Annotated in this window: 41 protein-coding genes; 24 read left to right on the top strand and 17 right to left on the bottom strand. The window is 34.8% G+C overall.

Features of this window, described 5'->3' with window-relative positions; translation table 11 throughout:
* Positions 1–421, bottom strand: a 421-nt coding sequence (locus QZ657_RS00810) for a hypothetical protein (RefSeq protein WP_291964347.1), incomplete at its 3' end; no start/stop codon positions are given.
* A 189-nt stretch (positions 422–610) separates the two neighbouring features.
* Here QZ657_RS00810 and ileS point away from each other — a divergent pair.
* Genes ileS through QZ657_RS00790 form a run of 4 tightly spaced genes read left to right on the top strand, consistent with a single transcriptional unit; the run spans position 611 to position 5,760 of the window.
* Positions 611–4,009: an isoleucine--tRNA ligase gene (gene ileS / locus QZ657_RS00805; protein WP_291964345.1), complete on the top strand. Its 3,399-nt coding sequence runs from the start codon at positions 611–613 to the stop codon at positions 4,007–4,009.
* Positions 4,010–4,012: 3 nt separating this feature from the next.
* Positions 4,013–4,396 carry a TraR/DksA family transcriptional regulator gene (locus QZ657_RS00800; RefSeq protein WP_036157281.1) on the top strand — a complete coding sequence of 128 codons (384 nt, stop codon included), beginning with the start codon at positions 4,013–4,015 and terminating at the stop codon, positions 4,394–4,396.
* 38 nt (positions 4,397–4,434) lie between these two features.
* A complete protein-coding gene (locus QZ657_RS00795) occupies positions 4,435–5,055 on the top strand; it encodes a hypothetical protein (RefSeq protein ID WP_291964343.1) in 621 nt (206 codons plus the stop codon).
* A gap of 33 nt (positions 5,056–5,088) precedes the next feature.
* Positions 5,089–5,760, top strand: coding sequence for a lipoprotein signal peptidase (locus QZ657_RS00790; protein WP_276470814.1), 672 nt, complete (start codon positions 5,089–5,091; stop codon positions 5,758–5,760).
* Here QZ657_RS00790 and QZ657_RS00785 read toward each other — a convergent pair.
* A complete protein-coding gene (locus QZ657_RS00785; protein WP_291964341.1) occupies positions 5,739–6,308 on the bottom strand; it encodes a 5-formyltetrahydrofolate cyclo-ligase in 570 nt (189 codons plus the stop codon). The genes QZ657_RS00790 and QZ657_RS00785 overlap by 22 nt on opposite strands.
* Before the next feature lie 491 nt (positions 6,309–6,799).
* Here QZ657_RS00785 and uvrC point away from each other — a divergent pair, with 491 nt between their 5' ends.
* The 8 genes from uvrC (at position 6,800) to QZ657_RS00745 (ending at position 19,304) form a co-directional block, all read left to right on the top strand.
* On the top strand, positions 6,800–8,593 hold the full coding sequence (gene uvrC, locus QZ657_RS00780) for an excinuclease ABC subunit UvrC (protein ID WP_291964340.1): 1,794 nt from the start codon (positions 6,800–6,802) through the stop codon (positions 8,591–8,593).
* Positions 8,571–10,862: a patatin-like phospholipase family protein gene (locus QZ657_RS00775; protein WP_291964338.1), complete on the top strand. Its 2,292-nt coding sequence runs from the start codon at positions 8,571–8,573 to the stop codon at positions 10,860–10,862. Before uvrC ends, QZ657_RS00775 begins: the two co-directional genes overlap by 23 nt.
* Positions 10,863–11,211: 349 nt before the next feature.
* Entirely contained in the window at positions 11,212–11,991 is a 780-nt protein-coding gene (locus tag QZ657_RS00770; protein WP_291963644.1) for a DUF3108 domain-containing protein, read from the top strand.
* Between the two features lie 7 nt (positions 11,992–11,998).
* Positions 11,999–12,970: a tryptophan 2,3-dioxygenase family protein gene (locus QZ657_RS00765; RefSeq protein ID WP_291964337.1), complete on the top strand. Its 972-nt coding sequence runs from the start codon at positions 11,999–12,001 to the stop codon at positions 12,968–12,970.
* On the top strand, positions 12,970–14,250 hold the full coding sequence (locus tag QZ657_RS00760; RefSeq protein WP_291963646.1) for a peptidoglycan DD-metalloendopeptidase family protein: 1,281 nt from the start codon (positions 12,970–12,972) through the stop codon (positions 14,248–14,250). The genes QZ657_RS00765 and QZ657_RS00760 overlap by 1 nt, the downstream gene beginning before the upstream one ends.
* 1 nt (position 14,251) lies before the next feature.
* Positions 14,252–15,889, top strand: a complete 1,638-nt coding sequence (gene pgi, locus QZ657_RS00755; RefSeq protein ID WP_291964335.1) for a glucose-6-phosphate isomerase — start codon at positions 14,252–14,254, stop codon at positions 15,887–15,889.
* A 170-nt stretch (positions 15,890–16,059) separates the two neighbouring features.
* Complete coding sequence (locus tag QZ657_RS00750) at positions 16,060–18,768, top strand: TonB-dependent receptor (protein ID WP_291964333.1); 2,709 nt, start codon at positions 16,060–16,062, stop codon at positions 18,766–18,768.
* A 95-nt stretch (positions 18,769–18,863) separates the two neighbouring features.
* Positions 18,864–19,304, top strand: coding sequence for a hypothetical protein (locus tag QZ657_RS00745; protein WP_291964331.1), 441 nt, complete (start codon positions 18,864–18,866; stop codon positions 19,302–19,304).
* Positions 19,305–19,356: 52 nt separating this feature from the next.
* On the opposite strand, the gene QZ657_RS00740 is transcribed toward QZ657_RS00745, so the two are convergent.
* Positions 19,357–20,400, bottom strand: coding sequence for an endonuclease/exonuclease/phosphatase family protein (locus QZ657_RS00740; RefSeq protein WP_291964329.1), 1,044 nt, complete (start codon positions 20,398–20,400; stop codon positions 19,357–19,359).
* Positions 20,401–20,507: 107 nt separating this feature from the next.
* On the opposite strand from QZ657_RS00740, the gene QZ657_RS00735 reads away from it, so the two are divergent.
* Positions 20,508–23,249 carry a carboxypeptidase-like regulatory domain-containing protein gene (locus tag QZ657_RS00735; protein WP_291964327.1) on the top strand — a complete coding sequence of 914 codons (2,742 nt, stop codon included), beginning with the start codon at positions 20,508–20,510 and terminating at the stop codon, positions 23,247–23,249.
* Positions 23,250–23,264: 15 nt separating this feature from the next.
* Positions 23,265–24,629, top strand: coding sequence for a DUF5689 domain-containing protein (locus QZ657_RS00730; RefSeq protein ID WP_291964325.1), 1,365 nt, complete (start codon positions 23,265–23,267; stop codon positions 24,627–24,629).
* A 2-nt stretch (positions 24,630–24,631) separates the two neighbouring features.
* On the opposite strand, the gene QZ657_RS00725 is transcribed toward QZ657_RS00730, so the two are convergent.
* From QZ657_RS00725 to QZ657_RS00715, 3 genes are all read right to left on the bottom strand, one after another.
* A complete protein-coding gene (locus QZ657_RS00725; protein WP_291961428.1) occupies positions 24,632–25,039 on the bottom strand; it encodes a response regulator in 408 nt (135 codons plus the stop codon).
* Between the two features lie 174 nt (positions 25,040–25,213).
* On the bottom strand, positions 25,214–25,621 hold the full coding sequence (locus QZ657_RS00720; RefSeq protein WP_291961430.1) for a response regulator: 408 nt from the start codon (positions 25,619–25,621) through the stop codon (positions 25,214–25,216).
* A 12-nt stretch (positions 25,622–25,633) separates the two neighbouring features.
* Positions 25,634–27,829: a PAS domain-containing protein gene (locus QZ657_RS00715; protein WP_291964323.1), complete on the bottom strand. Its 2,196-nt coding sequence runs from the start codon at positions 27,827–27,829 to the stop codon at positions 25,634–25,636.
* A gap of 133 nt (positions 27,830–27,962) precedes the next feature.
* Here QZ657_RS00715 and QZ657_RS00710 point away from each other — a divergent pair, with 133 nt between their 5' ends.
* Positions 27,963–28,427, top strand: a complete 465-nt coding sequence (locus QZ657_RS00710; RefSeq protein WP_291964321.1) for an ankyrin repeat domain-containing protein — start codon at positions 27,963–27,965, stop codon at positions 28,425–28,427.
* Positions 28,428–28,431: 4 nt separating this feature from the next.
* On the top strand, positions 28,432–29,223 hold the full coding sequence (locus QZ657_RS00705; RefSeq protein ID WP_291964319.1) for an amidohydrolase: 792 nt from the start codon (positions 28,432–28,434) through the stop codon (positions 29,221–29,223).
* Here QZ657_RS00705 and QZ657_RS00700 read toward each other — a convergent pair.
* The 3 genes from QZ657_RS00700 to QZ657_RS00690 are packed head-to-tail and all read right to left on the bottom strand — an operon-like array spanning position 29,220 to position 32,273.
* Positions 29,220–29,885: a hypothetical protein gene (locus tag QZ657_RS00700; RefSeq protein WP_291964317.1), complete on the bottom strand. Its 666-nt coding sequence runs from the start codon at positions 29,883–29,885 to the stop codon at positions 29,220–29,222. The genes QZ657_RS00705 and QZ657_RS00700 overlap by 4 nt on opposite strands.
* 21 nt (positions 29,886–29,906) lie before the next feature.
* Positions 29,907–31,523 carry an Ig-like domain-containing protein gene (locus QZ657_RS00695; protein WP_291964316.1) on the bottom strand — a complete coding sequence of 539 codons (1,617 nt, stop codon included), beginning with the start codon at positions 31,521–31,523 and terminating at the stop codon, positions 29,907–29,909.
* Positions 31,524–31,571: 48 nt separating this feature from the next.
* Positions 31,572–32,273 (bottom strand): ComF family protein, encoded by a 702-nt coding sequence (locus QZ657_RS00690; RefSeq protein ID WP_276470834.1) that lies wholly within the window; start codon positions 32,271–32,273, stop codon positions 31,572–31,574.
* Positions 32,274–32,313: 40 nt separating this feature from the next.
* Here QZ657_RS00690 and QZ657_RS00685 point away from each other — a divergent pair, with 40 nt between their 5' ends.
* Together QZ657_RS00685 and QZ657_RS00680 are read left to right on the top strand one after the other, a co-directional pair.
* Entirely contained in the window at positions 32,314–33,213 is a 900-nt protein-coding gene (locus tag QZ657_RS00685; protein ID WP_276470835.1) for a hypothetical protein, read from the top strand.
* Positions 33,214–33,250: 37 nt separating this feature from the next.
* Positions 33,251–34,795, top strand: coding sequence for a glycine--tRNA ligase (locus QZ657_RS00680; protein WP_291964314.1), 1,545 nt, complete (start codon positions 33,251–33,253; stop codon positions 34,793–34,795).
* A gap of 1 nt (position 34,796) precedes the next feature.
* On the opposite strand, the gene QZ657_RS00675 is transcribed toward QZ657_RS00680, so the two are convergent.
* On the bottom strand, positions 34,797–36,884 hold the full coding sequence (locus QZ657_RS00675) for a TonB-dependent receptor family protein (RefSeq protein ID WP_291964312.1): 2,088 nt from the start codon (positions 36,882–36,884) through the stop codon (positions 34,797–34,799).
* A gap of 26 nt (positions 36,885–36,910) precedes the next feature.
* Positions 36,911–37,435 (bottom strand): DUF3575 domain-containing protein, encoded by a 525-nt coding sequence (locus tag QZ657_RS00670; protein ID WP_276470838.1) that lies wholly within the window; start codon positions 37,433–37,435, stop codon positions 36,911–36,913.
* A gap of 115 nt (positions 37,436–37,550) precedes the next feature.
* Between QZ657_RS00670 and QZ657_RS00665 the strand changes: the two genes are divergently transcribed.
* Positions 37,551–38,315, top strand: coding sequence for an exodeoxyribonuclease III (locus QZ657_RS00665; protein WP_276470839.1), 765 nt, complete (start codon positions 37,551–37,553; stop codon positions 38,313–38,315).
* A gap of 69 nt (positions 38,316–38,384) precedes the next feature.
* On the top strand, positions 38,385–39,425 hold the full coding sequence (locus tag QZ657_RS00660) for an aldo/keto reductase (RefSeq protein ID WP_291964309.1): 1,041 nt from the start codon (positions 38,385–38,387) through the stop codon (positions 39,423–39,425).
* Positions 39,426–39,529: 104 nt separating this feature from the next.
* On the opposite strand, the gene radA is transcribed toward QZ657_RS00660, so the two are convergent.
* From radA to panC, 6 genes are all read right to left on the bottom strand, one after another.
* Positions 39,530–40,891: a DNA repair protein RadA gene (gene radA, locus QZ657_RS00655; RefSeq protein ID WP_291964307.1), complete on the bottom strand. Its 1,362-nt coding sequence runs from the start codon at positions 40,889–40,891 to the stop codon at positions 39,530–39,532.
* Between the two features lie 74 nt (positions 40,892–40,965).
* Positions 40,966–41,136: a hypothetical protein gene (locus tag QZ657_RS00650; protein ID WP_276470842.1), complete on the bottom strand. Its 171-nt coding sequence runs from the start codon at positions 41,134–41,136 to the stop codon at positions 40,966–40,968.
* 54 nt (positions 41,137–41,190) lie between these two features.
* Positions 41,191–42,333: an alpha/beta hydrolase gene (locus tag QZ657_RS00645; protein WP_276470843.1), complete on the bottom strand. Its 1,143-nt coding sequence runs from the start codon at positions 42,331–42,333 to the stop codon at positions 41,191–41,193.
* Positions 42,334–42,359: 26 nt separating this feature from the next.
* The gene (locus tag QZ657_RS00640; RefSeq protein ID WP_291961451.1) at positions 42,360–43,325 is read right to left on the bottom strand and encodes a lysylphosphatidylglycerol synthase transmembrane domain-containing protein; all 966 of its coding nucleotides are present in this window, start codon (positions 43,323–43,325) and stop codon (positions 42,360–42,362) included.
* A 2-nt stretch (positions 43,326–43,327) separates the two neighbouring features.
* Positions 43,328–43,678: an aspartate 1-decarboxylase gene (gene panD / locus QZ657_RS00635; protein ID WP_276470845.1), complete on the bottom strand. Its 351-nt coding sequence runs from the start codon at positions 43,676–43,678 to the stop codon at positions 43,328–43,330.
* An 8-nt stretch (positions 43,679–43,686) separates the two neighbouring features.
* Positions 43,687–44,544, bottom strand: a complete 858-nt coding sequence (panC, locus tag QZ657_RS00630) for a pantoate--beta-alanine ligase (protein ID WP_291964306.1) — start codon at positions 44,542–44,544, stop codon at positions 43,687–43,689.
* 90 nt (positions 44,545–44,634) lie between these two features.
* Between panC and QZ657_RS00625 the strand changes: the two genes are divergently transcribed.
* The 4 genes from QZ657_RS00625 to QZ657_RS00610 all read left to right on the top strand — a co-directional run bounded on the left by QZ657_RS00625 (position 44,635) and on the right by QZ657_RS00610 (position 52,439).
* Positions 44,635–45,444, top strand: a complete 810-nt coding sequence (locus QZ657_RS00625; RefSeq protein ID WP_291961455.1) for a glycogen/starch synthase — start codon at positions 44,635–44,637, stop codon at positions 45,442–45,444.
* A 5-nt stretch (positions 45,445–45,449) separates the two neighbouring features.
* A complete protein-coding gene (locus QZ657_RS00620) occupies positions 45,450–47,384 on the top strand; it encodes a DUF4270 domain-containing protein (protein ID WP_291964304.1) in 1,935 nt (644 codons plus the stop codon).
* Positions 47,385–47,538: 154 nt separating this feature from the next.
* Complete coding sequence (gene glmS / locus QZ657_RS00615; protein WP_291964302.1) at positions 47,539–49,383, top strand: glutamine--fructose-6-phosphate transaminase (isomerizing); 1,845 nt, start codon at positions 47,539–47,541, stop codon at positions 49,381–49,383.
* Positions 49,384–49,655: 272 nt separating this feature from the next.
* On the top strand, positions 49,656–52,439 hold the full coding sequence (locus tag QZ657_RS00610; RefSeq protein WP_276470850.1) for a TonB-dependent receptor: 2,784 nt from the start codon (positions 49,656–49,658) through the stop codon (positions 52,437–52,439).
* The last annotated feature ends 101 nt before the right edge of the window (positions 52,440–52,540 follow it).

Genomic DNA, 52,540 nt, shown 5'->3' with positions numbered 1-52,540 from the left:
TTTTTACGTCTTCAGCTTTTTGAGCTGCTTTGTCAGCCGCATCATTGGCAGCATCTTTTACGTTGTTACCAGCTTCTTTTGCAGCGTCAACACCATCTTGGCCAGCTTTCTTGGCAGCGTCCATTGTATCTTCACCAGCTTTTTTAGCGGCATCAATACCATTTTGCCCAGCTTCTTTTACTGTCTCGGCAGCATCTTCAGCAGCATCCATTGCATTTTCGCTTGCTTCTTTAGCAGCGTCCATTGCACCTTCGCCAGCCTCTTCTAAATCTTTACCAGCTTCTTTTAACTCTTCACCTGCATTTTCTAATGCGGCACCGGCTTCTTCAGTTGCAGATTTTGCTTTGTCGGCAGCATCTCTACAAGAAATAGACATACTAAGTGCTAAAATTGCTAATGATCCTAAAATTACTTTTTTCATTTGTATAAACGTTAAATGGTTAATTGTTCCGTGGTAATATACGTAGAATTTTAACTTTTGGATGTTTAAGAGCATGATAAATTTATTAATACGTGATTTATAGGTATTTCAGTACGGTCAATAAGCTCCTTTTTGATCAAAATTTTATAATTTTGCAGCCTTTTAAACCTAGTACCATAAGCATTTCGTATGAAGTTCACAGAATATCAAGGATTGAATTTACCAAAGGTCGCAGAAGAAATACTTGACTACTGGTCAAAAAATGCCATTTTTGAAAAAAGCATCGCTACTCGTGAGGGTAAAGACAGCTATGTTTTCTATGAGGGTCCGCCTTCGGCAAATGGTATGCCGGGTATTCACCACGTAATGGCTAGAACCATTAAGGATATCTTTCCAAGATATAAAACCATGAAGGGTTATCAAGTTAAGCGTAAAGCTGGTTGGGATACTCATGGTCTTCCAATAGAATTGGGTGTTGAAAAGGAATTGGGTATTACAAAAGAAGATATTGGAGTTAAAATTTCTGTTGAAGAATATAATGCCGCCTGTAAAAAAGCGGTAATGAGATATACAGATGTTTGGAATTCAATGACCGAACAAGTTGGCTATTGGGTAGATATGGAAGACCCTTATATCACTTACAAATCCAAATATATGGAGACGGTATGGTGGTTGTTAAAACAAATCTATTCTAAAAATTTAATTTATAAAGGATATACTATACAACCATATTCCCCTAAGGCAGGGACAGGTTTAAGCTCGCATGAGCTAAACCAACCAGGTACATACCAAGATGTAACGGATACTACGGTGACCGCTCAGTTTAAAGCCGTAGAAGAAACCTTGCCGGATTTCTTGCAGAATGAAGGAACGATATACTTTTTGGCCTGGACGACAACACCTTGGACATTACCTTCCAACACGGCATTGACCGTAGGACCAAAAATTGACTACGTGCTTGTAGAGTCTTATAATCAGTACACTTTTGAGCCAATGAATGTAGTGCTTGCCAAGAATTTGGTAGGTAAACAATTCTCAGGTAAGTTCACGGAGGTAACAGAGAAGTCGGCATTGTTGGAGTATAAATCTGGCGATAAAAAAATACCTTACTACGTTGTAAAGGAATTTAAGGGAAAAGATTTATTGGAAATAAGATATGAGCAGTTATTGGATTATGTATTGCCATATGAAAACGCAGAAAATGCTTTTAGAATTATTGCAGGAGATTTTGTTACCACTGAAGATGGTACGGGTATTGTTCATACCGCGCCTACTTTTGGTGCAGATGATGCTTTTGTAGCAAAGCAGGCGGTTCCTGAAATACCGCCAATGTTGGTGCTAGATGAAAATGCCAACTTAGTGCCCCTTGTTGACTTACAAGGTAAGTTTAGGCCAGAGTTGAAAGAATTGGGCGGTAAGTACGTAAAGAACGAATATTATGAAGATGGTAAAGCGCCCGAACGTTCAATAGATGTTGAAATTGCCATTAAACTAAAAGAAGAAAATAAGGCCTTTAAGGTAGAGAAGTATGTACACAGTTACCCTAACTGCTGGCGTACGGATAAGCCCATATTATATTATCCTTTAGATTCTTGGTTCATTAAAGTGACGGATGTAAAGGATAAAATGTTCGGTCTGAACCAAACGATCAACTGGAAGCCAAAAGCAACTGGTGAAGGTAGATTTGGTAATTGGTTGGCAAATGCAAATGATTGGAACCTTTCTAGGTCACGTTATTGGGGTATTCCATTGCCGATCTGGAGAACAGAAGATGGTAAAGAAGAAATTATCATAGGTTCCGTAGCTGAGCTGAAGTCAGAAATGGCAAAAGCAGTTGAGGCAGGAGTTATGGAAAAGGATATATATGCAGACTTTGTTGTAAACGATATGTCCGATGATAACTATGATAAAATAGATTTACATAAGAATATAGTTGATCAGATTACTTTAGTATCCGCATCAGGAAAACCAATGAAACGTGAAAGCGATTTAATTGATGTTTGGTTTGATAGTGGTTCTATGCCCTATGCACAATGGCATTATCCATTTGAGAATAAAGATTTAATAGATGAAGGGAAAACGTTTCCTGCCGATTTCATTGCAGAAGGGGTTGATCAAACTCGTGGTTGGTTCTATACCCTGCATGCAATTGCAACTATGGTTTTTGATTCTGTTGCTTATAAAAATGTAGTATCCAACGGGCTGGTGTTAGATAAGGAAGGTAAAAAAATGTCTAAGCGATTAGGTAATGCCGTAGATCCTTTTGAAACGATGAACGAGCATGGGGCCGATGCTACAAGATGGTACATGATCAGTAATGCCAACCCTTGGGATAACCTGAAATTTGATACTGAAGGTATAGTGGAGGTCAAGCGTAAGTTCTTCGGAACTTTATATAATACGTATTCTTTTTTTGGTCTATATGCCAACTTGGATAAATTTACATATGCAGAGGCAGATGTGCCAATGGCAGAGCGTACAGAGATTGATCGCTGGATTCTTTCCGAGTTGAATTCGTTGATAAAAATTGTAGATACCGCATATGAGGAATATGAGCCTACACGTGCTGCTAGGGCAATATCAGAATTCGTTCAAGAGAACCTTAGTAATTGGTATGTACGTTTGTGTAGAAGACGTTTTTGGAAAGGAGAGTATGCTACAGATAAAATAGCGGCATATCAAACCCTCTATACCTGTTTAGATGTAGTGGCTAAACTTTCAGCGCCTATTGCACCGTTTTTTATGGATCGTTTATATTTAGATTTAAATAAAGCTACCGTAAAGGATGGTTTTGAAAGTGTGCATTTAGCAGATTTCCCTGTGGCAGATGAGTCACTTATTGATGAAAGCTTAGAAGTGAAGATGCATAAGGCACAGGTAATATCATCTTTGGTATTATCTATTCGTCAGAAAGAAAAGATAAAAGTGCGTCAACCATTACAGAAAATTATGATTCCTGTATTTGATGATAAGGACAGGGAAGAAATTGAAGCGGTTTCAGAATTAATTAAATCTGAAGTTAACGTTAAGGAAATTCAGTTGTTAGATGATGCTTCTGGTATATTGGTAAAACGTATTAAGCCTAATTTCAAGACTTTAGGTCCTAAATTTGGTAAAGAAATGAAGCAGATTGCTCAAATTGTCAATGGTTTTGATCAGAATGATATCCAAAAAATTGAGCAGGATGGCGAATTAACAATCCAATTAGAAAATAAAAGTATTACTTTACAGTTACAGGATGTAGAGATCTCTTCTCAGGATATTGAAGGTTGGATGGTTGCTACCTCTGGTAAATTAACCGTTGCTTTAGATGTAACGATTAATGAAGAGTTAAGAAATGAAGGTGTTGCAAGAGAGTTGGTAAATAGAATTCAGAACATTAGAAAAGATTCTGGTTTTGAAGTAACGGATAAAATTGCAATTGAAATATTGAAAGATGGTTTTGTTGAAGTTGCTGTAGAAAACAATTTAGATTATATTAAAACAGAAACATTAACGGCTAAACTAAATTTTGTAGAAAACTTGAATAAGGGCATGGATATTGCTTTTGATGAGGTAAAGACTAAATTGTTTATTGAAAAATATTAAAGTATGGCAGAAGATTTAAAAGTGAGGTATTCTGACAAAGATTTGGCAGAATTCAAAGTATTGATAGAAGAAAAGATAGAAAAGGCCAAAAGCCATTTAGAGCTTTTGAAAAGTGCTTATATGAACGATGGTAATAATGGTACGGATGATACGTCTCCTACCTTTAAAGCTTTTGAAGAAGGTTCTGAAACTATGAGCAAAGAGGCAAATACCCAATTGGCTATTAGGCAAGAAAAGTTTATTCGTGATCTTAAAAATGCAATGTTACGTATAGAAAACAAGACATTTGGTATATGTCGTGTAACAGGAAAGTTGATTAATAAAGAGCGATTGAAACTTGTTCCACATGCTACTTTAAGTATTGAAGCTAAGAATATGCAATCATAATTAAAACGCCTCTAGGGGCGTTTTTTAATAGTCTTTAATTGAAAGGTTCCCTATTATATATTATGCTTCTGCTTTCTTTTGGGTTATGTGCCCAAAAGAAGGTGTATAAAAATGTATTGGCGGATAACATTGGTCTAATTCAGGTAGATGCTACTAATTGCTTCATAGTAGAGATTCATACGGGCAATAGTAACAGGGTTAGCATTGAGGCTGAAATGGAAGGGGAGTATAGCAAAGATTTAGAGCTAGAAGTTTCAACGAACGGTAATACACTTATTGTGGATACGGCCTTTGCACCAAATTTTAAAAACCCCAATGATAAACTCAGTGCCCATAAGGTAATTTCTATTGCGCTACGGTTAACCTTGCCATCTTATAAGAATTTAGAAATTTTTGGCACAAATACCAGAGTAGCTTTAGATGGTGCGTATAAAGATTTGCAGGTATCTCTAGCAGATGGCAACTGTATGCTGAACAACATAATTGCCAACGCGGAGATAAAAACGCAAAGTGGTAATATTAAGGTGTATTCCACAGGGGCTACTATTGATGCCATAAGTAAATATGGGGTAGTTTCCTCCAATAAAATACCAAAAGGAAATTCATCTTTAAAACTACAGACCGTAACCGGAAATATTGATCTCTTTAAAACCGAATAATATTTATATTTTTGCGCTCATTGATGAAAGCCCATGAACATTAAAAAGTCTGTCCTATTTATTTTATTGATTTTAATAATTGATCAATGGAGTAAGATTTATATAAAAACCAATTTCGTATTGGGTGAGTCGGTTGAGGTATTTAGCTGGTTTAAAATTTTATTTATTGAAAATGAAGGTGCTGCTTGGGGTGCAAAACTAAGCGACGTATTACCTATATCCGATGATATAGGAAAGTTGGTATTGACCGTATTTAGGTTGTTTGCAATTTTTGGTATTGGGTATTGGCTTTTTGATGTTATTAAAAAGAAAGCATCAAATACCTTAATTTGGGCAGTGTCCCTAATTTTTGCCGGAGCCTTGGGTAATATTCTAGATTCTGTTTTTTACGGGGCAATATTCAATGAAAGTTATAATGAGGTAGCAACGTTATTTTCTGATGAGCCTTATGGTAAGTTGTTTTATGGTAAAGTAGTGGATATGTTATATTTTCCTATGGTAGATTCTACATGGCCAACTTGGATGCCTATGGTGGGCGGTCAAAATTTTAGATTTTTTGAACCTGTATTCAATATTGCCGATACGGCAATAAGTACAGGTGTTGGTATATTGTTGGTTTTTAATAAAAGAGCTTTCAACAAAGAAGAAGAGTTGTCAACTAATGACAATGAGATTTTAGAGAATCAAGAAGTTTTAAAAGAATAGATTTTTTTAGGTGTAATACAGTAGTCTAATGGTATGTCTGTACTATCTACGTCTTCTATGCTATCTTCAGCTTCAAAAAAAGAAAGACCTATTTTTATTACGTCATCTTTACATTCGTTTAAAAAACGGTCATAATAACCTTTTCCATATCCTATTCTATTTCCTTGCTTGTCAAAAGCTAAAAGAGGAATAAAAACAACATCTATTTTATGCGGTTCTATTGTAATACCATCTACAGGTTCAGGTATATTTAGACTGTTGTTGATGAATTTGGTATTATCTGTAAGTAAATAATGTTCTAAGGCAGTGTCTGAAATAATTTTGGGAACTATAACATTTTTATCCAAACCTAAAAGCACTGAAATAATACCTTCTGTATCTATTTCAGATTTTTGTTCTATAGGAAGGTAAATATGAAAATATAGATAATTCCATATTGGTAATTGCAAAACTGAATTTGCGATTACTATACTTTCAGAAGATATTTGAGAGGGTTTTAGGGAACTACGAAGTTTAATATATTTTATACGTAAATCTTTCTTCAACATAGTGAAGTGAATTTAACATACTTATATTTTAAATTATTCTTTACCTGCAACAGCAAAAAATACTTTAAAAAATAACATTAAAATAAGGTAAGTTCCTAAAGTGATGATGTAACTATCCATAATCTAAAATTTGTAAATGGGCTAATAATTGTTGTTGTTGTGTTAAAAATAGGTAAAATAATTAATATAACATCCTTGAAATGCACTTTTTTATCGTTGAAATGCATTTTTTTAAAATAAAATTAACACTTTCATTCATATAACGAAACAAAATATCAATTAATTGCCTGAAAATCAAAGTTTTAAATATATGTAATTTTTATTGGATTATGAATGCCGTAAATTAAGAATAGTAAAATTATTTATATCAAAATATAAGGACGTCTAAAATATCGAATTGATAAACGGTTAAAAAGTGTTTTGTGCTAAGAAAATAACTTTGAGGTACAATCTAAAATGGCATATAAACACTAATTTAGTAGTATTGAATTATGACAGAGATTCCTATAAAAATACAGTTAAGTGCATTACCTAATAGTCCGGGAGTTTACCAATTCTATGATAGCAGTGACGGTATATTATATGTAGGTAAGGCAAAAAATTTAAAAAAGCGTGTTTCCTCATACTTTACCAAGAACCACGAGTATGGTAAAACTAGGGTTTTGGTAAAGAAGATTCGTTCCATAAAGCACATAGTCGTGCCAACGGAATCTGATGCTCTTTTATTGGAAAATAATTTGATCAAGGAGTTAAGGCCCAGATATAACGTTTTGTTGAAAGATGACAAATCTTATCCTTGGTTATGTCTTAAAAACGAAAGATTTCCAAGGTTATTTCCAACAAGAAGGGTAATTAAAGATGGATCTGAATATTTTGGACCGTACACCAGTATGAAAACGGTTAGGGTTTTATTGGATTTGATTAAAAGTGTTTATCCGTTAAGAACATGCAATTATGATCTATCTGCCGAGAAAATCAATGCAGGTAAATTTAGGGTATGCCTAGAATATCATTTGGGTAACTGTAAAGGACCATGTGAAGGTCATCAGTCAATATCGGAATATGATCGTCAAATAGAAGACATTCGGGAAATTGTAAAAGGTAATTTTAAGTCGTCAATAGCCTATTTTAAAAGCCAGATGAAAGCTCTGGCAGAAGAAATGAAATTTGAAGAAGCGCAAAAGGTAAAGGATAAAATTGATGTTTTAGAGAACTACCAGGTAAAATCTACCATTGTAAATCCTAAGATCAGTAATGTAGATGTGTTCAGTATAATATCTGATAATTCTTTTGCATATGTTAATTTTCTTCAATTGGCACATGGGTCTATAATAAGGTCCCATACAATGGAAATCAAGAAGAAACTTGAAGAGAAAGATGAAGATTTGCTTGAGCTGGCTATTGTAGAGATTAGGGAAAGGTTTAAATCAGATTCAAAAGAACTTTATGTACCTTTTGATATAGCCGTGTCACCAGGGTTAAAAGTAACAGTGCCCAAGTTGGGGGATAAGAAACGAATTCTTGATTTGTCTGAGCGAAATGCCAAATTCTTTAGGCAAGAGCGTTTTAATCAGATTAAGATTATTGATCCCGATCGTCATACCAATAGAATAATGGCCCAAATGAAAAAAGATCTTCGTTTATCGGCTGAACCTAGGCATATTGAATGTTTTGATAATAGTAATATTCAAGGTAGCAATCCTGTAGCGGCATGTGTTGTTTTTAAGGACGGTAAACCTTCAAAAAAAGAGTACAGACATTATAATATAAAGACGGTTACCGGTCCGGATGATTTTGCTTCAATGGAAGAAGTGGTGTATCGTAGGTATAAAAGACTACAGGAAGAACTACGGCCATTACCGCAATTAATTGTTATTGATGGGGGTAAAGGCCAATTATCATCGGCTTTAAAAAGTCTGGACCTTTTAGGTTTAAGAGGTAAAATTGCTATTGTGGGTATAGCTAAAAGGTTAGAGGAGATATATTTTCCTGAAGACCCTATACCTTTATATCTGGATAAGAAATCTGAAAGTCTTAAAATAATTCAGTATTTACGAAATGAAGCCCATAGATTTGGTATAACGTTTCATAGAAATAAAAGAAGCAAGGGGGCTATTAATTCAGAATTGGAAAGTATAGACGGTGTAGGTGAAAAGACAGCGCAGCAGTTATTAAAAAAATTCAAATCGGTTAAACGCATAAAAGAAGCTTCCGTTGAAAGTTTAAGTTTAGAGGTAGGAGCGTCCAAAGCAAAAAAAATATATGAATCTTTTCGTAAAAAATAGATTGGGTATAATGCCATTGGTGTTATCGGTACTTCTTTCGGGTATCGGTACTTTGGTTGCTCAAGATCATGAGGAAAAGATTAAGCCTAAAGTTGGGTTGGTACTAAGTGGTGGCGGTGCAAAAGGTATGGCACATATTGGCGCATTGAAAATCATTGAAGAAGCCGGTGTTGAAATTGACTACATTGGTGGTTCTAGTATGGGTGCAATTGTAGGTGCAATGTATGCTGCTGGGTATTCTGCAAACGAGTTGGATTCTATCTTTAAAGCAACCAATATTGGTTCGTTAATTCAAGATAATTTACCTAGAAGTGCTAAAACCTTTTATGAAAAGGACGATTCTGAACGTTATGCACTAACACTACCGTTCAAAAATTTTAAAGTAACGGTGCCGCCAGCTATATCGGGAGGTCAAAACATTTACAATGAATTTGTTAGGTTATTGTATCATGTAAAGGATATAGATGATTTTAATAAGCTGCCAACTCCTTTTGTTTGTATAGCTACCGATATTGAAACAGGTAAACAAGTAATTTTAAATTCGGGCTATTTACCGGAAGCTATTTTGGCCAGCGGAACACTTCCTTCGCTTTTTGAGCCTACCGTCATAAATGATAGAGTGTTGATAGATGGTGGTGTGGTCAACAATTATCCTATAGATGAAGTCAGGGCAATGGGAGCTGATATTATAATTGGTGTAGATGTTCAGCACGATCTGTCCGATCGAGATGCCTTGTTGTCTGCAACTGAAATTTTGTTGCAGATCAATAATTATAGAACGGTGGCCGATATGGAAGTGAAGTCTGCCAAGACAGATATTTATATTAAACCGAACATTGAGGAATACTCGGTAATAGATTTTAATAGATTGGGGGAAATTGTTAAAACAGGTGAAGATGCCGCAAAATTAAAAATACAAGAACTCAAGCAACTTACAACGGGATATAAAAAAGATAAAAATTCAATTTCGGTAATACAAGAAAATGAGCAGTTGACAATTAATAGGTTGTTAATAGAAGGAAATACCAATCATACCAGGGGTTATGTAAAAGGTAAATTGCGATTTAGTCTTGATGAGCCTACAAACTTTAAAAGGCTTCAGCAGGGAATCAGTAATCTGTCCGCAACGGGCAATTTTAGAACGATCAAATACAAATTGTTGGATAATATGAACGGTGGGGAAGATTTAATTCTACCGTTAGATGAAACCGAAAATACCTCGTTTTTACGTTTAGGTGCTCATTTTGATGATTTGTATAAGAGTGCCGCGTTGATCAATATTACCAAGAAGAGGATATTGTCAAAAGATGATGTGGCCTCTTTTGATTTTATTTTAGGTGATAATATAAGGTATAACTTTGAATATTATTTGGATAAAGGAACGTATTGGAGTTTTGGAATTAACTCAAGGTTCAATGATTTTGAACAGGAAATTGATTTTGATTTAATTGAGGGTAATTTTGAAGTAGGTGCGGGTACGGCATTGAATAGAATAAATTTAAACGTATCTGACTTTACCCATCAGTTATACGTACAAACAGTAGTTAAAGAAGAATTTGCTTTTACACTTGGCGGAGAATTTAAACACTTACAATATAGTACCAGAACGTTTGGTGATACGCCCAATGTTACTACCCCTGGTACAACCTCCAGCAATGGTAGAACATATTTTGATAGGAGTAATTATGTAAGTGCCTTTGGATCGTTGAAGTTGGATACTTATGATGACAAATATTTTCCCTCTAGGGGGTTGTATTTTAATGGTGATATGCACTATTACGTTCTATCATCTGATTTTAACAACAATTTCAAGGATTTTTCTATATCAAAAGCTCGTATGGGTATGGCAATGCCCCTAATCAAAAATTTGTCCATTAATATAGAAACGGAAGGAGGTTTTAAGTTGGGTACATCCGGCGTTACCAGCTTTGATTTTCTTTTGGGCGGTTATGGTACAGATTTTATAAATAATTTTATACCCTTCGTGGGCTATGACTTTATAAGTTTGCCGGGTAACAGTTTTGTTAAAGCTTACGGTAGATTAGATTATGAATTTGCGGAAAAGAACCACATGCTTTTTAGTGCAAATTTTGCCAATGTAGACGATGATCTTTTTAGAACGGGAGATTGGTTTAAGGCGCCATCATATTCTGGGTATGGAATAGGTTACGGACTAGAATCATTTTTGGGACCTATAAACCTTATGTATTCCTGGACGCCAGAAATAGATAAATCACAATTCTTTGTAAGCATAGGTTATTGGTTCTGACTTTTAAGGTAAAGCGAGTGGGAAAAAAGTATTGGGATATAGATTTTCTTAATAGTTTCCCAAATATCAAATTCAAGTGTGAATAACTGTTAAGGTTATCATTAAAGTAAGTTAAACCGTACTGTTGGTATAATTATGTGCCTTAAATTTACATCAGCTAAGGGGTGGTTCCCTTACAACTTTAAGTAGTGGTTTTTCATAATTTAAAGTTTGGTTGGTTATTTAGGAAAAGCCCAGTTTTTAAACTGGGCTTTTTTTATACCACAATACTTTGGAATAAATTTTGTTTAAGATATTGTAATGAATATAGAGAACTATCTATTGCTATTTTTACAATAAACTACTGACTATGAAAAAATATTTATTTCTTGCCCTGGCCTTAACGTATTTTGGTGTACAAGGTCAAAATACTAAGTCAGCTTTTAAGACAGGAGAATGGTTGAAGTTTAGAATGCATTACGGTTTTTTAAATGCAAGCTACGCTACACTGCAAGTTAATTCTACTACTTTAAATGATAAGTCTGTCTACCATGTAGTAGGCCATGGTGAAACTACCGGTGTGGCCAGTTGGTTTTTTAAAGTAGATGATACCTATGAAAGTTATTTTGACAAGCAAGATGGTAAGCCATATAAGTTTGTTCGTAAAATTAACGAAGGGGGTTATAAAAAAGATGTAGAGATAAACTTTGACCATAATGCATCTAATGCAGAACTTAATGATAAGAAAAACAAGAAAAAGCTTAATTTTACATTAGAGAACAATATACAGGATCTAATATCCGCTTTTTATTATTTGAGGAACAACTATAAAACAGAAGACCTTGAAGTAGGAAAAGCAATTACCCTGAAAATGCTTTATGACGATGACGGTATTTTCAATTTTAAACTTAAGTATTTGGGTTTAGAGGTTTTAAATACAAAATATGGTAAAGTAGAATGCTTAAAATTTAGGCCTTTGGTACAATCGGGGCGTGTATTTAAAGAGCAAGAAAGTTTATCATTATGGGTTTCGAACGATGACAATCGAATTCCAATTAGAATTAAAGCAGATTTAGCCGTAGGTGCTATAAAAGCAGATATTGATGGGTATAATGGTCTTAAGCATCAGTTTAAAATTATAATGGATTAGACCCTAAATGGAAGATAGAGAGAAGATCAAATCCCAAATATCTAAACTAGAAGAAAAATATAAAGATTCAGGGCAAGATCTTAGCTCTTATTTAGATGGTCTATTGCACCAACGTTATCTTACCTATTGGGATTATATACATTTAGACACCCTATTAAGTCTACAGGTACCAAGAACCCATTTTCCTGATGAAGAAATATTCATCATGTATCATCAAATTACCGAATTATACTTTAAATTGATTTTGCACGAGCAAAAGCAATTGGTAGATGATAAAAGTGACAATTTAGATTTTTTTATAGAAAAGGTCAGAAGAATAAATAGTTACTATAAAGTTCTAATATCTTCATTTAGTGTAATGATCAAAGGTATGGAGCGAGAGCAGTTTTTGCAATACCGTATGGCATTGTTGCCTGCCAGTGGTTTTCAGTCTGCACAGTTTAGAATGATCGAGCTTTATGCCACGCCCTTAGAAAATTTGGTTCATGTATCGGAAAGGGCTCAATTCTCATCAGAATCTACGATCGAAGAGTTATACGAACACATTTATTGGAAAAAGGGTGCTACAGATAAAGAAACGGGCGAAAAAACCTTGACATTAAAACAGTTTGAGTACCGTTATACGCCTAGGCTTATAAGAATAGCAAAACAGGTAGAGAATACTACAATATATCATAAATACTTAAGTTTGCCCAAAGAGCAGAGAGAAGATGCGGCACTAGTGGAGGCGTTAAAGACTTTAGATGTAAATGCTAATATTAATTGGCAATTGATGCACATGGGTTCGGCTCATAGATACTTAAGAAAAGAAACCGGTGATATAGAGGCAACAGGTGGTACCAATTGGAAAGAATACCTGCCGCCTAGTTTTCAAAAAATTGTATTCTTTCCAGAATTGTATACAGAACAGGAATTAAATAATTGGGGTAAACAGTGGGTAGACCATATGTTGAATCCAGATAAATCAAGAGTAGAATAATGCAGAAGTATTGGGGGGTATTATTGGCATTGACAGTAATTGCATCATGCAAGGACGCCGGTAGTGAGAAGAAGGATATAGCTCAAAATCTTAAGGTTGTAAAAGCACCTGAAGTCAATGAGAGATTTGGTTTCAATTTAGATGAATTTAACGTAAAGTTAGATACTGTAAGGTACGGGGATAGTTTTGGTGAATTAATGCAGGATAATAAAGTAGATTATCCAAAAGTTTTAGCTGTTTCGGAAAATTTTAAGGATAGTTTTGATGTACGTAAGATACGCGTGGGCAAGCCATATGCTATTTTACAATCTAAAGATACTACTGCGCAAGCTCAGGTGTTTATTTACGAGAACGATCCAATAAACTATACCGTAATAGATTTGCGGGATAGTGTAAAAGTCTACAGGGATAAAAACAAGGTTAAGTTTGTTCAACGAGAAGTTTCGGGGGTTATAGAATCTAGTTTGTCCGAAGCAATATTGGAACAAGGGGTTGATTATAATGTTACGCACAACCTGGCAAATGTTTATGCGTGGACAATAGATTTTTCAAGATTACAAAAAAATGATAAGTTCAAGATCATCTATAATGAGAAGTTTATAAATGATACGGTATATGCAGGTGCCGAACCGATCGAAGCTGCATTTTTTGAGCATAACGGCAAACCAATTTATGCCTTTGCCTATGAAAATGATTCGTTAAGAAGTTTGGTCGATTATTTTGATGAAAATGCAAATAATCTGAGAAGAACTTTTTTAAGAATGCCCGTAGAGTACGGTAGGTTATCTTCTAGGTACAATCTTAAACGAAGAATAAAATATTACGGTTATAAATTACGCCCGCACAAGGGTACGGATTACGCGGCACCTATTGGAACACCAATTATGGCAACGGCCGATGGTACCGTGGTAGAGTCTACCAGAAGAGGTGGCAACGGTAAATATGTTAAGATTAGACATAATGGAACCTATTCTACGCAGTATTTGCATATGAAGGCCCAAAATGTAAAAAAAGGAGATTTTGTACGTCAAGGAGATGTTATTGGTTGGATCGGTATGACGGGCAATACGGGAGGTCCTCATGTATGCTATCGTTTTTGGAAAAATGGCAGGCAGGTTGATCCTTTAAAAGAAGAATTGCCACAGGCAGAACCATTGCACGATTCATTAAAAGAAGAATATTTTGCATACATAGCAACATATAAAGAACAGTTAGACTGTATAATATATCCTAAAGTCTTAATTGAAGAAGACAACGATCTAATAACACTTAATCAATAAAATGGCACTAGATAAAATAAACCCACAGCAAACCGAAATTTGGAATAAGTTAACGGCACATTACGAAGAAACTAAGGGCGAACATCTTAGAAGTTTATTTTCGTCAGATACAAAAAGAGCCGAAAAATTTACACTACAATGGAATGATTTTCTGTTTGACTATTCTAAAAATAGAATTTCTCAAGAGACAATGCAACTGTTGTTCAAGCTAGCCGATGAGGTGAATTTAAAAGGTGCGATCAAAGATTATTTTGGTGGTGGATTGATTAATGAGACAGAAGGTAGGGCGGTACTACATACCGCATTACGTGCTAAGAAAGATGATGTTGTTCTGGTAGACGGTAAAAATGTAATGCCAGAAGTTTATGAAGTAAAAGAACATATAAAAGAATTTACAGATTCGGTAATCAATGGAGATTTAAAAGGATATACAGGTAAAGCTTTTACAGATGTAGTAAATATAGGTATTGGAGGTTCAGATTTGGGTCCTGCAATGGTGACCGAGGCATTAAAGTTCTATAAAAATCATTTGTCTATCCATTTTGTTAGCAATGTAGATGGTGATCATGTGCATGAAATACTAAAGACTTTAAATCCTGAGACTACATTGTTCGTAGTAGTTTCTAAAACCTTCACAACACAAGAAACACTTAGTAATGCCACTACGATCAAGAAGTGGTTTTTAAAGCATGGAACACAAGAGGATATTGCAAAGCATTTTGCCGCAGTATCGACTAACAGTGAAAAAATAGCAGAATTCGGCATTGATGCTGCAAACGTATTCCCAATGTGGGACTGGGTAGGTGGTAGATTCTCATTATGGAGCGCAGTAGGTTTAACAATTGCCTTGGCGGTCGGTTATGAAAATTTCGATGCTTTATTAGAAGGAGCAAATGAAACCGACATACATTTTAAGGAAACTGATTTTTCCGAGAATATTCCTGTAATTATGGCATTGGTCAGTGTTTGGTATAATAATTTTTATGGAGCCGAAACAGAAGCTATCATTCCTTACGCACAGTATTTAAGTAGATTCTCTGCTTATTTGCAGCAAGGTATTATGGAGAGTAATGGTAAAAGTGTGGATAGAGCAGGTAATACTGTTGGTTATGAAACAGGAACAATCATTTGGGGAGAACCAGGTACAAATTCTCAGCATGCCTTTTTTCAACTTATTCACCAAGGTACCAAGCTAATACCGACAGATTTCATAGGTTTCAAACATTCTTTACATGGAGATAAAGATCATCATGATAAGTTGATGGCAAATTATTTTGCCCAGACCGAAGCTTTGATGAACGGTAAAACCAAAGAAGAAGTTGTTAAAGAATTAAAAGAAAAAGATTTATCGGAAGTAGAAATAAACAAGCTTGCACCGTTTAAGGTATTTACCGGTAACAAGCCTACAAATACAATTCTAATCGATAAGCTAACGCCTAAAAGCCTTGGTTCATTGATTGCGTTGTATGAGCATAAAATATTTGTACAAGGTATTGTTTGGAACATCTTTAGTTATGATCAATGGGGTGTAGAACTAGGTAAACAGCTGGCAGGGACTATACTTAACGATATTAAGAATTCGGATATTTCTGATCACGATAGTTCTACATTGCGACTTTTGCAATATTTTAAGAAATAATTTTTAATACGATAAAGATTTTTTAAAAACGATAACTATTTCATTTTCAAGTAAATTGTGAAAAGTTTTTGGGTATTTTTGAATTACTGATTTAACGTTCTCTTAACGTTGGAGGTGTAAAAATAAAGGACTTTTGCAGCAAGTTAAAAACTAACAAATACTCGAAGAAAATGAAAAAAATGTATTTTGCGTTAGCGGCATTTTTAATGACCGTGACTGCTTTTTCACAAGGACCAATTTCTGGTACTGTTTTAGATGGCGATACTAATACTCCGTTGCCAGGTGCTACAGTAATGGTAAAAGGTACTACTAATGGAACATCAACTGATTTTGATGGAAATTTTACAATTAATGCAAGTTCTGAATCCGGAACTTTAGTGATTTCTTACATTGGATTTAATTCAAAACAAATTACTTTCACTTCAACAGGTAGTGTAGGTTCTATTGTATTGGAATCTAATGCAGAAGAGTTGGAAGGTGTTGTTGTGGTAGGTGTTCAAGATATCGCTAAAGATAGAAAAACTCCGGTTGCAGTTTCTACCATTAAGGCAGAGGAAATTCAATTAAAGTTGGGATCACAGGAGTTTCCTGAATTACTTAATACTACTCCATCTATTTACGCTACCAAATCAGGTGGTGGTTTTGGTGATGCTCGTGTTAATATTCGTGGTTTTGATACTAACAATTCTGCAGTTATGATTAACGGTGTGCCGGTAAACGATATGGAAAATGGGCAAGTATATTGGAGTAACTGGGCTGGTCTTTCAGATGTAACTTCTGCAATTCAGGTTCAAAGAGGTTTAGGTTCTTCAAAACTAGCAGTTTCATCTGTTGGTGGTACCATAAATGTTGTAACCAAAACATCATTGAATGCTGAAGGTGGAGCTATAGGAGCAACTGTAGGTAATGATGGTTATGTTAAAACTTTGGCGTCATACTCATCTGGTCTTTTAGACAATGGTTTTTCAGCATCTATGTTAATAAGTAGAACTGGTGGAAATATGTATGCGGATGGTACTAAATTTGAGGGTTACAATTTCTTCATGGGGTTAGGTTATACTAAAGGTGATCATAGTTTAGAGTTTATGGTGACTGGTGCACCTCAATGGCATCATCAGAGAAGCAGGGCTACATCTATAGAAAATCAAATTCTTTACGGTGATGGCGATGGTGAACCTAATAGAAGGTATAATGAAGATTGGGGATATAGGAATGGTAAAGAATATAGCTTTCGTCGTAATTTTTATCACAAACCTGTTATCAGTTTAAATTGGGATTGGAATATAAGTGAGAAAACTACTTTACAAACATCTACATATGCTTCGTTTGGTCGTGGAGGCGGAACTGGTGAAATAGGTGAAATTAATGGTAGTAGACAGTTTGCATTACCTAGAACTGCTGATGGTTTAATTAGAGTAGATGATATTGTTGCTTATAATAGTGGTCAATTGGTGTCAGATTTTAGTGCTACCCCAAGAGAGCAAATCAATGGATTATACGTAAACAATAGTGATCAGAATGATAATGAGAATAATACCAATGGTATTTCTAGAAGAGCATCCGTAAACTCTCATAACTGGTATGGTATTTTAGCAAATTTCAATAATCGTATTTCAGAAGATTTGACCATAGATTTTGGTGTTGATCTTAGAAAATATACAGGTTATCACTATAGAAGAGTTAATGATCGTTTAGGTGGTGATGTTTATCAAGAAACAGACAACAGAAATGATCCTAATTTGTTGTTCTCGGAAACTTATAGTGCAAATCAACCTTGGTGGGTGTTTGGTAACATTGATGATGAGGAGAAAATTGATTACTATAACACTGGTTTAGTTAATTGGTTAGGTGTTTTTGGACAGGTTGAATATAATTTTACTGAAGATATAACCGGTTTTGTACAAGGTGCTTTGTCAAATCAAGGTTTTGCAAGAGAAGAATTTTTTAATGAAGTACCAGCTGAAAAGACAGATTTTGAAAATATTCTTGGAGGTAATGTTAAAGGTGGGGTAAACTGGAATGTGGATGAGAAAAATAATTTTTTCGCTAATGCCGGTTACTATTCAAAACAACCATTATTTGATGCTGTTTATATAAATTTTGGAAATAATTTAAATCCTAATTTAACAAATGAAAAAATTACCGGTTTTGAATTAGGATATGGTTATAGAAGCTCGAAATTTAGAGCTAATGTAAACTTATATTACACGAGTTGGAAGGATAGATTTGAGTCAACAGGAGCAACATTTAACTTTGGTGAGCCAGATGAGATTCGTGGTACTGCTAATATTTTAGGTATTACCCAAGTTCATACAGGTATTGAATTTGATGGTAGATACCAAGCTAGTGAAAAATTTGCCTTAACTGGTATGATGTCTATTGGTAACTGGGAATACAAAGATGATGTAACAGCTACTTATTTTGATAATGATCAAGCGCCAATTATTATAGATGGTGTAGAACAAGTAGAAACTTTAGCATTAGATGGTGTTAAAGTTGGGGATGCAGCGCAATTTACTGCATTCTTAGGTGCGGACTATAATCTTGCAAAAAACTTAAATATTGATTTTGGATATCGTTTTGCAGGTAATTTATATGCTCAGTTTGACGCTACAGATGTTGGTCCTGATGGGGCTTTAAAGTTACCTTCTTTTGGCCTGGCTGATGCAGGTGCAACATATGATATTTTATTTGATGATAAAAAATTAAGTTTCAGGGTTAATGTAAATAACCTTTTTGATACGACTTATATTGCTGAATCTGATACTAATATTTTTGCACAACCTGGTGATGATACCTACGATGGTATAAATACAAGTAACCGTGTATTCTTTGGGTTTGGAACTACTTGGAATCTAAGTGCTAGACTTAATTTTTAAGAAGCACTCCCAATATAATAATTAAACCCTGATCACACGGTCAGGGTTTTTTTATGCTCAAAATTGAGTATTTTTAAAGCCTAAATAATAGAACTATGTACGAAACTATTCACATGCTACATTCCTACCTTGCCTATATTGCTTTGGCAGTATTGATTTTAGCAGTTATTAATGCTATCTCAGGACTTGTTGGAAAGCGAATTTTTAATATGGGAAAAGACCTTAGACTTAGTCTTTTTGCACTTATTTTGTGCCATATTCAATTATTGGTAGGATTAATTTTATACTTTGTTTCGCCTAGTGGTTTAAGTGCAATACAAGAATTTGGTATGGGCGGTTTAACTTCTGCGGCACGTTTATTGGCAGTTGAACATCCTTTTATCAATATTTTAGCCATCGCCTCTATAACCATAGGTTGGTCAAGACATAAGAAATTTGTTGAAGGAGATAAAAAATTTAAAAGTATTGCTATTTTTTACACCATTGGTTTACTGCTTATATTAAGTAGAATTCCATGGGGGCAATGGTTTAACTAGAATTTTGGAATTTTAATACTATAAAGAACCTAGCATAATTATGTTAGGTTCTTTATAGTTTCTGGACTTTTTTAATTAGGTGAAGGTATACGGGAAAATGGTCGCTATAACCACCAATATAACTCCCTCCGGCATATGTTCTCAAAGGGTAGCCTTTATATTTTCCTTTGGGGTCCATTAAATATTCTGGGGTGAAAATACCTACTTTCCAGTAATTATAACCTTGTATTAACTTGTCCGTAAGAGATGATGTCATATATAGTTGGTCGAATAAATTCCACTTATCACGATAGGCCAATGAACCTCTGCCTTTTCTATAAAGCTTTTCCATTGGTCCGTAAAGATTTGTAGAATCCAAATTTTTATAGTGCTTCTTAACTTGTAGTATTTTTTTAAAACTGGGGTCTATAGGATCATCGTTAAAATCTCCCATGCTTATAATTTTAGCGTAGGTATCTAATTTTTGAACAGAATCTATTATTCGCTTGTTTAACTTGGCGGCTTCTAATCTAAACGGCCTACTTCTGGCTTCGCCACCACTTCTAGATGGCCAATGGTTCACCATAAAATATATTTTTTCATTATCCAATAAGCCCTCTACAATTAGTTGATCCCTTGTGTAATCTCGTTTTCCATCAAGATTAAGCAGAAGTAATCTATGGCTGTTAAAATTAACAGGTACAAAGGCACTTTTCTTATAAAGTAAGGCAACGTCTATACCTCTTTCATCTGGAGAGTCAAAATGAATGATGCCGTAGTTGTATGTGGCTAAATTAGTATGTTGTATTAAATCTTCCAGTACATTTAAGTTTTCTACTTCACAAACACCAATAATGTCCGGGGCTGTTTTATTATCGGTCGAACCAATTTCAGAAATTACCCTGGACATATTTTCTATTTTTTGTAAATAGCGTTCTTTTGTCCAATTGTCTTTTCCGTCGGGTGTTCTATCGTCATCGTATATTAAAGAATCATTTTTAGTGTCAAAAAGATTCTCAAGATTGTAAAAAGCTACTGTTCTAATTTGATAAGTATCAGCATTTTGGGCTAATAAATTTATGTGGAGAAGTAGGAAGAGAACAAATGGTAATCGCATGTTAAAGGGTATTTTGTCTTAATTATAAGCGAGTATACGGAATTTCCGCGTTAATTATTTCTTAAATACTATCTTAATGGCTCAATGTTAAGGCGTTAAGTTTTAAAATGATTAGGCATACACTTTGTTTATTATTATTTCTAAAAATATGTTTCTTAAATGCTCAAAGGACCATAACAATATCTGGAGAAGTAAAAAATAAGATAGGAAAAGAGGTAATTTTAGACGCAACTATTAGATTAGAAAGGAGCTCTATAGAAACGGAAACAAATAACTTAGGAGAGTTTCAGCTTATAACTGCATATAAAGGAGAATTTATATTACAAATTTCTTCTGCTGATTATAATACTAAAAGAATACCAATATTTCTAGGTGAAAATAATATTGATCTTGGTAGTATCTTTTTAGATAGAGATATGACCATAGAGAAATCCATCAACCTTATCAATATCACTGATGAAGAGTTGTTAGATGAAGAGGTAAATTCTAACGCGCTTGCGTTACTGCAATCTACGAGAGACATTTTTTTAAACAGGGCGGCGTTTGATTTTGGTCAGGCGTTTTTTAGGGTAAGAGGATATGATTCTCAATATGGAGAAGTTCACCTAAATGGATTGCCCATGAATAAAATGCTAAACGGTAGGCCACAATGGAACAACTGGGGAGGATTGAACGATGTAATAAGAAATCAACAATATACTAATGGTTTAGAGGCTTCAGATTTTACTTTTGGGGGAATTTTAGGGAATACTAACATAGATTTACGGCCTTCGGGATTACGGCCTGGAACAAGATTATCTTCTTCTATGTCTAATAGAACTTACAACGGTAGAGTTATGGCAACTTATAACTCTGGGGTCAAAGATGAAAAAGTGGCTTATATTATTTCTGCTTCTCGGCGTTGGGCAAAGCAAGGGTATATAGATGGCACATTGTACGATTCCTATTCGGCCTATGGTTCCATTGAATACTTATTAAATGAACACAATACAATTTCCGCTACGGCAATAGTAGCATCTAACAGGAGAGGGCGCTCGTCCGCAATTACAGAGGAAGTATATGAAATACAGGGCAACAGGTATAACCCTTATGCAGGTATACAAAACGGGAAAATTAGAAACTCTAGGGAAAGGCATATTAATGAACCACTGTTCTTGATCAACTACCTTCGTGAATCGGAAAATCTTCAATTAAATGTTGGTGTCGGTTATCAAACAGGTGTATATAAAAGAAGTCGTTTAGGATATTACAATGCTCCAAATCCAGACCCTACATATTACCGTTATTTACCCAGTTTTTATTTAAATAGTCCAATTGGGGCCAATTATGAAAGTGCTATACAGGCGGAAGAAGGTTTTCTTAAGCGGCCACAATTTGATTGGAATACTATTTATGAAGCAAATACAAGTATAAGTCAAAACGGTGAAGCCGCATATGTGCTATATGACGATATTACTAAAGACAATCAATTAACCGCTAGGGCAACCGCAAACATAAACTTTAACAAGCATTCAGACTTTGATGTGGGGTTGACGCATCGCCAACTATACTCTAATAACTATGCTCGTATAGATGATCTTTTGGGAGCCGATTATCATAAAGATATAGATGTGTTTTCTGAAACGTTGAATAATGTTTCTAACGAAGTAAATAAATTGGAGGGGCAAATTTTTAATTATCAGTATAATCTAAACGGTAACAATACGGATTTATTCGCCCAATTAAATTCCCATTATAATAAGATAAAGTTATTTCTAGCAGGAAAGTATGAAACGGTCTCTTATCAAAGAGAAGGGTTATTTCGGAATGAAAGATATATTGATAATTCAATAGGAAAAAGTGAAAAAGTCAAGTTTTCTAATTGGTCAGTGAAGTCAGGAGCGGCTTATACCTTAACAGGTAGGCATTGGGTTTCTGCCCATGCCGCAATAATAAATAAAGCACCTGTTTTACAAAACGTATTTATTAATTCTAGAGAAAATAATGCTATCGTCCCAAATATGCAAAATGAAACTATTACGAGTGTAGATGCCAATTATTTTTTTAGAATGCCAAAATTAACCGGTAGGTTTACCGGTTTTTATACTCGTTTTCAAAATACCACCGATGTAAATTTCTTTTTTGTTGATTCTGGGGTGGGTTCAGATTTTGTGCAAGAAGTAATTACCGATTTAGACAAATTACATATGGGTACCGAACTTGGTTTAGAGTACCAACTGTCTAGTGCGGTTAAACTATCATTAGTTGCCTCAGTGGCAAAACATGAATATGCCAGTAATCCTTTTGTGACTATTAATTTTGATACTGCGGGCGCTACCGAAGATTTGATAGATATATCGGGCTCTAAATTTTTAGGACCATCTGCTGTAAAGGGTTACAAATTGGCGCAAGGTCCGCAAAAAGCAATTGCGGCAGGTGTGGAATACAGAGATCCCAAATATTGGTGGATAAGTGCTTCTGCAAACTATCTCGCAAACAATTATGCTAATATTTCTACAATAACCAGAACCCAAAGTTTTTTTATTAATCCAGAAACGCAATTAAGGTTCCCTGATGCAACAGATGAAAATGTGCGGAAACTTCTAAGACAAAAGCCACTTGATAATTTTTATTTATTAAATATGGTTGGCGGTAAATCATGGCTAAAGAATGGCAAATACATAAGTGTATTTGCCAGTATTAACAATCTTTTTGACACCACTTTTAGAACAGGTGGCTACGAACAAAGTAGAAACGGCAATTATGGTCAATTAAAGCAAGATAACTTAAGTGGTAACCCGTCTTTTGCACCAAAATATTGGTATGGGTTCGGTAGAACTTATTTTTTAAATTTTGCTTTTAGTTTTTAAAATCAAGTAATTTAAATGAATAATAATGTCAATAAATATTTTGTGATTATGGCTATTGCCATAGTGCTTTTCTCATGTGTAAAAAATAGAGAATTTGATACACCTGAAATAGAGTGTTTAGATGCTGATGGTACATTTATTTCGATAGCTGATTTAAAGAATAAGTACAACGGAGAGACCACACAAATTTATGAAGACCTGTTCCTGAAAGGTTATGTAATCTCTTCTGATAAGGAGGGTAATTTTTTTAATACGATATTTTTTCAAGATGAGTCAAGCAATCCGTCAGAAGGAATGCAAATAGAATTAGAATTAAGGGATTCTCATTTGTTCTTTGATGTTGGTCAGCAAATTGTTATTAAATTGAAAGGATTGTATTTAGGCGAATCTAATGGCGCATATAAGATTGGCGGTGTATTTACCTCCTTTGGGAAACGTAGTGTTGGTAGGTTGCCTAAAAATGTTGTTTTTGACCATATTCTAATCTCTTGTGACGACAATTTTGGAATAGAGCCTACAACAGCAGTTATTTCAGAATTGAACGATGGCATGCTTAATACATTGATCGTACTGAACAATGTAGAAATAAAATTAGAAGAACTTGGGGAAACTTTTGCTACTAAAGAAGTAGAAACATTGAGAACCTTGGTAGATTGTTTTGATAACGAATTGCTGATGTTAAATAGCGGCTATGCCGATTTTCAATCAGAAATTCTACCTGATAAAATGGGTAGTGCCACTGGTTTGTTAACTAAGGATAACAACAGGTACCAATTAATAATACGTAGCTTAAAAGACCTTGAATTTGAACAACAACGATGTGTAGATTATATAGATGAATTTACGTCTCCTTCAATTTTAATAACTGAGATTGCAGACCCCAACAATAATGTAGGCGCAAGATTTGTGGAGCTTTACAATTCAGCAGAAGAAAATATGTCATTAAAAGGTTGGAGTTTAAAGCGTTACACCAATGATAATGTTGAAGTCAGCTCTAGTATAGACTTGTCTGAATATGAAATACCAGGCCAAGGATTTTTAATCATATCACCTAACGCAGAAGAATTTAATAATATTTACGGTTTTAATGCTGATCTGTCAGTAGGGACCAATTCACCAGCAGATTCTAACGGTGATGATACTATTGTGTTAGTGGATCCCTTTGATTCTATTGTAGATATTTTTGGAGTAATCGGTGAAGATGGTAGTAATACCAACCACGAATTTGAAGATGGTAGAGCTGTTAGAAAAATGGAAATAGAAGCTAACAATGCTGTTTTCAATTCAGCGGAATGGTTTATTTATAATGACACCGGTGGTGCGGGAACAGTTAATATGCCACAAAATGCACCATTGGATTTTAACCCGGGCGTAAGATGATATTACGCTAGCTCCTTTGAATCTATGATTTTTTTTACGGCGCTTTCTGTCAAAGGTTTTACAATATAATCTTTTACCAATTTGTAGTCTTTTGCTTTTTCCATGAATTTAGGACTGATAAAGGAACTGGTAATATAGATTTTTATGTGCCCTATCTTATCTTCAGGGAGATCTTTAAATTCTTCTAGAAAAGACCAGCCGTCTCTATTGGGCATGTTTAAATCCAAAAAAATGACATCAGGTAATTTAATATTTTCAACTAATAGACCAATTAGACCATCTAGAGCCTCTTGTCCACCCGTGTAGTATAAGATATTATCACTAAAATTATGATGTTTTAAAATGTTTTTACTACTGATAGAAAAAAATTCATCATCATCAATTATACAACAGCTAGAAAATATGCTCATGTTTAATTATTTCAAAAGTAAATCTTTGTCAGATTTTAGATTACTAAGTCTGTAGGCAATTATAATCGACTAAATTATATAAATTATTAAGTGATGATATTTAATAAAAATAAGTTACGCTCCTTTTTATTAACAATAGCACTTTTTAAAAGGCTAAATAATTTCTTGTTCTCATTAACTTTCTACCGTAGCTCCTAATATTTTACCAAGGTCATCTGGGGTAATCGGTTTTAAAATATAGGTGTCTACTTGTTCATAATTTTTGACCCTTTCTAAATCCCTAGGGTCTACAGATGAACTAATTATATAGATTACAATCTTCTTTGATCGTGGGCTTTTACAGTTTTTGAACTCATCTAGAAATTCCCAGCCATTTAAGATAGGCATGTTCAGGTCCAAAAAGATTACATCTGGCAACGGTTCGTTGGCAATGCATAATTTCATGAGTCCGTCAAGGGCATCTTTACCGTTGTTATAAACAATAATAGAATTGGCAAAATTTACTTCTTTTATAATTCTTTTGGTGCCATATACAAAAATTGGGTCGTCATCTATAATACAGCAAATTTCAATTTTTTTCATTTTCAATTTTTGTTAGCCCTGTTTAAGTTTAATGATAATTTTGGTTCCTTTGTCTACTTCACTTTCAATATTTATGCTCCCGCTCATTGATTCGATCTGGTTCTTCGTAATGAATAAACCAATGCCTTTGGCATCTTTATGCTTATGAAAGGTTTTGTACATGCCAAAAATTTTGTCGCCATGCCTTTTCAAATCTATACCTTGTCCGTTATCGGTAAATGAAATTACCATAAATTGTTCTTCAATATGAGATGTAATTTTAATTATAGGTGTTCGTTTTTCAGAACTATATTTCAGTGCATTTGTTAGAATATTTAAGAAGATACTTTCCAGATATGCAGGTACTGCATTTACAAAATGTGTTTTACAAATGTCAATTTTAAGTTGTGCCTCTTTGTCTTCCAATAGACCATTGATACTTTTGGTGATATGATTTATTGTATTGATTACACTTATGCTTTGTAGATTTTCTAGTGTACCGGTTTTGATCTGAACAACATCGTTTAAATGTGCAATAGTTTCAGAAAGGCTTTCGGTAGCACTGGTAATCATTCTATGAATGTTCTGGCGTTCATCATCATCTTTTTCTTTGTTCAAAAATTTGGTGAGCATGACCATGTTTGTGGAATGCGAGCGAAGGTTGTGAGAAACGATATGGGCAAAATTGGTAAGGCTTTCGTTTTGGCTCTTTGTAACATCTACCAGTGCCTCTAATTTTTTTTGTGACTCAATTCTTTCGGTAATATCCAAAAACTGGATAATGATATGGCTAACATTGCCATTTATATCTTTAACAGGTGTTGCACCTATTATAGCATGTACAATGTTGCCGTTTTTATGAAAGTATCTTTTTTGAAATTGTAAGTTTATTGTATCACCTTCAATTACTTTCTTTTTAAAATAGCGGCTTCCCGGTAAATCATCAGGATGGGTAATATCATTAGAAGATATTTTTAATAACTCATTTTCAGAATAGCCTAAACTTTTGCATAAGCTTTTGTTTGCTTTTAGCCAATTAAGCTCTGGGCTAACAAGCGCCATCCCAATAGATGAATGTTCAAAAGTTTCGGTAAAGGATTTAGTGCTTTCCGCCAGTTTAATTTCAGTGCTGCGCAGCTCTGTAATGTCCCAGTTTGCCCCTGTCATTTTAACGGCGGTGCCATTTATGTCTTTAATAGTTTTTGAAAGCCCCTTTATGTGTCTTATAGTTCCATTTTTATGGATAATTCTGTATTCTTCATCAAAGTCCTTTATACCGTTGATAGCATTTTCGGTCGCTGTTAGAACCCTTTCTAAATCATCTGAATGAATTGTTGATGACCAAGCTTCAAATGCTCCTGAAAAATTGAACTTTTCAATATCGAAAATGCGATACATTTCATCGTCCCAATCCCAATTGTTTTCGGTTAAATTATAATTCCATGTACCAATTTGTGCGGTTTGTGAGGTCATTTTCAATCGTTCCGAAATTTCTTGATGGGCCAACTCAATTTTTTTTCGCTCATCAATATCTTGAAAAGTACCAATAAGTCTTACCGGTTTGCCGTTTAATATTTCAACTTCGCCTTTGGCACAGACCCAGACCTCTCTTCCTTTTGCGGTAATAATTATAAGCTCGGTGTCAAAAGGTTTGCCTTCTGCAATTGCGTTACTTACTAAATATGATATTTTATCTCTATGAACACCCTCTTTATAAAAATTTATTCCCTCTTCTAAATTTGGAACAAAGTCTTGGTCTACTTCATGGATTTCCTTTGTGGTCTTTGTCCAATATACGGTATTGTTCAGTAAATCAAGTTCCCAACATCCAATTCTGGCAACTTCCTCGGCCTTATGTAGTAATTCTATTTCTTTTTGTTCAACAGTAATATCATCTAAGAATATGATGGCTCCGTCAAAACCTTGGTTTTCAACTTTAGAAGGTATAATTTTCCACTTGAGCCATTGTAACGTGCCATCCGGTAGAATAAATTTTTGTCCGGTATTAATATGTTCTTCCCCATTAATACCATTGCTTATGGCTTTTTTGAAAAAATCAGGCGTTTCAATTATACTCTCAAATAAATTTTTATTGACGTAATCAGTGTTACCTAAACTAAATCTATCATGCCACTCGTTAGAGTAGTTAATAAAGTTTAACTTAGTATCCACGATAGCAATTGCATTGGGGGACTCTTTTAAAAGAAAGTCAACGGCTAATGTTTTCAAAAGATCTTACATTTTATATAAAGGTACGCATTTCATGCAAAGTAAGAAAAAATGACTTACAAGTAAGAAAAAACGCTCTATTTTAAGTTGGTTTGAAATCTTAGGAAAGAGAGCAATTATAAATACAAAGACTATGAACGAGTTTTTTTTTAAAGCAATAAGAGAAGGTAGCTTTAATGAGGTTAAGGCCATGTTAGAGAAAAATCCTGTATTTGTAAATAGTAAAGATACAAGAGGGTCTACACCTTTGATTTTAGCTACCTATTATGATGAAAAGGAAATAGCACTCTTATTGTTGGATAAAGGGGCTAAAATCGATGCTGTAGATGCCTCTGGTAACACAGCGCTAATGGGCGTTTGTTTTAAAGGTTTCACCGATATAGCAAAAATGTTGATAGATAAAAATGCACAATTAAATGAGCGTAATGCAATGGGTGCTACCTGCTTGATCTATGCAGCACAATTTAACCGTTTAGAGATAGCAAAACTGTTAATGGCAAATGGTGCGGATAAAACCATTAAGGACAATAGGGGTAATAGTGCTTTAGATCATGCTAAAACCCAAGGTTTAAGCGCTTTTATTGATTTGTTGGAATAAAAAAATGACTAAGGATAAAAATTATAGCTTAAAGATCGCAATGGTTCAATCTATATTGCATTGGGAAAATCCTGTGGCAAATAGAAAAATGTTCAGTGATAAGATTGAGAAGATCGTTGAGTCTGTGGATATTATAGTTTTGCCGGAAATGTTTACTACCGGCTTTACGATGTCACCTAAGAATATTGATCCAAAGGAAGGATTAATTACGCTAGATTGGATGAAGGAAATTGCTGCTGCTAAAGATAGTGCTATTATTGGAAGTGTTGTGTTTCAAGAAAGCGGCAACTATTATAATAGGCTTTTTTTTGTGAGACCAAATGGAGATTTTCATAGTTATGATAAGCGCCATACATTCACTTTGGCAGGAGAAGATAAGGAATATACGGCGGGCACAAAAAGAGTGATCGTTAGTTATAAAGGATTTTTAATATGTCCATTAATTTGCTATGATCTTCGTTTTCCGGTATGGAGTAGAAACACAGAAAATTTTGATGTATTGTTGTATACGGCAAATTGGCCAACACCAAGAGTAAATGCCTGGGATACATTATTAAAAGCTAGGGCTATTGAAAATATGGCCTATTGTATAGGCGTAAATCGTATTGGTGAAGATGAGGTAGGGCATGAGTACCCAGGGCACTCCAGTGTGTACGGACCTTTAGGTGAGCTAATTGCAAATTCGGAAAAAGAAGAAATAATTGTCGTTGAGATTGTTAAAAACGAAATAAACTCTATAAGAGATAAGTTTCGTTTTCTAAACGACAGAGATGAATTTATTCTATTTGAAGCTTAAAGTGAATTTAGGTATTCAAATAATTTAATGATATCTTCTTCTTTTTTTAAAGACAAGTTATTGTTCTTTGCAACATTAATTGTTTCGGCAGATAAGTTTTCCTTAATATCTCTTTTAGAGGCAGGATACTTAATAATTTCATTTTCTTTATTGTAATATAATGTAGTTGTAATTACAACTTTGTCAATACTTTCTATACTTAGTAATTTGGCATCGGAGGGCGCTTTGTTAATTTTTATATCATAAACTTTGTAAAGTTCATTTTTGCCATCTACAAGAATTTCTGCGAAAATAGTTTTTGGTTTATCTTGAATTGAAATTGGGGTAAATTGTCTATTATTTAAAAAAACCTTTAAACCATCAACAGGAATTAAAGAACTTACTTGGTCATCTTTTAAAATTTCAATCTCGCTATGGTAAGCATTGAATTTAGCCATCGAAGTTGTTTTATTTGATTGGCTATCTGTAATTATGGCCTGATTCCAGTTTTCGTCTAAATAGATACTCCCTTCAATTTTATTTCCAGTTGAAGTGGAAACTCGTAAAAAAGGCGAATCGATATTTCCGGTTTGAAAAGTGCCGGAATCTTCGCTAGAATAATTAATTTGTCCAAATACCAAATTGGTAAGAAGTAATGATGATAGTACAAGTATAAGTTTCATATCGGTTTCGTTTTATAATAATTATTCTATCAAGTTGAAAGTTTCAATTTTTTCCCAATTTGCCCGTAACTCAATTAAATTTGGGTAGTAACTTATTTTTTCCGGTTGTCTTTTTTCTATAAAACTACCGGTATCCCATTCGCCATTTCCGTTCATGTCAAAAATGACACGGGCTTGGTACTTTCCAGGATTAAGGTTGTCAAAAACGTACGGTTGCGGTTGCGTTGAGTAAATTTCGCGTTGTAAATCTCCTTTTTCATTGGTTAGCTGCACTATAATAGGGTAAACGATAGTGTTACCATTTACGTTCAAGGTAAGGTTACCATAATCTGCAAGACTTTTAGTTCTAAAGGAATAGGCTACAGAATCGTTGGTAGTTTCAAAAAAATCTGTTACCGCACCTGGTATTAATTCCATTCTATAGCTTTGGTCCGCATCAATTTTAAAATCAAAATTTAATGAATTCTCAAGAGTATCCAAATTTACCCTAAAGGCTATTTCAATAGAATCTTTATCCATTAATTTTATTTTGGTACTATCATAGTTTATTAACGGGGTATTGCTTAAAAGGTTGATGGGTTTGTCCATTTCTATATTACCACTTTGGCTCATAGATATCTTAAGGGAATCGAAAGCTACTTTTCTGTTTTTAACCTTAAAAGTGTCTTTAATTTTTAGATTTTCATTGGTAATTGTAAAAAGCAATGAATCCATCTCATATGGTGTAAACCAAAAATTTAAGGTGTCTTTTTCTCTTTCTTTCGATATTATAGTTCTAACCGTATCCGGTATTTCGGTAATTGTTTCAATTTTAATGTCGTCTCCTTTACCATAGTACCCAAAACTTATTTTATTGCTAGCTTCCATACTAGGTACTGCAACACCATAATCTTGAACTTCCTTAAAAAGATTTAGTAGATAAATAGAGTCTGTAGGTAAGCTAATAGTATCTTCTACAAAACCAATTTTATCTGTTTTTTGATCAAATAAGTTGTTACTTGACGCATCTTTAACACCAAACAAAGCGTATTTGCCTTCCTTTAAATTCTTAAGTTTAAATATTACCGCACTATCTAAAGTATTTGTAATGTAATTAGGTGGTTTTTTATAAACTGTAGAGTCGTTATAACTGCTGTCTATTTTATAAAGCATTACGCTAATAAAATCATCTGCTTTTTTATTAAAGGCATCTTTTACGACTCCGGTAAGTTCTAAAGAATCTATATAATCACCTGTGGAGAAAACATAGGTGAAAAAAGATTTAGGATTTTGCTCGTTATTGTCTACAATACCTTGGCCAAAGTTAAAAGTGTAGGTTGTATTAGGTTCTAACGTATCTTTTATAATGATCTCTACATACTTGTTGGCATTGCCTATAGGCGAAAGCACAGGAGAATTTTTTAATGGTGGAGAAATGATAAGCTGTTTTTGAATGTCGTTCAACTTCACCAGTTCATTGAAATACAATCTTATTTTTTGCCCTTTAAAATTAGTGGTTAGGTTAGGCGGTTCGGCTCTAGTTAATTCTGGAGGGGTAATATCTTTAGGTCCACCTGTTGGTGTACCTCTTTGTGCACATTGGTAAGAAACCAGTACAATGACAAAAATAAATATAAAACCTAAAATTTTTCTGCCCATTGGTGTATTTATCTACTACAAAGAAACAACATATTTTTAAACCCAATTCTATGGTACAACGGCCATGCTAGAAATATAAATCTGAATACCTTCAATATCTTTAAAAGTATTGGCGCATATTTCTATAGTGGCACCAGTGGTGATTACATCATCAACCAATAATATATTTTTGTTGACCAACTTTCGTTCATTTTTAATTTCATACAAAGACCTATTATCGTACCATCTACTTAGTCTGTTTTTTTTGGTTTGCGTTTTGGTGTTGGCGGTCTTTAACAATACGTTTTCCAAGTATTCGGCATTAATGTGAAATGCAATTTGTTTGGCAAAAAGTGCTACCTGGTTGTAACCTCTTTTTTTAAGTTTTTTTCGGTGTAGGGGTACGGGTATTACAAAGTCAATTTTGGGTAAATGACCTTGCTTTTTTATGATTTGCCCGTGCCAATCACCTAAAAATCTGCCAATTTCTTCCTGATTTTTATACTTTAAAAAATGAATCAAGTTTTTTACGATTCCAATTTCGGTAAAGAATAAGAAGGAATTTGCTTTTTTTATGTTAATTCGTCCATAAAAAATACGGTCAACAGCATTTTCGTCGTTAAAGGTATACTCGGTAAGTGGTAATTGATGTCGGCAAGATGTACAGAGAAGTACCTCTCCTCTATATAATCGTGCATTACATCCAAAACATGATAAGGGTAACAGTATGTTGGTCACATCCTTTAGTATATTTGAAATTCTGTTTTTCATCAAATTTTACAGATTAAACAACCTACAGCCCGCTTTTTAAATGGACAGTCAAGATAATAAATTCAATTATAAGATTATACTAGCAGCATTTGTTGCGGTACTTTTAGCATTGTTAATAGCTTTTTATTACAGTTATGCCCAGTCAAACGCTGAAATTGAATTTTTAGAGCAAGAGAAAGAAATTTTGGTCAGGGATCTTACCATTATGAAAGCCGATGTAGATCGTTTGTCCGCAAAAAGTGAAATGAACGAAATTGAATTACAAGATTCTAAGTTTAAGGTACAGGAACTTTTGGATTCGGTAGGGCGATTGAATTTTACGGTCCAAAAATTAAGGGAGTTCAAAACTGAATTACGTAGGTTAGAATCTAAAAACGATAGTTTACTTTTAAAGAATAACTTCTTACGTTACAATAACATGTTACTTACGGATAAGTATGACGAGTCTCGTAAGCAAATAGAAAACCTTAGGGCAAACAGTAATAGTTTGGCGGAAGCAGAGGCACTACAAAGAAGAAAAATCCTAGAGCTTAATCAAAAGTTGAAGACCAAAAGCTATTTAAAAATGGTTAATGCCGAGGGTAGTGGTTTTAGGCTGATTCGTGGTACAAAACCTACTAAGACCAATAAGGCTTCTATTATTGAAAAACTTAGAGGTTGTGTAACAGTTTTGGCAGATGAGAGCGAGGCCAACAATGAAAAGGTAATTTATCTTCAGTTCTTAGATCCTAACAAGCAGGTTATAGAAGATAATGCCAATACTATTACGGTAAATGGCAATATATATAGTAAAAGAGTGGAATTTGTTTTTACAGGTATCGATCAGAAGCTATGTGAGGCAATTACCATACCTGAAGGTTCCTTAAAGGAAGGTATTTATACCTTGAACGTCTTTGAAGATGAGCGTTTAATTACTTCTTCTGAATTTGAATTAAAATAATTATTATTTTTTTGGGCTATTGTTCTATTTTTGCCACATGGCAAAGCAAGAAGATGATTTTAAGCGTGTAATTTCTCACGCAAAGGAATACGGATATGTATTTCAATCTAGTGAAATTTATGATGGTTTAAGCGCTATTTACGATTACGGTCAAAATGGGGTTGAACTGAAAAAGAATATACGTGACTACTGGTGGAAAGCGATGGTGCAGCTCAATGATAACATTGTTGGGTTAGATGCTGCAATTTTTATGCACCCGTTGACATGGAAAGCTTCTGGGCATATTGATGCTTTTAATGATCCGTTAATAGATAATAAAGACTCAAAAAAAAGATATAGGGCAGATGTTCTAGTTGAAGATTATGTAGCTAAAATTGATGCTAAAATTGAAAAGGAGGTCAAAAAAGCGGAAAAACGTTTTGGCGACGCTTTCGATAAGGAACAATTTCTACAAACAAACCAGCGTGTAGTTGACTACCAAGAGCAGGGTAAAACAATTCTGAACAGATTGGGTAAGTCTTTACAGAATGAAGATTTGGCCGATGTAAAAGCCTTAATTGAGGAATTGGACATCGCATGCCCGATGTCAGGTTCTAAGAACTGGACAGATGTTAAACAGTTTAATTTAATGTTCGGTACCAAATTGGGTGCCAATGCGGACAGTGCAATGGATCTTTATCTTAGGCCAGAAACTGCACAAGGTATCTTTGTAAACTTTTTGAACGTACAGAAATCTGGTCGAATGAAGCTTCCTTTTGGAATAGCACAGACCGGTAAAGCATTTAGAAATGAAATTGTAGCAAGACAATTTATATTTAGAATGCGTGAGTTTGAACAAATGGAAATGCAATTCTTTATTCAGCCGGGCACACAAAAAGAGTGGTATGAGGTTTGGAAAGAAAAAAGAATGAAATGGCACTTGTCTCTTGGTCTGGGTCAAGACAATTACCGTTTTCATGATCATGAGAAATTGGCGCACTATGCAGACGCAGCCTCGGATATTGAGTTTCGTTTTCCGTTCGGGTTTAAGGAATTGGAAGGAATTCATTCTCGAACAGATTTTGATTTAGGTAGTCATGAGAAATATTCCGGTAAGAAATTACAGTATTTTGATCACGAAGTAAATAAAAACTACGTTCCTTATGTGCTGGAAACCTCAATTGGTCTAGATAGAATGTTTTTGGCAGTATTCTCCAACTCGCTTCAAGAGGAAGAATTGGAAAACAATACAACAAGAACAGTGCTTAAGTTACCGGCAGTATTGGCACCCGTAAAAGCAGCAATATTACCCCTTCTTAAAAAAGATGGTTTACCAGAAATCGCACATCAGATAATAGACGACCTTAAATGGGATTTTAACGTTATTTATGATGAAAAGGATGCTGTAGGTAGACGTTACAGAAGACAAGATGCCAATGGCACACCATTCTGTATTACGGTAGATCACCAAACTTTAGAAGATCAAACGGTTACTATAAGACATAGAGATTCCATGGAGCAGGAACGTGTTGCTATATCGGCATTGAACGGTATCATTCATGATGCAGTTGATATGAAAACATGGTTGAAGAAAATGGAATAGTTTAAAGGGTGTAATTCAGCTTTACACCACCATAATAGTTGATATTGTTCCCAGGGTAGAAATACCTTGGGGCATTTCCACCAAATCCTGTAGCGTTAATTAATACGGACTGTGCGTACTTTTTATTAGTAAGGTTATTGATGCCAAAATCTAAACCTAAACGTAGTTTTTCTGTTATTTGTTTTTTATACCCTGCCTTTATATTTAATAAATTGAAAGAGTCGCTATAAAGGGAATTCGAATCTGTCAACGGTATTTCATCTACAAATTGATGGGTGATATTTGCAAACAGCCCATTTCTAAAATTAGTTTGAATCCCTGAGTTTACTTTGTTTTTTGGAACTCCTGTTAAAGCATTTTCAGAATAGTCTTCATCAGCTTCCTCATCTGTGAAATCAATAAATTTATGGTTGCTGTAGGTATAGCTTATAAATGGTGAAATCGTTATTTTATTGGTTAAGTTGATGCGGTAGCTCCAATCTAAATCAATACCCTGATGTTTGGTTTTACCTGCATTACGTCCAATATATTGGTTGTCTCCAACACGTTTGGCAACTAATAGGTTTTTAATGGGCATAATGTAGGCGGCCACTTCTAATTTTAGTCTGTTGTCTTTACTTCTATGCTGAATATCGATCTCGTAGTTGGTTCCGGTCTCTTGAGCAATATCAGGATTTATGATTCCGTCAGGGGTTAATGTTTCCTCTAATCTGGGGTTTGAAAATCCACGGCTAACATTTGCGTAAAGTTGATTAGTTGAAGTGATAGCGTAATTAATGTCCAGACTTGGTAAGAAGAGCGTATTAAAATCTCTATTGGCACTTGTATTATTTTGAGCTGTGTTAAATAAATCTCTAAAGTCGTATTGCGTTTTATTGATATTCAATCCTAGCTGGGCTGTAAATTTGTTCGTAAAGGAATAAGTTGCCGTGGCAAAACCATTAATTTGATTTCTAAATTCTTTATTTTGAGATAGTCTATCGCCTTGTAAACTTCCGTTACCGTTATTATCTCGGTACAGGTTTTCAAATGTTCCCCAAGAATATTCATCTTTATAAAGTTCAGCCCCAAAAGTGTATTTAAAAACATTGTCTGATATAAGTACATTTCCGGTAAATAATGTTCTAATACCGTACCCATTTGTAAATTCATCTAGTATGTTAAAAGGTGCCGGCTCATAATGATCTAAGTAGGTGTAAAATAAGCTGGTTGTATTTTTTAATTTAGAACTTGCACGGTAAGTGTGGGAAAGGCCAAAAAGACTATAGTTGTTATCTTCATATCCTTTTGCGGAGCCCCATGTAAATGCCGCCTGTGTAGGGTCTTCGTTAAAATCTTCTTGGTTTAAAGAGCTAGCTATTTGTGCAGAATAATCAATATGGTTTACTAATAGCCCAATTTCACTTTTCTCTGAAATTTTGAAAATGGTGTTCAAAAGAAATCCGTCACGTTCAAATCTGTTATTGTCGCGGTATCCATCTATTTCCATATGGCCATATTGAAAGGTCATGTAAAAATCTTTTTGCGCGTGTGTAAATCCTAAACTGTTTTTAAACAATCCGTAAGATCCTATAGTAGTATTGTTGCTAAACTTGGTAGGTTGGTCACTTAATTGTTTCGTGTTCAAAATAATAGCTCCACCCAAATTAGTTCCAAAACCAGTACCTTTTGGACCTTTAATTACTTCAATTGACGTAAGGTTTTCAAGATCGAATGCTTCAATGGTTGAAGATCCGGTTCCGTTGGTAATAGGAATATTATTATAATAAAGTCTTAATTTATCCGTACCGAATAAAGTTCTTGAGCCTACACCTCGTATGGTTATTCTATTAGTATTCAGAGCTCCGGATAAGGCGTAAAGACCGGATATTTGGTTAATGGAGCTAATAAAATCTACGGGACTATAATTGGCAAATGTAGTGGTGCCAATAGTTTGTGACGGTATAATGCCAATAGCATTTTTAGCTGTTAGCGTATCTACGACAATAACTTCGTTTAATCGTGTAACGCTATCGTTTTTTACATTGTTTTGTGCAAAGAAACTTAAGCTAAATAATGTAGTTAGTACTAAAGAAAGTATTGTTTTCATAAATGGTCGAGCCTAAAAAATAGCTATTAAAAGCGATAGCCTAAAGATAAACCGGCCCTGAACATAAAGTCATCTTGAAAATCTTCTGGATTAATATTTCTGCCCAGGCCACCATTTAATTCAATGGTAAATTTTTGACTTCTTGTTGCCCATTTATAACCACCTCCAAGACCAAGTGCTACGGTAGAGTAATCATAATTTCTACTTCCTAAATTAGCGGTATCTTCATCATCATCTTCACCGGTATAGTATAGCCCGAATACTTCGGCAAATAGACCGCTTTTTGGTCCGTAGCCAAAATAAGCTCTTAAGTTTGGACCTATCCCAAAATTGCCATTATAATCGGTAGACTTTCCATCAAAATAAAGGGTGCCACCAATACTGGTGTCTTCGTTAATATAATACTCATACCCTAATTCAACAGTGGTAGTTACTAAAAACTGGCCAATGTTCAATTTTACTTCATGGCTATTTTCATCGTTGTAATAGGCTTGTGAAAAACTAGAAGTTGTTACGAATACCAAAAAAAGCAAAAAAATAAACTTGTTCATAAGATGCGTTTTAAAGTGCAAATATTGTTTTAAAGCTGTGAAATTATGATTTTAATAGAAAGTATGCACCTTAAATGGTCAACTCTTTTTTATTTTTAAGCCAAAACGAGAATAGATGAAAATCATATCCTATAATGTAAATGGAATAAGGGCGGCGTTGAAAAAAGGTTTTTTAGAATGGTTAAGTACGGTGTCGCCAGATGTTGTTTGCTTGCAGGAAATTAAAGCACAGGAGGATCAGTTGGATCTTTCGTTATTTGAAGAGGCAGGTTATAAGTACAATTATTGGTATAGCGCACAAAAGAAAGGCTATAGTGGAGTAGCAATACTTTCTAGGTCTAAGCCAGATAACGTAGTATTTGGTACCGGTATAGATTATATGGATTTTGAGGGAAGAAATATTCGTGCAGATTTTGGCGATATTTCAATAATGAGCATGTATTTGCCTTCTGGCACAAATATGGAGCGTTTAGATTTTAAACTTACGTATATGGCAGATTTTCAGGATTATGCCAATGAACTTAAAAAGACCAATCCTAATTTAATTGTTCTTGGTGATTATAACATTTGTCATGAGGCTATTGATATACATAATCCCGTAGGACTAAAGAATGTTTCCGGATTTTTACCGGTAGAAAGAGAATGGATCGGAGATTTTATAAAAAGCGGATTCATAGATAGCTTTAGGGAGTTTAATGCTGAACCTGATAATTATACGTGGTGGAGCTATAGGGCCAATGCTAGAAATAATAATAAGGGCTGGCGATTAGATTATGCCATGGTCTCTACCACATTGAAGGAAAGGTTGTCTAGGTCCGTAATTTTATCTGAAGCAAGGCACAGTGATCATTGTCCTATTTTAATAGAGGTAGAGAGTTAACGAAATGGATACAATAACCCTGATTATATTTAGTAATTTTGCGTTTAAAGATTGCAAATTTTAAGCTAAATGATTTATACCAAATTACCACATACGGATATTGAAGTAAGTAAAATATGCTTGGGAACAATGACCTGGGGAAATCAAAACACAGAAGAAGAAGGTCATGAACAAATAAATTACGCCATAGATAAAGGGGTTAACTTTTTAGATACGGCAGAGCTTTATCCTGTTCCTGCACATAAGGATAGATATGCGGCTACCGAGAAAGTCATTGGTAATTGGTTTAAGAAAAATGGTAATAGGGAAGAAATTATTTTGGCTTCTAAAATTGCGGGCAAAGCAGATATGACGAAGTTTATCCGTACTACCGGATTTACCAGAGAGTCTATTATCGATGCCGTAGAAGGTAGTTTGCAGCGGTTGCAAACAGACTATATAGATCTATATCAGCTTCATTGGCCGGATAGGAGTACCAATTATTTTGGTAAAAGAGGGTATAAGCATGACATATCTGACCATTGGGAGGATAATATCCATCAGGTTTTAGAAACCATGCGCGATTTAATTCGCGAAGGTAAAATTAAGCACGTAGGTATATCTAACGAAACTCCTTGGGGTACTATGCGGTTTTTGGAAGAAAGTAAAGTGCACGGAACATTGCCTAGAACCATAACAGTTCAGAATCCATATAGTCTGCTCAATAGGTTGTTTGAGGTGGGTATGGCAGAAATTTCAATGAGAGAGCAAATAGGCTTATTGGCCTATTCGCCAATGGGTTTTGGTGCTTTAAGTGGAAAGTATTTAGGCGATAGAATGCCAGAAGGTTCTCGTTTAAGTCTGTTTCCTCAATATAATAGGTATATAGGCGATACGGCTGTAGAGGCAACGAAAAAATATTATGATTTGGCACAGTCCCAAGGTCTTACATTGGCACAAATGGCATTGGCATTTGTAAATACAAGACCATTTGTAACAAGTACTATAATAGGGGCTACAAATTTAAGGCAGCTAGAAGAGAATATTGGAAGTATAGACGTTGCATTATCTGACGATGTACTTAAAGAAATAGAAGCTATACATAATATAATACCTAACCCTGCACCATAAATGGAAAGTCTGGTATTTTTAAAGGTCGGTTTTGGACAAATAGTCCTAATACTAGTTGTAATAGTGGTTATAATGGTATTGGCCAGAATAATGAGAGATAAGCGTTAACCGAATAAATTTCCGGTTACCTCCTCTATTTTAGATGCCATCAAAATTTTAATTTTGGTCGATTTTAGACCTATTTTATTGCTTTTGGATATAATGATAGTGTCGTAACCCAGTTTTTCCGCTTCTAGAATTCGCTGCTCTACACGTTGCACTGGTCTAATTTCACCGGCAAGCCCAACTTCCGCTGCAAAACAAATACCCTTGTCAATAGGTATATCTTCATTACTGGACAAAATTGCGGCAATTACCGCCAAATCAATAGCAGGGTCATCTACGGAAATGCCTCCGGTTATATTCAAGAAGACATCTTTGGCGCCTAGTTTAAAACCTGCACGTTTTTCCAAAACCGCCAATAACATATTTAATCTTTTTGCATTATAACCTGTGGTAGAGCGTTGAGGTGTTCCATAGACAGCTGTACTGACCAATGCTTGAATTTCTATGAGCAAAGGGCGCATACCTTCTACCGTTGATGCTATAGCTGTGCCACTGAGCGCATCATCATTTTTCGAAATCAATACTTCAGATGGATTATTGACTTCCCTAAGACCGCTACCTTGCATTTCATAAATACCAAGTTCTGCAGTTGATCCAAATCTATTTTTTAAAGATCTAAGTATGCGGTACACATAATTACGGTCACCTTCAAATTGTAGAACGGTGTCTACCATATGTTCCAAAATCTTTGGACCGGCAATAGAGCCGTCTTTGGTGATATGCCCAATAAGAATTACGGGTGTGTTGGTTTCCTTTGCAAATTTTATAAGTTCGGTCGTGCATTCCCGAATTTGAGAAATACTACCTGCAGCAGATTCAATATAATCAGAGTGGAGTGTTTGTATAGAATCAATGACCACAATATCCGGTTCTGTAGCTGCAATTTGTTTAAAGATGTTCTGTGTTTTTGTTTCCGTAAGAATAAAGCAAGTTTCGCTACTAGGGTGAATTCTATCGGCACGCATTTTAATTTGTTTTTGGCTTTCTTCACCAGAAACGTAAAGCGTTTTGTATGGCAGTTTTAATGCAATTTGAAGTAGTAATGTACTTTTGCCCACACCAGGTTCCCCGCCCAGCAAAACTAACGCCCCAGGTACAAGACCACCGCCAAGAACTCTGTTAAATTCAAGGTCAAAAGTATTTAGGCGCACTTCTTTCTCAATGCTAATTTCGTTTACCAAAAGAGGTTTTGAAATTCTTTTGGCTGTTTGTGGTGAGGTTTTCCAACTGGTTTTTTCTTCTTTTTGAACCACCTCTTCAACAACGGTGTTCCATTGTTTGCACGCAGAACACTGTCCTACCCATTTAGCATATTGAGTACCACAGTTTTGACAAAAAAATGCAGTTTTAGTTTTGGCCATCCTTAGCTTTTATCAATGAAAGCTAAAGGTAGCAAGAAGTTTGAAATGATATGGTTTTAGAAAGAAATTATGGTTTAATTTTCACCAGATTTCTCTTTTTTAAAAGCACTAAAGGCGAGGAAAAAAGATGCCCACGCCATAAATAGGGCAATACCATTATAGGCTAAATTGAATTCTCCTTTTAAGCCAAAGTAAGTAAAAAGCACTCCGGAGAACACGAAGTACATTGCGTCAATTTTAATCATAATTAAGTAGGTTGGGCTAATTTGGGACTAGCCGTTTATTTAATATAATAATCTTTAAAAACCGAAATCGGCTTTCAGTGCATCCATTTTTTCAAGGGCCATTTCTTTAGTTAAAAAATCTATTTCTTCCATTTGAAAAGACTTTTCAAATGTTCTTAGGGCTTTCTTGGGTTCGCCAAGTTGTTCATAGTACTCAGCTTCAAAATAAAAACCCAACATTGTTTCTGGATATTCTTTTTTGCAAAGGTCAGATAGAGGTTTTAACGACTCAAAATCTTCTTTCTTTCTAGATGCCGCGTAAATTGCCATAATATCGTTTAATTCAACCGGCTTGCTAAAACCGAACATATCTACAATACCTTGGTATTTATTTTCTAAATAGTCGTAAACCGGCTCTTCGCTAGTTAATATTTGAGTTTTGTATTCCTTTGGGCTAATAGGTTTGAACATGCCAAAGATATTATCGAACGCTTTTCCAATGCCATAGGTAGCAACAGAAATATGATCCGCATTAGAATACTCATCAAAGAAATAGTGTAAAGATTCTTTACTGACGGCTTTAAGGTCTTTGTCCATTGCTAAAATTCGCTGCTTGTCATTGCTGGCTTCACCTTCAACAATTAGCTGATAGAATATTTGGTCTTCAATGACACCCAAACGCATGGGTACCCTACTTTCCATTTCCGGGGCAAGAGTAGGTGAAATACTAACATAACCATCAAAAATAGAATTGTCTTTGAACAACCAATAATTCATAAAGTTGGCGGTGATATCATAACCCACAATCATTTTAAAAGGTGCTGTGCTGTAATTAAGATCTAGGTAAGGAATAAGTTCCATACCAATAAATTCATAAAAACTTTTTCCTTTTTCAGATGGCAGACCGTTATCTGGGTCAAATGCACAATCTTCATATCTTAGGTCATTTTCACTTTGGTTAATGCCAACTACTATACTTTCTGGCATTCCATGAAATCTACTGTAGAATTTAGAATTTGCCACAACTTGCTCAAAAAGATATTCACCATCAAGTACAATGATCAACGGATACTTTTTGGTTTCATCCATATTCTCTGGAAAGTAGTAATTTACATCTCTTCGTTCTTGAAGTTTAAACGATTCAAAAATTTCTTGTGTCACTTGTGCATAGGAGGTTATCCCAAATAAAAGTGCGAATAATAAAGATATATAACGCATAAAAGGCAATTGTTGGTTGAAATGAACTACTTACTACTGTTCAATAACGGTAATAAAAGAAAAGATATTGCACCAAAAACAACTATCATAAGAGTCTGGGCTATCCATATTATCCATCCAAAGGCATCACCCGATACTGCACTGATACCAAAGATGGCAAGAGCGCTACTTACGGCAATGGGATAAAGACCTATGCCACCGTTGGTGGTTGCCATGGCAAAAGCCCCGGCCACAAAGGCTACCAAGAGTTGGCTTAGGGTAAGTGATATGGTTTCTGGAACGGTAAATTTTATAATCCAAAGCATACCAATGTAGCATGCCCAAATGAATAGGGTATGAAAAATGAACATCCATTTATTTTTCATTTTAAAAATACTGAACACCCCATCAAGAAGACCCTTTACAAACGTCTTTATTTTTTGGGCAAATGCGTTTTTAGATTTTTTAATGAAGAAAATAAAAGCAAAGAACAAAGCTATTCCACCTAGTGCAAGAAATATGAGTCCGGTTGCATTAAAACCACGTTCTTGTAGAATACCCATAATGACATCTGTTTGTAATAAAAATGCAATTGTTACTACAATGAGCAACATAATAACATCAATTACCCTTTCTGTTACTATGGTACCAAAACCTTTTTCAAAAGGTACATTTTCATAGGTAGTAAGTGCGGTAGCTCTTAGTATTTCACCAGTTCTTGGTATGCCTAGATTGGCAAAGTATGAAGTTAGTATTATTAAAATATTATTAGTGAGTTTTGGTTTGTACCCCAATGGTTCTAGTAGATAATTCCATCTTACCGCTCTAGAAATGTGACCTAAAATACCTAAAAGAATAGAAAGTGAAACGTAGAGCGGATTGGCTTCTTTTATGTAAAAAATTATTTGCTTTCTATTCTCAGGAGTGGTTGAATGGTAAGAATACCAAACTAAAAAAACTCCCAATGCAATTGGGAGTATGATCTTAAGATTTTTTTTTAGTGAATTTGTCAACTTTAGGTCAAAAGATTGTTTTCTTCATTAGGGAAAACCAATGAAGGATTAAATTTCTTGGCATCTTCAATATCCATCCAAGTATAAGAAATTAAAATTAGAATATCGCCTACGGCTACTTTTCTTGCCGCCGCACCGTTTAATGTAATTTCTCCACTTTTTCGTGGGCCGGGAATGATATAGGTCTCTAGCCTTTCACCATTATTGTTATTGACAATTTGTACTTTTTCGCCACGAATAAAATTTGCGGCATCCATTAAATCTTCATCAATAGTAATACTGCCAACATAATTAAGATCGGCACCGGTAACTTTTACACGATGTATTTTTGATTTAACTACTTCTATTTGCATATCTTAATTTAATTTAGGGCTATGTTGTCTATTAGCCTTACGTCTTCAACATAAACGGCAATAAATGCCCTGTATTTTACATTTTTTATTTTATTCTGTACCGGGGTCAAAGTTTCAACATCAGTAATGTCAAAATATTCCAATTCAAAATCATCAACTTTTTTGAACTCATTAATAACCCATTCCTTAACTGCTATTGCATTTTCCATGCCAAATTTAACTTTGGCAGTTTTTAAGGTTTTGTAAATAAATGCAGCTTTTTGTCGAATGTTTTTGCTTAACCTTTCGTTTCTTGAGCTCATTGCCAGACCGTGGTCTTCCCTAATAATCTCACAACCTATTATTTCTACGGGAATGTTCTGTATTTCGGTAAGTTTTTGAATGATGCGTAGTTGTTGAAAATCCTTCTCGCCAAAATAGGCCCTTGTTGGTTGTACGATATTTAGAAGTTCTTCAACTATAGTGCCTACACCGTTAAAATGATCATCTCTAAATTCACCTTCCATAACCTTGTCAAGACCTTCAAAATCAAAAATTTTTGGAATGACCGTATTAGGATAAATTTCGTCTACATCTGGTGCAAAAACGATAATCTTATCTGAAATACTGGATATTAACTCAATATCGGAATCCAGAGTTTTTGGGTATTTGTCTAAATCCTCTTTGTTGTTAAACTGTGTTGGGTTGACAAAAATGCTGACTACTACATTAGGGTTTTGTTGAACCGCTTTTTTAATGAGCGATGCGTGCCCTTGGTGAAGCGCCCCCATAGTAGGTACAAGACCTAGGTCTTGTTTATGGCTTAATTTATTAAGTTCTTCTGTTAGCTTGGTTTTGGTCTTTATTACCGGCATTGAAAAGTTCATTAGCAAGCAAACTTACTATAATTACTGCTAATCTCTATATTTTTTGTAATTTTGCAATTGCGTTTCAGTGAAAAATAAAATATAACCTTTATGAATGGTAAAAAGATATTATTTGTATCTTCTGAATTAGTTCCTTACTTACCCGAAAACGAAGTTTCCCTAATGTCTTATGAAACCCCTAGAATGGTCAACAGCAATGGTGGTCAAATTAGGATTTTCATGCCTAGATATGGGAATATCAATGAGAGAAGGCATCAATTACACGAGGTAATTAGACTTTCAGGTATGAACCTGGTCATTAATGATATGGATATGCCATTGATCATTAAGGTAGCATCTATTCCAAAAGAAAGAATCCAAGTTTACTTTATCGATAACGAAGAGTACTTTAAGCGTAAAGCTACATTTACGGATAAACAAGGAAATCTTTTTCCGGATAACGATCAGCGTGCCATATTCTTTGCAAAGGGTGTTATGGAGACGGTTAAGAAATTAAACTGGTCACCGGATATCATTCATGTTCATGGTTGGATGGCAAGTTTATTACCATTGTATTTGAAAAAGTACTACTCAGATGAGCCACTTTTTGCGGACAGTAAAATAGTATTATCGGTTTACGGTAAAACTTTTGAAGGTTCTTTGGATAAGGATATGGTAAAGAGAATTTCTTTTGACGGTATACCGGAGGAGGAGATAGCATCATTGGGTGACCCAACTTATAATAATTTGTTAAAGGTAGCGGTTGATTATTCTGATGCCGTTATTTTAGCTTCTGAAGATATTCCGGCAGAATTGGAAGATCATATTACCAACCAAGAAAAACCAGTGTTGTCATATGTACCTGTTCAAGAGTTTGAAGAGGCGTATGCTAATTTTTATAACACCGAAGTTTTAAAATAATCTGAATGAATTTTATTGCTAAGTCCGTTATCCCTAAGTTTTTAGGGTTGTTATTGATATTGGGTCTTTTGGTTTCTTGTGAGCAAGATTTAACTACTGTTGGTTCAGGTGTTGTTGGTAATGAGCCTTTTACAACAGGTAAAGAGGTATATGATGTTTTTGCTTTTAATAAGAATATTGAGGCGGTTCAAACAAATAAATTGAACATATATCAGTTAGGTGTCTATAACGATCCGGTATTTGGTAGAACAGAGGCTTCAATTACTTCACAGATATTTTTAAGCACTATAAATCCATCCTTTGGGGCTTTTTCTCAAGCAAAGGAAAATCTTACCGGTACAGCCGATGAGTCTATTACTACTATTCAAGAAAACGAAAAGGTAAAAGAGGTGTATTTATATATTCCTTATTTAACAAGTAGCGGTTCTTTGGATAGCGATGGTGACGGTGTAATAGATGTATATGATAAAGTTCCTGACAGTGATAATGATAATGATGGTGACGGAGTGTTGAATTCTGTAGAGACGGCGTCCAATACAGATCCTCGTGATGAAACCAGTGTTGATGCTGATAGGGATGGCATCAATGATAATAATGGGAAGACCATATTCGCCAATAATTTTGCGGAAAAGGTAGCGTTGGATAGTATTTATATTGATGGTGTTAATTATGACAATGTAGCTAAATCACCGCTTCCTGCTTTTAATCTTAAAGTTGAGCGTTCTACTTTCTTTTTAAGCGATTTAGATCCAAATACCAGTTTTCAAGAATCGCAGCAATATTATTCTGATGAGGTTTTCTCGCCAGATTTTGTTACAGGTACTCCATTGTTTCAGGGAGATGTAGAAATAATCGATGAGGAATTTTTAATTCAGAATGAAGACGATGAATCTACAGAAGATGTAAATGAAGCGGAAACGAACACAAAATTACAACCAGGTATTAGGGTAAAATTGAATAATGAGTTTTTTCAAACTAATATTTTGGACAAGGAAGGGAGTTCTGAATTAATTAGCCAAGCTAACTTTACTGAATTTATAAGAGGGCTTCATTTATCGGTTCAAGAAAGCAGTGCAAATGATGTTTTTTTAATGCTAGATTTAAGCGCTGCCAATATTACCATGACCTATACTTACACAAGTTATGATACCAATGGTACTTCTGATGATGTTAGCGATGATAACCCGAACAATACATTAGAAAAAGATTTCGTGTTTACGCTATTGTCAAGAAGTACTACAGGGGTTATTTCTGGTAATGCCGTCAATACAATTATTACAGAAAATTATGGTCCTCAGATTTTAGATGTTTTGGATAATGGTGAAAATTCATCTAGAATATATTTAAAAGGCGGTCCTGGCACATATGCTGAAATAAATTTGTTTGAAGAAGGTGGTGGCGAGGAAATTATAGAGCAGATTAAAAGTGAGAATTGGGTTATCAATGAAGCTAATTTGGTATTTTATATAGATAGAGATCAGTTGGATGCCGCAGGTAGTACCTTAGAGCCCCCAAGATTATTTTTATACAATACCGAAAACAAAATTCCATTAATAGATATTGCAACTGACCCAGCATCACCGCAAACCGGTATTCCTGATTTGTTCGGGTTTTACCCTAATTATGACGGTATCATTCAAAAAACTAATGATAAAGGGGTAAAGTATTCGGTAAAAATTACGGATCACATCAATGATATTATTTTAAGAGATTCTACAAATGCTACTTTAGGGCTTACACTTGCAACAAATATTCAAAATTGGAATATTGCAGATGCTAAAGTCTCTGACCCGGAAATAGTTGATGGTATTGAAAGGCTACCTATAACTTCCACGTTAACCCCGCTAAGTACAATTTTGTTTGGTGGTAATATTAATGCTACGGATCCTAATTTTGACAAAAGGTTGAAATTGGAAATATCTTATACAAAGGCACAATAAGTAATAGCGTGGTGGTTTTTGTTATTTATCAAGTTGTTCACATACCACTTCTTTAATATTAGCGTTGTATAACCTAAATGGCATAAATCTTGAAGTTTATTCTTTGAACTAACTAAGAGGTTTCAAGTTAAATTTTTCAAATAGAAATAGAAATATGTGCGGAATTGTTGGTTACATAGGTCATAGGGAGGCATTTCCTATCGTTATAAAAGGACTTCAAAGATTGGAATACCGTGGTTATGATAGTGCAGGTATTGCACTTTATGATGGTAATCAAATCAATCTATCTAAAACAAAAGGTAAGGTAGAAGACTTAAAGAATAAAGCTAAAGAAATATCTCAGGCGGGTAGTATTGGTATTGGTCATACACGTTGGGCAACCCATGGTGTGCCAAATGATGTTAATTCCCATCCACATTACTCAAACTTAGGTAATCTTGTTATTATACATAATGGTATTATTGAAAATTATGAGGCTATTAAGCAAGAATTGACCAAACGTGGGTATACGTTTCAATCGGATACGGATACCGAGGTTTTGATCAATTTGATTGAAGAGGTTAAGAAAACGGAAAACGTTAAGCTTGGCAAGGCTGTTCAAATTGCATTGAATCAAGTAGTAGGGGCATATGCAATCGCCGTATTTGATAAAGAAAAGCCAGATGAAATTGTGGTAGCCAAATTAGGTAGTCCTTTGGCTATAGGTATAGGTGAAGGTGAATTTTTTATAGCTTCAGATGCTTCTCCTTTTATTGAGTTTACCAATAATGCCGTTTATCTTGAAGATGAAGAAATGGCAATTATTAGATTGGGTAAAGAAATTAAGCTTAGAAAAATTAAGGATGATGCAGTTGCTTATCCAAGAATTTTGGAGCTTCAAATGAACCTTGAGGAAATTGAGAAAGGTGGTTACGATCACTTTATGTTGAAAGAGATCTATGAGCAGCCTAGGGCAATTAAGGATACATATAGAGGTCGTTTGCTTGCTGATCAAGGTTTAATAAGAATGGCGGGAATTGACCTTAACATGGAAAAATTCTTGAATGCAAATAGAATTATAATAGTAGCGTGCGGTACTTCATGGCATGCCGGTCTAGTTGCTGAATACATTTTTGAAGATTTGGCAAGAATTCCGGTTGAGGTAGAATACGCATCGGAATTTAGATATAGAAATCCTGTTATTACAGATAAGGACGTACTAATTGCAATTTCACAATCTGGTGAAACTGCGGATACTTTGGCAGCTATTAAATTGGCGAAAGAAAAAGGAGCTTTCGTATTTGGTGTTTGTAACGTTGTGGGTTCTTCTATTGCTAGGGAAACAGATGCAGGTGCATATACCCATGCCGGACCAGAAATAGGAGTGGCTTCTACAAAAGCGTTTACTACCCAGATTACGGTTCTTACTTTAATGGCTTTAAAATTGGCCAAGGCAAAGGGTTCATTCTCTGAAACAAAATATCGAGAGTTTTTATCTGAATTGGAAACTATACCAAGTAAAGTAGAAAAATCCTTAGAATCAAATGCACTTATAGAAATTATCGCAGATGTTTATAAAGAGTCTACTAATTGCCTTTATTTAGGAAGAGGATATAATTTTCCCGTTGCTTTAGAGGGAGCTTTAAAGTTAAAGGAAATAAGTTATATTCATGCAGAAGGGTATCCTGCGGCAGAAATGAAACATGGACCTATTGCATTAATAGATGAACAAATGCCTGTTTTTGTTATAGCGACAAAGAAAGGACATTATGAAAAGGTGGTAAGCAACATTCAAGAAATTAAATCTAGGAAAGGTAAAATTATAGCAATCGTTACCGAAGGTGATGAGCAGGTAAAAGATTTGGCCGATCACGTGATAGAGGTTCCTGAAACTTTAGAAAGTTTAACTCCTTTGTTGACGACAATTCCTTTGCAACTACTTTCTTACCATATAGCGGTTATGAGAGGCTGTAATGTGGATCAACCAAGAAACTTGGCAAAATCGGTTACGGTAGAGTAGAAAAAAAATTTTACAGAGTTATAAAAGGGGCATGATTTATTTCATGTCCCTTTTTTTTGATTAGGGTTAAATCTCCAATTTATACGGTAATAGCTAAATTTTGATGATTGTGATATATTATGTTATTTAAAAGTTAATTACGTATATCCCAATAAATGAACAGTTTAATTATTAAAATAATACTATGCATGCATAATTTTTTTCATATTATTATTATCCATGTGAAATTATCTGTATCTTAACCCTCAACTAATTTTAAACTATTATTAAGAATGAGAGCAATACTTCTTTTAGCATTGATGATTATGGGTACTCTAGGGTATTCCCAGACCAATATCAGTGGTAATGTTGTTGATCAAAACAATGCACCTATTCCGGGTGCGAATATTGTTATTGTCGGCAAAACCATTGGAACAGTGACAGATTTTGATGGTAATTTTAATTTGGCTACATCCGAGGTGCCACCTTTTAAGATAGAGGTGTCCAGTATTGGATATACAAGTACTACGGAAAGTATTACAAGTGCCAACCAAAAAATTACAATAACCTTGAATGAATCTCAAACGTTTTTAGATGAGGTGGTAATATCTGCATCTAGAACCCCTGAGCGTATTTTTGAATCTCCTGTTACGGTAGAGCGAATTGGTATTTCTGAAATTAAGAATACAACCGCAGCCGATTTTTATGGAGGGTTAGAGAATTTGAAAGGAGTTGACGTTAATACGAACAGTTTAACGTTCAAGTCTGTAAACACTAGAGGTTTTGCTTCTTTTGCCAATACCCGTTTTATGCAACTTGTAGATGGTATGGATAACTCTACACCTGCATTGAACTTCCCTATCGGTAATTTGGTAGGTATGGTTGAGACCGATGTGTTAAGCGTAGAATTATTACCAGGAGCTTCTTCGGCACTTTATGGTGCAAATGCCTTCAACGGTATTTTGTTTATGCGCAGCAAGAGTCCCTTTGATTATGAAGGTATTAGCGTATCTGTTAAACAGGGAATTACATCTCAGAAAGCGGCGGGCGATAATTCATATACAGATTTTGGTATTAGAGCGGCACATAAATTCAGTGATAAATTTGCGGCAAAAGTTAATTTCGGTTATTTGAAAGGAACAGACTGGGCAGCTAACAACACGGATGATAAAATTACGCCAGGTGGTACACGAGATAATTTGAACTATGATGGCGTAAACGTTTATGGTGATGAGGTTTCTACAAATATTAAAGAAGTTGCCTTAACTTTAGAAGGTTTAGGTATTTTACCGGCTGGGGCAAATGCTTTGGTACCTTCGGAAATAGTTAGTAGAACCGGTTATAACGAAAGTGATCTTACCAATTATAACGCGGAAAGTATTAAGGCGGACTGGGGATTATACTACAGGCCTATTGAAGATAATAGTTTAGAGCTTTCTTATGTTGGTAAAGTGGGTACGGGTAATACAATTTATCAAGGTACCAACAGATATAATATTAAAGGTTTCTTTCAAGAGCAGCATAAGCTTGAAATCAAGAACGATAACTTTTTTCTAAGAGGTTATATGGTTGGCGATAAGTCTGGCGACTCTTATGATATGGTATTTACAGGTATCAATATTAACAGGGCTTGGAAAGATGATAATACATGGTTCGGTGAATATACCGGTACATATGTACAGGCTACTTTAGGCGGGGCTACAGATGAACAAGCTCATGCCGCAGCAAGAGCACAGGCAGAATCTGGAAGGTTTTTGCCAGGTTCACCGGAATTTCAAGCTGCGTTCAACAGAAGTGTAAACGATCCAGATCTATCTACCGGTTCTAAATTTCAAGATGCTTCAAAATATTACCATGCAGATGGTAACTATAACTTTAGTCATTTAATTGATTGGGCAGAGATTCAAGTAGGTGGGTCTTTTAGGGAATATGATCTTAATTCGTCAGGTACTATTTACACGGATTTTGATGGTCCAATTAGATATTCTGAATTTGGTATTTATTCTCAAGTTCAAAAAACACTTCCTTTTGAAGGCGAAAAGAGTTTAAAGTTAACAGGTTCTATAAGATATGATAAGTCAGAGTTGTTTGATGGTTTTTTCTCTCCTAGATTATCTGCAGGTTATACCTTAAATAGAAACCATAATATTAGGGCTTCTGCACAAACGGGCTTTAGAAATCCTACTACTCAAGATCTTTTTATTGGTTTAAATGCCGGTAGAGCTATTTTGGTGGGATCTGCTGAAGACAATTTAGATCGTTATTCAAGAGAATATGGAATTAGTGCAAGCGGGCAATTGTTAGGTCAGCCTTCTGAAGTTACACAGACAGGTGGCGCGGCATATAACAACTCTTATTCTGCAGCTTCCGTAACGGCATTAGGTGCAACTGGTGATCCAAGTGTTCTTGAAGTTGCCAATCCTGATTTGATCAAACCTGAAAAAGTGACGTCTTTTGAAATAGGGTATAGAGGTAAGGTAGATAAAGTGGTTATCGATTTTAGTACGTACTATAACAGTTATGAAGATTTTATCTCGCAGGAAGTGGTAATTTCTCCATTTTACGGGCAAGCTGGTGACGGTGGGCTATCGGTTGCGGCAATAGCTAACGGAGATTTTCAAGCTTACAGTGCTTATACCAATACAGACGCCAATGTAAATTCTTATGGTGCATCGTTAGGATTGGATGTAAAAGTATTGGGTAATTTCGATTTAGGTGGTAGTTATACGTTTACTAAGTTAGATTTTGACCGCGAGGCAAACCCAGATGTAATGTTGAATTTTAACACACCAGAGCACAAGTTCAAGGCATCTTTTGGTAACAAGGAACTGTTTGAAAATTTCGGATTTAACGTATCATATAGATTTAGCGATGATTATTTCTGGGAAGCTACTTTTGGTAACGGGGTAATTCCTGAATTCCATGTTGTAGATGCTCAAATTAATTATGATGTGCCAAGTATAAAGTCTTCTTTTAAATTGGGTGGAACAAACCTTACCAATAAAGAATATTACACGGCATTTGGTACTGGCTTTATAGGTTCTATGTACTATTTATCTTGGACAATTAACAACTAATTAAAATCAAAAGTTGAAATGAAAAACTTAAAATATTTATATATTTCTTTAGGTGTATTGGCTTTTACCGCTTGTAATGATCCTGAAGATGTAGATCTTGA

The organism is Maribacter sp. (genome assembly GCA_020629415.1).
Lineage (GTDB): Bacteria > Bacteroidota > Bacteroidia > Flavobacteriales > Flavobacteriaceae > Maribacter > Maribacter huludaoensis.
The sequence above is the reverse complement of the archived record's forward strand: the minus strand, read 5'-3'. Positions and strand labels throughout refer to the sequence as shown.

Coding starts and splice junctions, on each gene's coding strand:
- QZ657_RS00705 (WP_291964319.1), top strand. CDS start 28,432: ATGACTAAGGATAAAAATTATAGCTTAAAGATCGCAATGGTTCAATCT.
- QZ657_RS00770 (WP_291963644.1), top strand. CDS start 11,212: ATGAAAAAATATTTATTTCTTGCCCTGGCCTTAACGTATTTTGGTGTA.
- ileS (WP_291964345.1), top strand. CDS start 611: ATGAAGTTCACAGAATATCAAGGATTGAATTTACCAAAGGTCGCAGAA.
- QZ657_RS00745 (WP_291964331.1), top strand. CDS start 18,864: ATGTACGAAACTATTCACATGCTACATTCCTACCTTGCCTATATTGCT.
- QZ657_RS00785 (WP_291964341.1), bottom strand. CDS start 6,308: ATGTTGAAGAAAGATTTACGTATAAAATATATTAAACTTCGTAGTTCC.
- QZ657_RS00720 (WP_291961430.1), bottom strand. CDS start 25,621: ATGAAAAAAATTGAAATTTGCTGTATTATAGATGACGACCCAATTTTT.
- QZ657_RS00710 (WP_291964321.1), top strand. CDS start 27,963: ATGAACGAGTTTTTTTTTAAAGCAATAAGAGAAGGTAGCTTTAATGAG.
- pgi (WP_291964335.1), top strand. CDS start 14,252: ATGGCACTAGATAAAATAAACCCACAGCAAACCGAAATTTGGAATAAG.
- QZ657_RS00700 (WP_291964317.1), bottom strand. CDS start 29,885: ATGAAACTTATACTTGTACTATCATCATTACTTCTTACCAATTTGGTA.
- glmS (WP_291964302.1), top strand. CDS start 47,539: ATGTGCGGAATTGTTGGTTACATAGGTCATAGGGAGGCATTTCCTATC.
- uvrC (WP_291964340.1), top strand. CDS start 6,800: ATGACAGAGATTCCTATAAAAATACAGTTAAGTGCATTACCTAATAGT.
- QZ657_RS00725 (WP_291961428.1), bottom strand. CDS start 25,039: ATGAGCATATTTTCTAGCTGTTGTATAATTGATGATGATGAATTTTTT.
- QZ657_RS00765 (WP_291964337.1), top strand. CDS start 11,999: ATGGAAGATAGAGAGAAGATCAAATCCCAAATATCTAAACTAGAAGAA.
- QZ657_RS00695 (WP_291964316.1), bottom strand. CDS start 31,523: ATGGGCAGAAAAATTTTAGGTTTTATATTTATTTTTGTCATTGTACTG.
- QZ657_RS00610 (WP_276470850.1), top strand. CDS start 49,656: ATGAGAGCAATACTTCTTTTAGCATTGATGATTATGGGTACTCTAGGG.
- QZ657_RS00730 (WP_291964325.1), top strand. CDS start 23,265: ATGAATAATAATGTCAATAAATATTTTGTGATTATGGCTATTGCCATA.
- QZ657_RS00625 (WP_291961455.1), top strand. CDS start 44,635: ATGAATGGTAAAAAGATATTATTTGTATCTTCTGAATTAGTTCCTTAC.
- QZ657_RS00620 (WP_291964304.1), top strand. CDS start 45,450: ATGAATTTTATTGCTAAGTCCGTTATCCCTAAGTTTTTAGGGTTGTTA.
- QZ657_RS00760 (WP_291963646.1), top strand. CDS start 12,970: ATGCAGAAGTATTGGGGGGTATTATTGGCATTGACAGTAATTGCATCA.
- QZ657_RS00800 (WP_036157281.1), top strand. CDS start 4,013: ATGGCAGAAGATTTAAAAGTGAGGTATTCTGACAAAGATTTGGCAGAA.
- QZ657_RS00645 (WP_276470843.1), bottom strand. CDS start 42,333: ATGCGTTATATATCTTTATTATTCGCACTTTTATTTGGGATAACCTCC.
- QZ657_RS00790 (WP_276470814.1), top strand. CDS start 5,089: ATGAACATTAAAAAGTCTGTCCTATTTATTTTATTGATTTTAATAATT.
- QZ657_RS00685 (WP_276470835.1), top strand. CDS start 32,314: ATGGACAGTCAAGATAATAAATTCAATTATAAGATTATACTAGCAGCA.
- QZ657_RS00775 (WP_291964338.1), top strand. CDS start 8,571: ATGAATCTTTTCGTAAAAAATAGATTGGGTATAATGCCATTGGTGTTA.
- panC (WP_291964306.1), bottom strand. CDS start 44,544: ATGAACTTTTCAATGCCGGTAATAAAGACCAAAACCAAGCTAACAGAA.
- QZ657_RS00675 (WP_291964312.1), bottom strand. CDS start 36,884: ATGAAAACAATACTTTCTTTAGTACTAACTACATTATTTAGCTTAAGT.
- QZ657_RS00680 (WP_291964314.1), top strand. CDS start 33,251: ATGGCAAAGCAAGAAGATGATTTTAAGCGTGTAATTTCTCACGCAAAG.
- QZ657_RS00665 (WP_276470839.1), top strand. CDS start 37,551: ATGAAAATCATATCCTATAATGTAAATGGAATAAGGGCGGCGTTGAAA.
- QZ657_RS00750 (WP_291964333.1), top strand. CDS start 16,060: ATGAAAAAAATGTATTTTGCGTTAGCGGCATTTTTAATGACCGTGACT.
- QZ657_RS00690 (WP_276470834.1), bottom strand. CDS start 32,273: ATGAAAAACAGAATTTCAAATATACTAAAGGATGTGACCAACATACTG.
- QZ657_RS00670 (WP_276470838.1), bottom strand. CDS start 37,435: ATGAACAAGTTTATTTTTTTGCTTTTTTTGGTATTCGTAACAACTTCT.
- QZ657_RS00650 (WP_276470842.1), bottom strand. CDS start 41,136: ATGATTAAAATTGACGCAATGTACTTCGTGTTCTCCGGAGTGCTTTTT.
- QZ657_RS00735 (WP_291964327.1), top strand. CDS start 20,508: ATGATTAGGCATACACTTTGTTTATTATTATTTCTAAAAATATGTTTC.
- QZ657_RS00660 (WP_291964309.1), top strand. CDS start 38,385: ATGATTTATACCAAATTACCACATACGGATATTGAAGTAAGTAAAATA.
- radA (WP_291964307.1), bottom strand. CDS start 40,891: ATGGCCAAAACTAAAACTGCATTTTTTTGTCAAAACTGTGGTACTCAA.
- panD (WP_276470845.1), bottom strand. CDS start 43,678: ATGCAAATAGAAGTAGTTAAATCAAAAATACATCGTGTAAAAGTTACC.
- QZ657_RS00740 (WP_291964329.1), bottom strand. CDS start 20,400: ATGCGATTACCATTTGTTCTCTTCCTACTTCTCCACATAAATTTATTA.